The following is a 57,671-nucleotide window of genomic DNA, read 5'->3' as shown; positions in this document are numbered from 1 at the left end:
TTAACACATATCAAACAAGAGAATGTTGGCACAGTTTATAACTTTGCAGCCCAAAGTATGGTGGGACAAAGCTGGGAATACCCAGAGCATTGGTTTATGACCAACGCAGTGTCAACTATCAAATTACACAATGCACTTCGTCAACTCGACAGTTTAGATAAATACATACATATCTCTACACCTGAAGTGTACGGTAGCTGCGAAGGATTGGTTCCTGAGCATCGGAACTACCAACCAAGCACGCCCTATGCTGTATCACGAGCTGCTGCTGATATGAGTCTTCATACATTTTCTGATGTTTATGATTTCCCTGTTGTTTTTACTAGGGCAGCCAACGTGTACGGTGAAGGACAACAACTGTATAGAATAATTCCAAAAACAATACTGTCTATATTATTAGGCAAAAAGCTACCGCTTCATGGTGGCGGCCACTCTACCCGCTCATTTATCCATATTGATGATGTGTCTAGTGCAACACAGTTAATTGGAGAGCAAGGACGTAATGGCGAAATTTATCATATTTCAACAGAGCGTATGATCACAATCCGCGCAATTGTGGAGATGTTATGCAAAATGTTAAACGTCCCATTTGAACAGACATGTGAAATAACAGGTGACCGACTTGGTAAAGACGCTGCTTACCTGCTTGATACTCAAAAAATCAGATCAGAATTACAATGGCAAGACAGTATTTCACTCGAAGACGGCCTTGCCAAAACAATTGATTGGGTCAAAAGCAACCTTGATACTCTAAAAACACAACCACATAACTATATTCATAAAGCCTGAGGTATTCATGCTAGGAAAAGAATTAGATTTATTAAAAAACTACCCTAAATCAAAAAGAGACACCAAGGGAAGAGCCAATGTAATTACCGAAGCTGATAGAGAAATTGCTCGCCAATATGGTAAAGATTTTTTTGATGGTGATCGTACCTATGGATACGGTGGTTTTAGCTACATGTCTCGCTTTTGGCAACCGGTTGTTCCTGATCTTCAATCTCACTTTCAATTAACAAAAGAAAGTTCTTTACTGGATGTAGGTTGCGCCAAAGGCTTCATGCTCTATGACCTGCAACAGCATATCAAAGGTATAAAATTAGCTGGGTTGGATATTTCTAGTTATGCTTTAGAGCATGCCAAAGAAGAAGTTAAGCACTTACTTCAACAAGGGGACGCAAAGAGTTTACCTTTCGATGACGACAGCTTTGATGTCGTTATGTCAATCAATACTATCCATAATTTAGATGAAAAAGAATGTGCTATCGCGTTACAAGAAATTGAACGTGTAAGTAAAGGAAAGTCATTTATAACTGTTGATGCCTATCGAAATGATGAAGAAAAAGAGCGTATGCTCGAATGGGCATTAACCGCAAAGACCATCATGCATGTTGATGATTGGAAGGTATTCTTTAAAGACCATGGTTACACTGGCGATTTTTACTGGTTCATACCATAGAGATAACTATGAATTTAGAGCAAATAGCAGCAAAAATACGATACACATTATGTGACGTATCGAGTAAAACAAAAACCCCACACTTGGGTAGTTCACTGTCATGTACTGATATATTAACAGCACTTTATTGGCAAGTACTCAATGTAGAACCATCAACACCATCAATGCCAAGCAGGGATTACTTCTTGCTTGGTAAAGGCCATGCTGCAAGTGCACTTTATACCACACTTGCCTACAGGGGTTTTTACCCAGTGGTAGATCTTTATCAACACGGCCAAACCGACTCTGTTTTTGAAGAGCACCCCGGCATAAACTCCCCTAAAGGAGTTGATACTGTTTCGGGATCACTTGGCCATGCGCTTTCACTTGCAACAGGTATGGCATTAACCTGTAAAATTCAAAAAAAAACTAATCGCTTTTATGTCCTCATGGGCGATGGTGAGCTCAATGAAGGAACGATTTGGGAAGCGGCCATGTTTGCAGCCGGTAAACAATTATCCAATCTCGTTGCCATCATTGATTTTAATAAACTTCAAGGCACTGGTGAAAGCTGTGAAATAATGCACCTTGAACCATTAGAAGAAAAATGGCGGGCATTTGGCTGGCACACAATTCGCCTTGATGGTCATGATATTTCGGCTATCAGCGACGCTTTAAAGGATGCGCAATCTTACGACAAACCGGTGTGTATAATCGCTGATACAATTAAAGGAAAAGGTATTTCTTTCATGGAAAACGATAACAACTGGCATTATCGTATACCAACCCAAGATGAAGTTGAAAAAGCAAAACAGGAGTTGGGGCTAAAATGAGAAATGCATTTGCAAATTGTTTGACTGAATTAGCTAAATCCGACACCAGTTTAATGCTTTTCTACGCTGATATCGGTAATCGTTTATTCAATAATCTAAAAGAAGTTGCTCCCGATAGAACAATCAATGCAGGCATCGCCGAAGCAAATATGGCATCAATGGCTGCGGGCTCCGCAATGATGGGCCAAAAACCGTTTATTTATACCATTACGCCATTTACTACAGCGAGAAACTTTGAACAAATAAAAATAGATATCGCTTACCAAAACCAACCCGTTATCATCGTTGGCACGGGCTCAGGCTTATCGTATGCTAATTTAGGGCCCACCCATCATTCGTTTGAAGATATCGCATTAATGCGAAGCTTGCCAAATATGAATATTGTATGCCCTGCCGATTCAGACGAACTCAGCGTATTAATGCCCCAATTAATCAAACTCAACCAGCCGTGTTACTTTAGAATTGGTAAAAAAAATGAGCCAAAGGTTCACAAAATTTTACCTAACTTAAAGTTTGGACATGCATATACAATGCAAGAGGGTCAAACAGTCGCAATATTAGCAACGGGCACGATTATGCCACTCGCAAATGATTTGTTCATTGAACTTCAAAGTAAAGGCATTAACGCCGAGCTTGTCAGTTTTCATACAGTAAAACCCCTTGATACTCAATATTTAGCCTTAGCTTGTGAGCGCTTTGAACATATAATCACTCTTGAAGAACACAATGTGAATGGCGGCTTTGGCAGTGCCGTACTTGAATATATTAGTGAACAACCTAAAACACCAAGAGTACACCGTTTTGGTATCCCTGATAAATTTATTGATCAAGTTCATAGTACTGAAGATGCACGTAAAAAAGCAGGTTTAACTGTTTTAGATATAATCACAACACTAAAAAATAGAGCTGTAATATGATTATCGGTATCGATTTTGATAATACTATTGCTGACTATACAGGTGTGTTTCATCGCGTTGGAGTGAAATTAGGCTGGCTTCCAAAAGAAGTGGGGCAAACAAAAGAAGATGTGAAAGCATACTTTATTAATGCTGGAAATGAACCAAAGTGGACTGAATTACAAGGTATCGTATATGGGAAAGAAATTAACCAAGCTAAACCATACCTAGGTTGCCTAGAGGCAATAAAAAGCTTAAAAAAAGAAGGCCATAGTATTTTCATCGTGTCGCATAAGACTAAATACCCAATTATTGGTGATAAAACTAACTTTCATATTGCGGCCACTAATTGGCTAAAAAGTCATGGTTTTACTAATTGTACCGATGGACCTATTGCCTCTGAAAACATATCATTTCATGAAAAACAAGAAATAAAAATAAATCGGATTTCAACTCTCCAATGTGATTTTTTTATTGATGATCTTAGTAGTGTCTTAAATAGCGCTTTATTTCCATTACCAACAGAAAAAATTCTTTTTAATCAAAAGCCACATCCGAGCATTGAGTTAAATACGAGTGATTGGAAGAAAGTTCATCCAATGATTAACTCTTTCATAAATAGGAGGAGTTAAAATGGTGATTTGGCTAACAGGTCGTCAAGGTGCAGGGAAGACAACCTTGGCAAAAATATTGCATAACATATTGGATGAAAAGTTAAACAAAGTAATCCTTCTTGATGGAGATAAACTGCGTGAGGTTTTGGGTAATCAAAATTACGATAACGACTCTCGCTCAGCACTAGCAATGACTTACGCTAGGCTATCAAACATGCTATCTCAACAAGGAGCTACCGTTATTTGTGCAACAGTATCCATGTTTCACAGTGTCAGGGAATGGAACAGGTCAAATAACGCACAATATTTTGAAGTGTATATTAAAGTTGAACCTGACGTATTAATTAAAAGAAACCAAAAACAGCTATATTCCGAAGCTGCGCTAAATAATAAGAATTATCTACATGGGTATGATATTCCTTTTGAAGAACCATTAGCACCGGATTTAATACTTAATAATAACGGTCTAGAAACGCCGCTTGAAGCAGTCAACAAAATTGTAATGGAATTAATAAAATGAAAAAAAAACTTGGTGATTTCACTGGCCTAGCAAAAAATTACTCATTATATAGACCTAGTTACTGCCCTTTAGTATGTAAAGCCATTTTAGGGTTAATCGATAAGAATAATAATGAGATCGATTTTGTAGATGTCGGTGCTGGTACTGGTATTTGGACTCGTATGATCAACCACGCTGGCTTAAATAGTACTGTCGCAATTGAGCCTAATGATGATATGAGAAAGCATGGTATTTTGGACAGTCAAAAAACAAACATCACCTGGGTAAATGGCTCTGGTGAAAATACAACGCTAAATGACAACAGTGCCGATTTACTTTCCATGGCTTCATCATTTCACTGGGTAGATTTTGAAAAAGCAATAAAAGAATTTTCTCGAGTACTACGCCCGGGCGGTTTTTTTACAGCAGTATGGAATCCTCGACATATTGAGTGCAATCCATTACTTGTCGAAATTGAAGAAAAGTTATATGAAATAGCGCCTCATATAAAACGCGTGTCATCTGGGAACTCTGATTTTACCGATACACTAACAGAACGTCTAAGAAATGCCGATGTATTCTCCGATGCTATTTACTTAGAAGGGTTTCATACTATAAAACAAACACCTGAAGAGTATTTAGGCGTCTGGTGGTCAGTGAACGATATTCGAGCACAAGCAGGTGAAGATAAATTTATGCAATTTATGGCTTTTGTCGAAGAAAAAACAAGTAACTTAGATTTTATTGAGACAACTTATAAAACAAGAGCTTGGCTAGCTAGAGTCCGTTAGAATGATTTTTACTACCAAATCGCAAAATCTAATCTCTTTACAGAACATTTTAACAACTGCGAAGATACTCCCGCAATTTTGTTTTACAGCAGAACAATGGAAAAATGAATCTAACGATGTTCTGAATAGTTTTTTTACATTATATAAATGGAGTAATAAAAAGCTAATTGTAAGAAGTAGTGCTGTCTGTGAGGATAGCGCCTTTCAATCATATGCTGGTTATTATGACTCCATACTCAATGTCGAAGGAGTGAAAAAACTAGAAAGTGCGATAGAAAGTGTTTATCAATCATTTGAAAACTACACCCCTAATGATGAAATATTCATTCAACCAATGCTGGAAAATGTAGACATTAGCGGAGTCGCTTTTACAAAAGATCCTTCTAACAATACGCCTTACTATGTTTTAAACTACTCATTGTCCAGTTCAACTGACGCCATAACCGCAGGTACTTCCAATGAGAATGTCAGTTATATATCAAAGCAATTTGATGGATTAGATAAAGAGTCTTGGCAATTTAAATTATGCTCTCTATGTAAAGAACTCGAAAAAATATATGGGCTTGATGCACTAGATATTGAATTTGCAGTTGATAAAAATAAACATTTATACCTATTTCAAGTTAGACCCTTGATAATTAAAAGCCTAGATAATTTTTGCGATCAAGAACATTTTAAAATATTAAAAACGCTAGAAGCAACTATAAGTAGATTCATAAAGCCACACCCTTATTTAAATGGAGAGCGCTCTGTTTTAGGCATTATGCCTGATTGGAATCCAGCCGAAATTATTGGTGTTCGACCTCGCCCACTCGCTCTTTCTTTATATAAAGAGTTAATTACCGATTCAACATGGGCATATCAAAGAAATAATTATGGTTATAAGCAACTAAGAAGCTTTCCTCTTTTACTTTCCTTAGCTGGCTTACCTTATATTGATGTAAGAGTAAGTTTTAATTCATTTATACCTAAAGATACACCTGATAGGCTTGCTGAAAAATTAGTTAATTATTATATAAACGAATTAAAAAATGCCCCCGAAAAGCATGACAAAGTTGAGTTTGATATTATATTTTCTTGCTTTACTTTAGATTTGAATGAGCGTTTAAAACGCTTAAGTGAAGCTGGATTTTCCGAATCTGAATTAATAACATTCACTGAATCACTAAAAAAATTAACAAATAATATAATTAAAAATGATGGCTTATGGAAAAAAGACATCGAAAAGATTAACACACTCCCTAATCGTCGAATAAAAATATTAAGTAGCGACTTATCTAAAGTAGAGAAAATCCACTGGTTGCTGGAAGATTGTAAAAGATACGGCACACTTCCATTTGCAGGGCTTGCGAGAGCTGGTTTTATTGCGGTGCAATTTTTACGCTCAATGGTTGCTAAAAATATAATAACAGAGCAAGACTACAATAAGTTTTTGTCTTCAATTGCGACTGTTAGTTCCACATTAAAACAAGATTTCATTAACCTCCCTCTATCAAGTTTTTTACAGCAGTATGGGCATCTTCGCCCAGGCACATACGACATACTTTCTCCTCGTTATGACAAGGCACCAGAGCGTTACTTTAATCAATCAGATAAAAATGTTAAAGAGCAAACTTTCGATAACTTTACTTTGAGTTTAGAACAGCTTTCCGCTCTTAAAGAGTTATTAGAAAAAAGTGGCATTGAACATGATGTGATATCTCTGTTCTCATTTATAAAAGGTGCAATAGAGGGAAGAGAATATGCCAAGTTTATCTTCACTCATAGCCTAAGTGATGCTCTTGAGCTTATTACAGAGTTAGGACTTGAACATCAGTTAAATACAGATGATATGTCATATGTTGATATATCATCCATACTTAAAACTTATTCAAGTAGCGATGATCTACTAAATATTATTAAAAGCTCTATCGATACTGGGAAAAAAAATCACCTAAAAGCACAGCAGATCACACTCCCGCCACTAATATCGAGTCCATCTGATGCATACTTTTTTAACATGCCTGAAGGTGAACCTAACTATATTACACAAGGTAAAATAACTGCCGAAACAACGATGAATCCAGCTGCATATGAAGAACTGGCAGGAAAAATTGTTTTTATTCCTTCAGCAGATCCTGGATTTGATTGGTTGTTTTCTCATCCAATTGCAGGGCTTATTACTAAATATGGGGGATGTAATAGCCATATGGCGATTAGAGCTGGTGAGCTTAATATACCTTCAGTTATCGGCGCGGGTGAAATTTTATATGCAAAATGGCTTAAAGCCGAAAAATTAGAGCTAGATGCAAACAATAAAAAAGTGATAATTATCAGATGAAATTAATTGGTATAACACAACGAGTTGATATTCATCCAACCTATGGTGAACGTCGTGATGCTTTAGATCAGCGATGGTATCAATTCTTTTTATATTGCGGATTCATACCAATTCTAATCCCTAACTGTATAAAAACTTGTCGTGCTCTGCTTGCTAGAGTCCAGTTAGATGGCTTTGTTTTCACAGGAGGCAATTCGCCAATGCACTATGCTGGGGATGCCCCAGAAAGAGATGATGTAGAGGCTTTTCTAATAGAACATTGCGAAACTGTAGGCTTACCTATTCTAGGCGTATGCAGAGGGATGCAAATGATACAACTTCATTATGGTGGCTCGTTAGACTGTATAAAAGGCCACGTTAATAAGATAATTGAAATAAAAACGGATGAAGAGCAGTTACCTAGATTTGTAAACTCATATCATACTCTAGGGACCACTACAACAAAAAAGCCTTTATTAACAAAAGCTAAAAGTAGTGACAATATAGTCAAAGCAATAGAGCATAGCCGCTATAGTATCTTTGGGATTATGTGGCACCCTGAAAGAAATACCCCCTACTGCGATGAAGATATACAACTTTTCAAGGATATATTTTAAAATGAAAGCCATTATACTTGCCGCAGGTACAGGCTCAAGACTCGAGCATTTAACAACAGATAAGCCAAAGTGCTTAGTGGAGTTATGGCACGAACCATTGCTTAAAAGGCAATTACGCCAACTCAATTCTTTAGGAATAAAAGACACATTAGTCATCACTGGGTTTAAAAGTGAAGCAATATTAGAGTATACAAATAACATTGTGATTAATACTGAATACGATAGCTCGAATATGGTATTTAGCTTAGCTAAGTCAATCGATTGGATTAAAAAACATGCTGACGAAGAATTCATTGTTCTCTATGCAGACATTGCCTACCATACCGATACATTAAAAGAACTAATTAAGCATAAGTCTTCATTCCCTTTAACTGTCCTTGGTAATTTAAAATGGCAAGAACTTTGGGAAATGCGTATGGAAAACCCATATGATGACGCTGAAAGCTTTATATACAATGATCAATTAACATTAACAAATATTGGCAATAAGCTTACAAGTCAATCACAAGCAATGGCCCAATTTATGGGGATGTTTAAAGTAGAAGCAACAGTGCTAATAGAGCAACTGCAACTATTTATTAATGAATCTCATGATTTTAGTGTAAAAAATATGTATATGACTTCGCTTTTACAAAAATTAGCGAACCAATATTTCGTCGACGTACTTTTAATCGACGGTCGCTGGATTGAACTTGATACATTAGCTGATTACACTCTTTATAGTACACAAAATCGCCTTTTCTTTGGCTTAGACTAAGAATAATAAATGTATACAATAATATATGGTATAAGTTCACCGACAGAACTATTTTTAAAATCTTCAATCAATACAGGTAATAATCTATTTGCTTGTACGGATGGTGGAGAGTCCTACAAAGGCACTCAAGCTCTTAGCCTTGAAGATTTGGCGTTAGTCCCTCATGATCAAATTGATAGAATTATTATTTGTTCCATGTTTGTTTCTGAAATATGTAATGGTTTACGTGAAAAAGGCCTGCCATTAGAGCGCACTTATTTTTTTGACCATACAAAGAAAAAACTAATTCATTACAATGCATTATTAGCTAAGCAAGTCAGTAGTGAAGATATCTTATATGCCGTTTACGACCTATCAGTTCATTTAGCATGTTTTGATGTAATTAACTTTGTGGTGTTAGCTGAAATTGCGAGAATAGAGCAACATAAAACACATATTCAATTTATTTTAGTCCACGATCGTTCAACAGTCGGTGAAAACTTTAATACACTTCGATTTCATGATGCTGATGATTACGCATGGCGGATTGAGAAAATAGTCAAAACAGTTTTTACCTGTGTTCCTAGCTACATATCTATTACTGAATTTCCTTTTAAAGAGGACGCTTTTATTTTCCTTGCAACAAAAGAGAACGTCTTCCCTGAATCGTATTATACAAATAAAAAGTCACCCGCTATCAACACTCTCTTACTAAGAAGTGTACCTTTGAAATATGATATGAGCGTCCTCAGCGCACCTTTAGTAGGTAAAAATCTTGCTGCATCTTTTTTAAATTCATTACCCGATAATAAAAAGATCATCGTAATAACACTTCGAGAATACGAAGCGCAGCCAAAAAGAAATAGTGACATTGCTCAGTGGTCTGCATTCCTTGATTCACTTGATTTGACAATATATTGCCCTGTGATTATAAGAGATACATATCAAAGCACTGAAAAACCTGACGACAGGTTAAAAAAATACATCCACTGCCCCCAGGCTTCAATGGACTTTTGTGTCCGTTTAGCACTGTACGAACTAGCCTATATTAATATGGGAGTCTCTAGTGGGCCTAACTACAGTATTAGCTTTGTTAAGGGTGCCCGCTCTATAATTTTCCAAATGATTGATGAAAACAACCCTGCGAGCTCATCTTGGACAGCAAAGCGTTCGGGTTTAGAAATAGGAAAAGATTTTTTCTTTAATGATAGTAAACTTCAAATGACTATTTGGGAAAAAGACGACTTGAATCATCTACAGCACGCTTTCGATATATTAGTAGCGCGTATTAATAAATTAACAAAAATCAATCCCCAACAAGCAGGTCAGTAATATGAACTTTAAAGTCGCGGTCGGAGTATGCTATGGCAGAGGGGGCTCTTTTTTTCTCCACTCACTCCTTGATGGGCATCCAGAAGTCATTAGCCTCCCCCCTTATATGATGAACTTGGCTCAGCATATTTTTAATACAGCGGATCTTGAAAATAAAGAATTTACCGAACAATTCATCTTAGACTTTAACAATCTATTTGTTGAAAGTTACTCTCAGTGTGTTAGTAACCAGTATATTAACTTTAATAATAATATGGCTAGAACGCAAACAGGGTTACTAAATTTAGATAAGAAAAAGTTTAAAGAAGCGCTTATTTTAGAGTTAGAAAATAAGCCTAAAGCATTCAATATTCGATTTATAGCTATTCATATTATTATATATCAGCTTCTAGGCATTAACACTTCAGATAAAAAAGTTATTTTTTATCAATTACATACTCCTAATTATACTGTAATGAGGAAAATGTATGACGAGTTCAATCACTTATTAGTTTGCCATTCAGTAAGAGATCCTATCGCGTCTTTTATTAGGATGTCTCTTGCTCATTGCAATGACTTGCAAAAGTTACCTGACTATGAAATATCGTTAGGGAGATCTACGGTTGAGTCATGCTTTAGACATTTCTTATATGCTGGAAGCGATCTAACTGGATGTGAAAACAGTAAGAGCCTAGCGATAAAGTTAGAACAACTCCATGCAACCCCTCAACAAACACTTCAACTGGTTACCTCATTTTTACAAATAGGATGGCATGATATTTTACTTGCTGAGACGATTAATCATGGTCAAAATTGGCAAGGGATCATCGGGGATACTACAGGCTTTAATCTTGAAAAAACATTAAACAATAATAGAAAGTATCGCTCTTATGTTGATGAATATGACTTAATTCGATTAGAAAAAATTGCTCGCCAACGTTTTTTAAAATGGGAATACCCTCTGCAATATGAAGATATCACAGAAAATTTAGATTTTGAAAAACCCTATGCTTTCGAGACGTTTTCATTAACTGTATCGAATAAAAATAAAAACCTAACAGATAGAAATGTTGATGCCGATATAACAGTCTGTAGAGGCGAATTACATACAGCCATCCTTAAAACGATCAATTATATGCCAGAGCAATTTGGTGCATTTACCTCAATTTCAACAAATGAGTAATTATTATGGATAACCAAGAACCGACTTATATAGAAGACTACCATGACTTTTTAGACGAAACAGAGCAATCAAAGTTGGGGCTAATGAGTAATGGAACATGGGATCTGGATCCAAGACGCCTCGGTATTATGCTTTCACGATATAAATTTGTATCAAAGATGCTCTCTGGACATAAAAAAACGGTGGAGATTGGTTGTGGTGATGCATTTGGTAGTCGTGTCGTCAGACAAGAAGTTAAGGAACTAACCGTTGCCGATATAGAGCCTCGTTTTATCGAAGATATTATTAAACGTAACTCTGTTAAATGGCCATTAATCCCTGTTGTACATGATATTTTAGAGAAGCCATTTGAGAGCACATTTGATTCGGCCTATTCCTTAGATGTACTTGAACATATTCCAGCAAAATTTGAAGATACATTTATCAATAATATAAAACTATCGCTCAACAATGACGGGGTTGTCATTTTAGGTATGCCATCGTTAGAATCTCAACAATATGCATCACCAGCAAGTAAAGCAGGCCATATCAATTGTAAATCTGGCCATGAATTTAAAGCGCTATGTGATAAGCATTTTAAGCATGTGTTTTTATTTTCTATGAATGATGAAGTTGTCCATACAGGCTTTTATCCTATGGCACACTATTTACTTGCTTTGTGTGTTAAGTAATTAAATGAACGATTTTTTATATAAGCATTTAAAAGCTCCCTGTCATATAAATGAAATTTCAGGCGGTGCAAATAGTCGTGTCTTTAATGTTAAAGATAGTGGAAATGAGTATATATTTAAGCAGTTTTTTACTAAGAACAATGATTATAAAGTTAAGTGTGAGCGAGAATTTTCATTTTTAAAGGCACTAACCCAATATAAAGAAAATAACACAGCTACACCAGTTGCCTGCGATATTGAGTTGGGTTATTTACTTATGTCAAAACTACCTGGTGAGAAAGTAACTCAACCAACAGAACAAAATATAAAAAGTGCATTTAGTTTTATTGTTAATTGTAACTCTCAGCAGCAAAAATTACAGATAATAAATGCAAAAGATGCGGTAAAAAAATTAGCTGACTTTGAATTACTTGTTACTAATCGGTTTTCAATAATTCAAAAGCAAGAAGTTATTTCATCAGCTTTTTTAAGTTTAGTTGAAAATAAAATAATGCCTTTTTTTTATAAAGTACAAAAAGACAACCGTCAACTTAATGGGCAAATGTCGCTTGACTGCAATTACTTATCGCCTTCAGATTTCGGTTTTCATAATATTTTAATAGATCAGAATGAGCTTTATTTTTATGATTTTGAGTATGCTGGCATCGACTCACTTTGGAAACTTACAGCCGATTTTTTCTCTCAACCTCAAATCCCTGTGCCTATTGATAAAATAAGCATTATTAAAGAGTTGCCGTTATTTGGTTTTTTAACTAAAAACAAAAGAGAATTTATAACCGCTTTTCAAATGACTAGAATTAAATGGTGTTTTATTATTGGTAATGTCTTTATTTCAGAAATATATAAAAGAAGGGAATTTGCGGATAAAGCACATATTTTAGATGAAGAAAACACCATAGAAAAAATAGAACGTTATTTAATTGAAACGCATTTTCAAACAAAAATATTAGAAGATATTCTTTAAGGATTATAGCTTGTGAAATGTATCATTTGTAATAATGAAATATCCTCAAGTGTGGATATGTTACATATTAATAAACCAATTGCATCTGATTGTCGAAACGTAAGTTTTACTGCTGATATTTTCCAATGCCAACATTGCCAGCATTATCAAAAGAATATAGATGCTCATTATTTAAATAACATAAATGAAATCTACACTCACTATCGACCTTACTCAGTTCAAAATGGTAAAGAGCAGCTTAATTTTACTGCAGATATCCCCTTTACTCGTTGTAGTGAAATACTAAAAATATCAGAGGAATTTTTGCCTCACGCAAATGCTCAATTTATTGATATAGGTACTGGCAGCGGTGTAATGTTAGAGGCTGTTTCACAGCGTTATTCAAACTGGACTAAAAGTGCACATGATGTATCGGGTGATTACCAGTTAAACTTAACTCAGAAATATAACCTTGCCTCTTTTTATAAAGGCGACTTAAGTAAGATAGATCATCGTTTTGATATAATTACATTGATTCATGTTTTAGAGCATATTACTTCACCACCTCAATTTTTAGATAGTATTAATGCCTTATTGTCTAATAATGGCATAGCCGTAATTCAAGTGCCTAATATTGCCGAGAATGAATGGGACTTTTCTATTTATGATCATGTTTCACATTTCACAAAACATACATTAAAAACACTACTTGATCAGCATTTTAAAAACGTATTCTTTCCTATCAAACAATTAAATAAAGAGATTACTGTTTTAGTATCAAACACCCATACCTTCCCAAAACAAGCGACAAGCCCAATAAAAAATGAGCAGCCACTTTTAGAATCATTTAATCTAAAAATACAGCAGCTGAAAAAATTACCAGCCTGCCACATCTTAGGGACGGGTCCAGCAGCGAGCTTTTGTGCTCATTTTTTAGGTGAAAAATTTCTTGGCTGGGTCGATGAAGATCCTTTAAAAATAGGCAAGGTTATGGCAAATAAAACGATACAAGATGCGAGTGAGCTTCATACATCTCCAATCTTTCTACCTTACCCCTTGTCACAAGTTGAGCAAATAAAAAATCGACTTCCGCAAAATAATTATATTTACTAAATGGAAATACATAAATGAAAGCTGCAGTGTTATTTAAAACAGGAGAGCCTTTAAGAGTGATAGATAACCTCGTTGCTCCTACACTCATAAGAGGGCAAATAAAAGTAGATATCATCTATACTGGGTTATGCCACTCACAACTAATGGAAGCCAAAGGGCTTAGAGGTGAAGATAAATACTTACCTCATTTATTAGGTCACGAAGCTGTCGCAAAAGTAAAAGAAATTGGTCCGCAAGTAAGTAAGGTCGCGATTGGCGATATTGTTGTGCTTGGTTGGATAAAGGGGGAAGGAATAGATGCCCCAGGTGGTATTTATACATACAACGACATTAAAATTAATGCAGGTAGCGTAACCACATTCTCTGAAGAATCCATTGTCTCTGAAAATAGAGTCGTTAAGCTTCCAGAAGGTATGCCATTACAGCTTGCTATACTGCTGGGCTGTGCGTTACCAACAGGTGCAGGGCTAGTTTTAAATCAACTAAAGCCCAAAGAAGACACTAATATTGCCATATTCGGTCTAGGCGGCATTGGCCTAAGTGCACTGATCACAACAACATTATTCAAACCAAATAAACTGATTGCTGTTGATATTGAGCCTGAAAAGCTTGAGTTGGCTAAAGCCTTAGGTGCCACTCACTGCTTTAATGCAAATTCACCAACTTACCTAGAAGAAATTAAAGAGTTAACTTCGGGCGGATGTGATTATACCGTTGAGGCGGGGGGGACATGTCGCTCCATAGAAGCCGCCTTTGAAGTAACAAAAGAGCAAGGAGGTGAATGTATTTTTGCCTCTCACCCTAAAGAAGGTGAAAAGATAAGCTTAGAGCCACACGCCTTTCATCGTGGAAAAAAGATATCTGGTAGCTGGGGTGGTAATTCGTACCCAGACTCTGATATACCCAAACTAGTAAATTTATACAAAGAGCATAATCTACCTCTTGATAAACTACTCTCAGCTAGCTACTCATTAGATGACATAAATAATGCGCTGAACGACCTCGATGAACGAAAAATAACTCGTGCATTAATTTCTATCAACCCACAATTAGATCCAATTAATAACTCATGAATATAGATAACCCAACATTAATAATTGGCGGTGATTCTGTTGTTGGTCGTTATCTACGTGATGAAAATCCCGATTACTTTTATACCTCTAGAAAAGAGAATAGCGAAGCTATTTACTTCGACTTACTCCAGCTAGATAGTTTCAACATAATTGAAAAAGCGATTGTTGAGTATAAAATCAGCACGGTAATTATACTTGCCAGTATAACATCCATTAAACAATGCGAACTGCAGCCTGAACTTACCCTACTCGTAAATGTACAGCGAACTAAATTATTACTTGAAAAAGTGAATAAACTCGGCTGTTTTGTTGTTTTTATATCTACTAATCATGTGTTTGATTGTAAATCAGCTTACAGTGTATGGGATGGGATTAAATCACCCTGCTCAAATTATGGACAACAAAAGCTTCAGGTTGAAAACTATATCGTCGAAAATAATTTTAATGCGAGTATTATTAGACCATCTAAAATTATTCATCGCCCATACTCTTTAATTGAAAGCATGATCGAATCTCTTAACAAAAAGCAGGTGTTTAATGCATTCAATGACCATTACTTTGCACCAATATCAATTCAGTTTTTTTCAACACTGTTAAAACTGATCATTCAAAATAAAAAGAAAGGGATTTTTCAAATTAGTGGAAAATCAGATCTAAGCTATTATGTTTTTTTAAGAATGCTTGCGAGTAAATTAGACTTAAACTCATCTTTAATCACACCTGTAAGTGCACTCTCAAAAGGTGTTACTCCAAATAAATATGGAACCCTTGAAGCGTATAATACTCTAACCAATACTTTACTATATCAATCTATTGAAGATACCATAAACGATTACTGCCAAGAAAATTAAGGTCATAAAGTGAAAAGAAAAACGGTTTTAGTCATCGGCAATTTCGATATACTCCATCCTGGGCATATTAGGTTGCTAAAGTTCGCTAAAGAATGCGGTGATTACCTTATAGTCGCAGTGAATAATGACAGTAATATGCTAATAAAAAGTAGGGTGTCAGAATTGCATCGCCTTGAAATGGTTCAATCACTTGAGTGTGTGGATGAAGCATTTTTGACTGAACTATGCAGTAATTCTTTAATTGCAAATTATCAGCCTTACGCAGTTGTAAAGGGTAAAGAGTTTGAAGAAAAAGAAAACCCTGAATACAAAGCACTAAAAACATATGGGGGAAAGTTGATTTTTGGCTCTGGTGAGTTTGAATCTAATTCCGAACAATACATTACAAGAACAATAAGCCATGGTCATAACTTTGATTACAAAAAATGTCAAAGTTATGCAACAAGGCACCAGTTTGATTATCAATCAATCAATACGGTATTCTCTCAATTTCGTGAAAACCGTGTTGCTGTAATTGGCGAAATAATCGTTGATGAATATATTCAAGGCACGGCTGTAGGTTTATCTCAAGAAGATCCTACCATTGTAATGACACCAGACAGAACAGATACTTTTCTAGGCGGGGCTGCAATTACAGCTGGCCATATAAAAGGGCTTGGTGCAAAAAATGTAAAGCTTTTTTCTGTACTTGGTAAGGATGATAAGGCTGAGTACGTAAAAAGTCATATTAAAAAGTACAATATTGAAACTGTACTTTTAGATGATAGCAGTCGTCCTACACCATTAAAGTCGCGGTACAGAGCGGGTAATAAAACACTTCTAAGGGTAAACCAAGTTCGCCAACATAAAATTTCTAAAGAAATTCAAACTGACTTATACCACCAACTTCAAAGTAACATTCAGAATTTTGATTTGTTGGTATTTTCTGATTTTAATTATGGATTACTACCTCAAACGCTTGTCGAAAAAATCATTCTATTATGTAAAAAAAATAATGTACGTATTGTCGCTGACAGTCAAACATCATCTCAAGTTGGTGATATCGCGCGTTATAAAGATATGATGCTAGTTACACCAACAGAAAAAGAAGTCCGCGTTGCTTTAAATAATATCGATGATGGCTTGCCCGTTCTAGCACAAAAACTCTGCGAAAAGGCGAATCCAACATATCTAGTTATTACCCTTGCAGGAGAAGGTGTTTTTATTCATCTGCCAGATCAAAACGGTCAATGGGAAAATGATATGCTGCCAGCTATTAACAGTAATGCGGTTGATCCTGCAGGAGCTGGTGATTGTTTCTTAGCGGCTAGCAGCCTTGCTTTATGTTCAGGCGCTACGCCATGGCAAGCATTTTATATTGCCAGTATCGCAGCTGCTTGCCAAGTTGATACTCTCGGAAACCAGCCACTGTCTTTTAACACTCTGCAACAACGTGTTTTGGAGTCATTTAAACTATGAAAGCAATATTATTAGCAGCAGGATTAGGCACTAGACTCAAACCTCTAACCAATACGATTCCAAAATGTTTAGTGCCTATATCTGGCCGCCCTCTTTTATCTTACTGGTTAGAAAAATTAGCTAATTTGGGTATAAATGAAATACTTATTAACGTTCACTATCTCGCTGAGCAAGTAGAAAACTACATAAGCCAATCCCCCTATAGAGATAAAATAACTATCGTTAAAGAAACCGCATTACTTGGCACTGGCGGAACATTAAAAAACAATGCTCAATTTTGGAAAGATGAAGAAGTAATCGTTATTCATGCTGATAATTTTTGCCTCAGTGATTTAAGCGGCCTTATTAATTCACACAACGTTAAACCTGCTCATGTAGATATGTCGCTATTACTATTTACGTCGAATCAACCGACTCAATGCGGCATTGTCGTTATGGATGCTGATAATGTTATCCATGAATTCCATGAAAAAGTGAGTAACCCACCAGGCAACTTAGCAAGTGGAGCGTTGTTTGTTTTTTCTGACTCTGTTTATGAGCGGTATTTTAAAGAATTAAAAGAGCATACCTTTTACGATTTAAGTAAAGATATAGTGCCTAATATGATTGGAAAAATGCAAGGATGGATCGTAGATGATGAGTATATGGATATCGGCACGCCCGAGAGCTATGAGCGTGCCCAAAAACTAATATAAAAAATTTACACGCCTTTATTCATCACTTTAAGTTGTTCGTCATTGAGAAAATCACAGGGCTTTTTGTAATTATCTTCAAAGTAGCTTTTCATATCAATAATATAATCTTGCCAAAGCGAGAAAAGCTCATCAAATTGTTCTAATGTAAATGCTTCATTTTCATAACTATAAAGCAATGTAATTAGTGGGCAGTGATAATATAATAACGAGCCTTTCATCATATGGTAAATATGACCTAATGGTGAATTTTTAAATGAATACACATACCGTTGCTGTCTTTTAAGTAAATCTGCGGCTTCTTTGATTGTTGTATAAGGTTCGTTACTAATAACTAATAAATGGCTGCACATATCAATAAAGCGCTGTATTTCGTAATCTTCATCATTTAATTTATCCAAACTCAGATTTTCAAAGTATCGCTTCTTGATTAACTCTACCAAAGGAGGCTTATCTAAGCTGTTTTCTGAGTCAATTAATTCATCCGCAGCTAATGAAATAGCGCCTTTAATTTTAGCCCCGTTACCAATATTAAATACATCAGCCAAGGGGTTTAACTCTACTAGTTTTTCCAACTGACTATGTGAAATTTTATATAAGTCGTTAGTATAAACAAAACCATCACCTAAATTACCCGGTAGAGTTTTCTCTGTAACAGGCACACACCCAATACCCTCTTCATCGTCTTTATCTTTTTTATAAAAGCTATGATCACTATGATGCTTTCCAGAAGGTAAACTTCCATTATCAACACCAAATAGATAAACATTCTTAAAACCAAAATTTAAGAAAAATGACAGCGCAGTATTAGAGACAAGTGGGTTGCTATATGGAATTAATGGCAATGTTTTAGAGCGATTTTTTAATGATAGAAAATTAATTAAATCAGTCCCCCCCTCATTACCTTTCAGCGCTAACCCAGACCATTCATATAACTCTGTCGTCTTAGGGTGAACCATATTAACGGCTAATAAATTAACTCGTTTATACGCTTCGATTGGTAAGGAGTCAGCGACTATCTTATAATTAGCGTAAGGCCTTTCTACTAACACATGAAAATCAGCTTGAATACCTATTCGCTCTAAAGATACTAGAGCAGACCCTGCAGCTACAACAATCCCTTTATTTTGATTGTTTTTTAAATAGTCAATAGCCTCATCTAACGATGGGCCATTGCCAACTAAAAACACTGGAATATCTAATAACGAAGCCGGTAGTTTGTCTTTATTCGTAAGAAAAAATTGGTTACTTTCAAGGTGAGAAATTGAGTGAGCAAACCCAGTTATTGCATCATTAAAAAAACCATGTCCCATTTGGAAGCGGAAGTAATCCGCAGCCCAGTTGGCTATTAACTCATTAATGTCACGTCCTGGCGTATGTTGGTAACAAAAGCTTCTGACCGCTGAAAACGCCCCTATATCTTCAACTACACTTTCTAAATCTTGAATGAACGTGTTTTTATCTGCTCCCAGATTAAAGAAAAGACAGTTTCCTTGATCATCAATTTTTTCAATAACATCAAACCAATCAATACAAAATAAACTTGCATAAAACTGCTCTAGATCAGGCTCAATAATAAATAAATAATCGAACTCAGTATGCTTTAATAATTCTGGTATGTGATACCCTAATCCTACGCCAAAAATAATACCTGATGGAAAATCACCAGGTAATTGCTCTATTTTTTTCTCGTCAAACTCTCTCAATTTACGCATAAACTGACCAAGTTTGACCATATACTCAGTGTGAAGGCGTTTATCTGAACTGCTATCCGGATACCCTGTATAGTCCGTTAGACTAAGAACAGGATGGGCAATCTGGCGTTTAACTTGCTCTTGGCTCTGCTCAAGCGGGTTCTGAGAATAAAGGGGGGCTGGGGCATTTTCAGGTATTATATTGCCATGACCACTTAGCGTTACGTGAATACAGAAATCATCTCGTAATGTTAAATTAGATAAAGCACCTATAATTTCAGGGTAATACTGTGTGAAGCACTGCCAATTTCTTTCAAAACGTTGATTTGCTTCAGTTGCAAAAATAGCTTCTCGCTCTTGGTGTTTAATTGTATCTTCTAGCTTTTCTGATAATAGGTTAAGCTCTTCATTAATATCATTACTATTCATCGTTGCTATTACCTATTTGATACTTTTATAAACATTTATTTTTTTCTGCGTATTTAAGTGAACACCAATCTTTTTTGCAATAACGCCTTTCCTCTGTATTAACTCCTGTACTGTCGTATTTAACCGTGTTGAGAAGTCAGATAAAAAAAGAGCATCATCTTCAGTTAATACTGTCGGGGAATTGAACACATTTTTTAATAAATCATCTAATTGGTTTAATTCACTTTGAGCTGAGTCAATATCATCTTCGAGTATGTATTGATTGATTTTTGATAACTTAGGAAGCAATTGTGATAACAGATTAGCCGACATTCGCGTCTATACCATTCTCATTTAGTGTTTGTTGGCGAACATCATGCGGAATTGCATCCCAAGCAGATTTAATCTCTTTTAACAAATTAGAAACCTCATCGACTATTTCAGGATCATTCTTTATAGTTGCATCGACTAAACGGTCAATCATATATGAATAAAGTGCATATAAATTCTCGGTCACTTCGCCACCTACTTCAAAATCTAAGCACCCTCGCAAGGCCTCGATTATGGCGGTTGCCTTAGATAAGTGTTCTGCTTTTGCTTCCATGTGCTTCTTTTCAATGGCTACTTTTGACATTACCATTTTTTCAATAGCACCCGCCATTAACATTTGGATAATTTCATAGCGATCCGCACCTGCAACTCGAGTCTTAAGTGCTTCTTTTTGATAATTTTTTACTTTTGCATTATACATATTAAAACCTTTTAAAATCAAAAATAGTCATTATGATTTGTTTCTTGTAAACCCAGGCAAGCTAGATAGTTGTGCGCTAAGGTAGGTCTGCGTTGATTGCATTTGTGCCAATAAAACATCTAACCCAGAATACTGTTTTCTTAGTCGCCCTTCTAACTCACCCATTCTAAACTCATGATTAATAACATCATCTTCTAAATCATCAATTTGAGTATTTAAGTTTGTTTCACGTTGCTTCATTATTCCATCCGAATCAACGTAATTTCCTAATAATTCCTCAAATTGTTTTGCTAGACCGTTATCACCAGCAAATGCTTTGCCAATGTCGTCAAAATTTTCATCCATAGCAACACTCAGGCTACGCACGAGTGATGACTTTTCTAAGTAACCATCTTTCTTAACACCTAAACCAATATCAAATATACTCTTAAAAGGACCAGAATCTGTTAAGTTAGTCGAAAGTGTATTCACAAGCTGTGAACTTAATGAACGAATTGTCGCGTCACTATTTAGCGGCTTACCGACTCGAGATTGAAACCCTAACTGACCAACTACATTATTATAGTTTGCAATAAATTCATCGATTAGTTTTGTTGGACTCTCACGGTCATAACTAACCGCAAGCTTTGCTGTTTCACCATCAACACTTTGGCGTTTAGCTGTGATCGTCATATCTTGCACTGCATCTTTAAACGTATTGGTGTCGTTTGTTATTGAAATACCATCGACTTTAATTATTGCACTTTGGGCTTGGTTCTCAGCAGCTATACCAATACCACCAGCACCGCCAGCGTTTGCTACGGTTGAAACGTTATCAAGTTCGGCATTGTCATTAGTGATCACAAGATCATTGTTATCGCCAGTTACATTTGATGTTAAAACTAGCTTAGCCTCAGTGCCTGTGTTAATTATATTTGCTGTCACACCAAAGTTATCATCAGAGTCATTTATCGCATCACGTAATTCAGCTAGAGTAGCGCCTGCATCCACAGTTAAATCAAAGCTTTTGTCTGGGCCTGCAGCAAAAGAAAGCGTTCCTCCAGAAGCACTAACCACATCATCAGTGGTTGTAAAAAGCGAGTCATTGGAAACGGCACGGCTGCCCTGAGCGAGCGCTACAACTTCGATTTTAAAGTCGCCAGGCGTAATATCTTTTGTTGGGGTAACTGAAACGAGATCGCCGTCATCACTGGTTGGTTGTGTGATGTTAGCAATTCGTTTATTGAAGTTATCTGGATCCGCTAGTTTCTCTATCGTATCTTGTAACTTAGAAAGTGCGCCTTTTATTTCACCAATAGCAGAAAGCTCTACTTTGAGTGATTCTTCTTTTTTTACAAAGGCATTCATTTTTGGAACATTTTCAGCGGCAACTGATGCGCTAATGATACTTTCGAGATCCAGCCCCGATCCAATACCTGCGGATGTAATTAGTGGCATACTTCTCTCCTACTATCTGTTCCAAAAAGTGTTAGGCGGTTTGATTCAATAGCAAACCTTTGTTAGTAAGTTTATCGGCAAATTCATCTAAAGCTTTAGCTACTTCTCTAAATTCTTTAGTCGGTATTTCACGAATAACCTCTTCGCTTTTCTTATCAAATACTTTGATAATCGGCGGATCACCATCTTCATCAAATTCAAACACTAAATTAGTTGAAGTAACGGGTATATATTTATTTAATTTTTCTAAGTTCTCTTTTACTTCTTCGATCAGCGCTTTTCTTTCACCTTCTGAATCTAGCTCTTTGCCGTCTTCAACAAACGCAGGTTCTCTTCCAGCAATTTTTACGCCACCTTGTTCAACATTTACTTTTTTATTAACTTCATTTAATTCACTTTTATTTGTAAAAGATGAATTAGCAGACAGATTTTCGTTTGATTTGATTATTGCACTTAAATCAGCCATGGTAGGTCTCCTTCAAAACACAAACAAAGTATAAGTCATTATCAAGCAAAAGCTCAATAATGACTTAGAAACCCATTAGCCTAGTAACGACAGTGCTACTTGTGGACGCTGGTTTGCTTGACTTAGAATCGATTGGCTTGCCTGTTGAAGTATTTGTGACTTTGTTAGACTCGCTGTCTCAGCTGCGAAATCAGTATCTTTTATACGTGATTTTGCTGCACTTAAGTTCTCAGAGATATTTGATTGGTTACGGATTGTTGATTGGAATCGGTTTTGTACCGCACCAAGCTCTGCACGTTTTTTATCAACCACAGCAATCATCGCATCCATACCAGCCATTACAGCTTGTGCATTTGCTTGAGAAGATACACTGATCCCCGACGCTGAAAAGACTGATGAGAAAGCAGTTTCATCTGCAGATGCACCCACTTGCGTACTAATTGTACCCGCTGTAGCACTTAAACTTGCACCCGTTACAGCACTCGCAACACTGGCAATACCTGACATAGTAAAGCCGCCGTCAGCTGCAATAGAGTTAGCTGTGCCACCAACATCTTTCATACTAAAGCTAATATTTTGAATCGCATCAGCACCTACTTGAAAGTTGGCAGAAAATGAGCCATCTAATAAGTTTTGACCACCAAACGTAGTATCGGCAGCTACACGGTTTACTTCTGACGATAATGAACGAATTTCTTCTTGGATAGCCAAGCGATCTTCATCGGTATTAGAACCATTTGATGCTTGCTGTGCCAATGTTCGCATACGCTGAAACATAGATGTTGTTTCATCAAGCGCACCTTCAGCAGTTTGTGCAAGTGAAATACCATCATTTGCGTTACGATTACCTTGATCTAGGCCGCTTATTTGGCTAGTCAAACGGTTAGATATTTGCATACCTGCAGCATCATCTTTCGCACTATTAATACGAAAACCTGATGAAAGGCGTTGAAAGGATGTATCTAGTTGGTTGCCAGACTTCATTAACTGGCGTTGTGCGTTCAAAGAACTCACATTAGTATTTACATATAAAGCCATAATAGCCTCCGCTTTATCATTTTAAATAGAATAACAACGGGATACCCCTACCCTGTTATTATTCCAGACTGAGAGTCCTAGATTTTTAGTTCTCTAAGTCAGTTATCGTCAGATAAAACGGAAACTTTAGCTTTATTTATAATTTTTTAACAATTCTATTTTATTTTAGCCCTGTAACAAGCTTAATGCAGCCTGAGGTCGTTGATTCGCTTGACCTAAAATTGTTTGGCTTGCTTGTTGTAATATTTGGTTTTTAGTTAAATTTGCTGTTTCCATGGCGAAGTCTGCATCTTTAATACGTGACTTAGCAGAGGCTAAGTTTTCAGAAATATTAGCTTGGTTTCGTATTGTAGACTGAAACCGATTTTGAACTGCACCGAGTTCAGCACGCTTTTTATCTACAACGGCAATAAGTGAATCCATTCCAGCCAAAACAGCTTGCGCGTTTACTTGTGACGACACACTAATACCCGCGGCTGTAAATACAGCAGAAAAATCTAAAGTTGTCGATGCCGTTGCACCATCAACAGAACTGACATTTGCTGCAAGTGTTGAAAGCGCCTTTCCACCTACTGCAGATGCTACACCTGCAACACCTGAAATAGTGAAACCACCATTAGCCGCTAATGAATTGGCCGTATCACCAACTGATTGCATACTAAACCCAATTGTTTGCACAGCATCAGCGCCGACTTGAAAGCTTGCAGAGTAAGAACCATCTAGTAAATTTTGGCCGCCGAATGTGGTATCACTGGCGATCCGATTAACTTCATCTGATAGCTGCCTGATCTCTTCTTGGATCGCAAGCCTATCTTCATCAGTATTAGAGCCGTTTGCTGATTGCTGTGCCAATGTTCGAATACGCTGGAATGTTGATGTAATTTCATCAAGAGCACCTTCGGCAGTTTGTGCTAAAGAAATGCCATCATTCGCATTACGATTGCCTTGGTTTAAGCCTAGGATTTGCGACTGTAAACGATCCGATATTTGTAAACCAGCGGCATCATCAGCAGCACTATTAATACGCAACCCAGATGATAAACGTTTAAATGATGTATCTAAGTCGTTTCCAGTTCTTTCTAGCTGTCTTTGTGCATTTAACGCACTGACATTCGTGTTTACAAATAAAGCCATAATAAACTCTCTTCTTATCTGTCAAATTAAAGCCACTTTAATTAAGTGGAATTTTGACAAAGTGACTAGTTACAGCAGCCAAGATATATTGGCCCGGGGCAATAAACTGCCACTTTGCAGGTTAATTTAAAAACTTAATAAGTATTGAGCAATCTTTAGGCCAACTTTATGATTATTTATTGACCCCATAAAAAAAGGGCCTTTAAAAGGCCCTTGAAAGATAAGTTTGAGAGTAGGTTTAAAACAAAAACATTGGCATAGTTTATGCTTTGCATATTATGTTCTTACAAATGTGAGAACACTTCAGGATTTTAAGCGCCTCCGCTTTATCAATCCGTTTCAGCGCCTTTGTTAATACCCCATTAGACAAAGGCGCTACATTCTTAGTCAATTAATTGACGTCGCTTCAAAATTAATAAATCAGTTATTAACCTAGAAGACTTAATGCTGCCTGTGGACGCTGATTAGCCTGGCTAAGAATTGTTTGGCTTGCCTGTTGTAGAATCTGCATTTTAGTTAAGTTAGCAGTTTCTTGTGCAAAGTCAGTATCTTTAATACGTGATTTTGCAGCACTTAAGTTTTCAGAAATATTCGATTGGTTACGAATAGTTGACTGGAACCTGTTTTGAACAGCACCTAGCTCCGCACGTTTTTTATCTACTACCGCGATAAGCGAATCCATACCCGCCATTACCGCTTGTGCATTGGCCTGTGACGATACACTGATACCACCAGCAGTAAATACTGATGAAAATGCTGTTTCATCTGCTGATGCGCCTACTTGCGAACTAATCGTTCCAGCTGTAGCACTTAAGCTAGCACCGGTTACCGCACTGGCAACACCTGCAATGCCTGACATGGTGAAACCACCATTATCCGCTATAGAGTTAGCCGTTCCACCAACTGATGCCATACTAAAGCTGATATTCTGAACAGCGTCAGCGCCTACTTGGAAGTTAGCTGAGAAAGAGCCATCTAATAGGTTTTGACCACCAAACGTTGTATCTGCAGCAACACGATTCACTTCTGATGATAATGAACGAATCTCTTCTTGAATTGCTAAGCGATCTTCATCTGTGTTTGAACCATTCGCTGCTTGTTGTGCAAGTGTACGCATACGTTGAAACATTGAAGTTGTTTCGTCTAGTGCACCCTCAGCAGTTTGAGCTAATGAAATACCATCGTTTGCGTTACGGTTACCTTGGTTAAGGCCATTAATTTGTGACGTTAAACGGTCAGAAATTTGTAGACCCGCTGCATCATCTTTCGCACTGTTGATACGAAAACCTGATGATAAACGTTGAAATGATGTATCTAGTGCATTACCAGAATTGTTTAATTGTCTTTGTGCGTTTAACGCGCTAACATTTGTATTTACATATAAAGCCATGATATCTCTCCCGAAGTAAACTTATCATTTACTCTCAAACTTACTGGATTAAGCAGTGGTTGTTATTTTCAACGCTTTGCTTGGTTAATTAAGTTATCGGTCTACTCAAAAAATCCTTTAGCTTTTTTTTAAGTTTTTTTAATAAAAAACATTAATCCATTGTAATTTAATAACTTTTAAATTAAATACAATTGATTTCAATGGTCAAATAATGCAGAGATCACAACTGCTATTTTTTACTAAGATAATATTTTAGGAAGCTATAAGTGTCTAAATATAAAAGATATAAGTTTAAAGGAAGGAAAAAATAAGAGTAAGGCAACAGATTGCCTTACTCTTTATACTTTATAGATAATCGAACAGTGATAAATTAGCTAAGCGGCCAAATGTTGCCTGCGAGGCTTGTAATGCAGTTTCTTGTTTGGTGAGTTCAGTTATGGCTTCGGCCATATCGAGTTCAACTAAGTCAGCTCGCGATGCTTTATTATTCACATCACGATCGCTGTTAGAGTCTGTTACCTTTTCCGTTGTATTAAGTCGCCCACCCAAACCGGCTTGCGTCAAAGAGACATTGTTTTTTGCATTATCAATTTGAGTCATTGCATCAGCTAATACTTGCTCATAATCATCTTGGTTAATTGTGGTGTCAGTCAAGCCTGCGATTAAATCACTTAATGTATTTAAAATATTCTCTTTTTGAGGGGCTTCTAATGTAAAATCCACTTGCCCACTCGCTACAGGACTAATGTCAATTTCCATTCCTGCAAAGTTGATTGTTCCGTTATCAAAGCTACCTGATTCAATAATGTTCCCCCCCTGCTCTACTTGATATGTATTAGGGGTCCCCGCGGTCGTTATCACATTATATGTATTTGCGCCTGCGACTGCATTTGGATCTGCGTTATAACTCGCTTTGTGAAACGCATCAAACTCAGCCTGTTCTTTTACATAAACTTTGGCGCTTGTGATCCCACCGCTTGCAACACCATCATTGGATGTGAGGTTTAAGCGCGCATTTACTTTTTCAAACACATCAAAACCATTGTCGCTGGATTTTATTTCTACACCTTCAGCTACTTTGATCTTATGTTGGCCTTGATCACCGCCGTACTCGTACTTACTCGACGTAGAGTTAAAGCTGTAAGTTTGCGTGTTATCTTGGTAACCAGAAAAAATATACTTATTGTCTTCTGTTTTAGCATTCATTAAATCATGTACATTACTTTGAATTGATTTGATTTCTTCCGCAATACCTTGACGATCTATATCGCTATATGCACCATTACCAGCCTGAATAGCTAATGTATGTGCTTTTTCAAGTGAAAGTTTGATATTTTCAAGCACACTCTCTTGAATATTTAAACGACTGGTCAACATAGTAATATTTTTACTAAACTGTTCATTTGTTTGAATCTTATCTGTATACAGTAATGCACGTGCAGTCGCTGAGGGGTCATCTGAGGCAGTTAAAACACGTTTTTGAGTATTAACTTGCTCTTGTGCTTTATTGACATTTTGTTGGTTTTTCAAAATAGAATTCACACTACTTTGATACATTAAATTGTTTGATAAACGCATAATTACCTCGTAGCACCAAGTAAAGTGTCAAAAATAGTACGGGATGTCGCAAGCACCTGAGCTGACGCTGCATAAGATTGCTGAAAGCGCAGTAAATTGGCCGCCTCTTCATCAAGATTAACCCCTGATAATGATTCATACCAAGCCTCTGATTGCTTTGCTAACGCTTCAAAGGCTGCACCATTTGTTTTTGCTTGGTTAGTTACAACGCCTACATCTGTTACTAAAGCCCCATAAGCTTGATTAAAGGTCTTATGATTATCTGCTGTCGCTGTGGTGACAACATTTTGACGCACTAACTCACCATTTTGTAACTCAGCTAGTTTTAACCCATTACGGTTATCATCAAAGCCACCTGTATTAAACTCTAATGTAAAGGTATCACCTGTTGCTGGCGTGCCTTCAATATTAAAATCAAAACCATAACCATCAAACGGAGCGCCTGCTTGAGCTAAAATATTCTCAGCCGGTGGCGTTATTGTAAATGTACTCGTACCGCTGCCGTCTGTAATTGTATACTCGTTTAAATTCGCTGTTTTAACTAAACTAACATCACCATTAGTCAGCCCTGGCGGTGTTGCTGTAAAACCACCGGAGTCAATACTCGTCACATCACCTACAGATATACTCGCTTCACTGGTGTTATTAATATCATTTGCGGTACGAATTGGAGCAGCTAATGCTAAATCTTCTGGCCTATTCGTTGCCATTTCTAAGCTAGATGCAGCCTGAGCATTCAGTTTTATCTGAAATTGATCATCAACGTTTCCCGTACCAGAGACATTAATCTGCAAACCAAACGATTCACCACTGGTAATCGTTGATGAATCAACAATACCGCCAACAATATTAGCCGTAGAGGCACTGCCGAGTGGCTCACCTTTATTATCAACAGGCTGAATTTCAACTGTCGTTGCACTGGTATAAGTAATAACAAAGTCACTTGCAGGTATTTCGCTGCCTTTGCCAGGCTCTAATGTGGCAGTCATTGCCGCTGTACCTGTATTAGCTTGATATGCAAACCCACCGGTTGTAGGTATAGTAAAAATATCGCCACCTAGCTCACCATTACCATCCATTCCAAGCCTATTTTGCTGATTAAATGCATCTGCAATCGCAAGTCCCATTTGCCCTAACTGGTTTTGTGCTGGTACTAATACATCATCACGAAATGCCAGCAGTCCACCAATTTTACCTTTTAGTTTACCTACATCAACTTCAAGCGGCACAGCTTTGCCGTCGTTTATATCTAGGTGAAGTTCTTTAAAGTTAGGATCAGGGTCACCGCGCATTGAAAATAAATTAAATGAACCACTTTGCATTACAAGTGCTTCTCCTGTGCCCATAAACACCAGTTTTTCACCATTAGGGCCGTCTAACGTTTCAATATCAACCAACTCTGATAACTCGCGTATTGCTTGATCACGTTCGTTAAACATGGAACTTGCATCAGCAGCATTTCGCGTCCCATTAACAGCTGCGACTTGTTTGTTAAGCTTGCTGATATTCTGTACTAACGTATTCGCTTCCCCAGAAAATATTTCAAGCTGCTCGTTCACAATATTTTTTTGATCAAATACGATCCCAGATAAACGCTCCATTTGACTAATTAAATTTTGCGCATCAGTCATTACTAGCGAGCGGGCAACCGTTGAAGAGGGCTGATTTAAACTCTCCTGCACATTATTAAAAAGGGAGTTTATACTGGTAGATAAGCTATTAGACTCTTGAGAGAATAATGTATCTACTCGGCCAGCTTCGCTAACAAATTGATCAAAGAATGCTTTATTTGAAGTATCGCGATTTAGTTGTTTTTGTGCGAACTCATTAAGTAATCTGTACGTATCACCACGACCAACTTGATTATCGATCATAGTCATGTGCTCTGTACGCTCGCGCACATAGCCCACTGTATTTACATTGGCAATATTCTTGCTGGTCGTTTGCAGTAATTCTGTATTAGCACGTACACCAGAATTAGCAATGTCTAACAAATTAAACGACATTTTAATTTACTCCTTGGCGAACCAATGTTGCCGCCAATGTTTTAAGCTCAGTGCGATTAAGTACCTGCTTAATTTTATCGGCATAATTGGGGTCGGTTGCATACCCCGCTTTTTGTAATGAATCTAAAAAAGCGGCAGGTTTTGCGGTATTTTGTAAGGCTTCTTGATAACGTGGGTTTTGCGTCAAAAATTCAACAAAGTCATTTACACTGTCTTTGATTGAGTCATAGGCTCTAAAGCTAGCCTGTTTTTTAACAGGCATACCTTCTTCAAATTCAAGTGTAACTTTACTGGCTTTATCACCTTGCCAGCTTCTATCTGACTTAATATTGAATAAATTAAATGAGCTATTACCATCACTTTTATTAATAATGTGTTTCCCCCAGCCAGTCTCAAGTGCAGCTTGTGCAACCATTACAGCTGGGTTTAACCCTATTTTTTCTGCGGCTGTTTTAGCGTGCTCCCACACACTTGAGATAAACTCTTCAGCATTTTCAAACTGTGGTTTTTGCTGCTTTTGCGCTTTACTGGCAGAGGCTGAGTCAACGCTAGCATCAGTACTTTTACCGTTTGCACGGTTATCACTTGAAAACTCATTAACTGAGCGCAGTACAGACCCTGGCATAAAGTTTTTAGTATCTGGGGAGAGTTGTTGAACAATAATATCAGCCAAACCTAGCGAGCCTTTTGAAGAAAGCTCAACGGATAGTTGCTGGTCATGCATTTCTTCAAAGAACTTTACACCGCTTGAATTAAATGGACTTTCTTTATCCTCAAAGGCTTCATTTGCTTTGCGCATACTTTTAAGTAACATTTGCGTAAAGATAGATTCAAATTGTGCCGCTGCTTTTTTCAGCGCTTCTTTAGACGCTTCAGGCGAAGCCCCGCCCTTTAAGGCCTCTTGACGCAGTGAGTCAAGATTCCCTAAATCAAAGAAGTTTTGTTTATCGAGATGATTAGTATCCATCAGCAATTTGACACAATAGTTAATAATACTACTAACAATGCAATAATTGAGCCAAATATCATGTTGGCGTGTTGGCGTGTTGGCGTGTTGGCGTGTTGGCGTGTTGGCGTGTTGGCGTGTTGGCGTGTTGGCGTGAAAGTAAAACAAGTATGCTAGGTGGTTACAAAGTAAAGTTAGCCTCGGCTAGATTTTTTATCCAGTAAACAAATGTCTACAATGTCGCGAAGGCGGTAATGTAGACATTCGTGAATGTCGCTAATAGATCACATGTTAAATCACAACAAGCTGTCCATTTATTGCCCCTGCTTCTTTTAGTGCTTCTAAAATGGCCATTAAATCACCAGGTGCTGCGCCCACTTCATTAATAGCACGCACTAAGTCATCAAGGCTTACACCTGGATTAAAAACAAAAGCACGCGAATCATCTTCGTTCACATCTATTATACTTTGATTAGTAACGACCGTTTCCCCTTCAGCCAGTGGATTTGGCTGCGCCACATTTTGCTGCTCTGCAATTGTTACCGTTAAACCACCATGAGTAATTGCCGCAGGTTGTAATTTTACATTTTTGCCAATCACAATCGTACCAGTGCGCGAATTAACAATGATTTTTGCGGCGGTATCAGCAGGCTTAAACTCTAAATTTTCAAGTGTTGATAAGTAAGAAACACGTTGCGATGCATCTCTTGGAGCAATTACACGTATTGATGCGGCATCTATCGCTGTTGCGCTATTTGGCCCGACCAGATCATTTATCACCTGCTCTAAACGTTTTGCCGTTGTAAAGTCAGGGCGATTTAAATTAAATGTAATGTAGTCGCCTTGCATAAAAGGGCTTTTAATCGCACGCTCCACCGTCGCACCATTTGGAATACGCCCCACTGTGGGTGTATTTATAACAACACGGCTACCATCGGCCCCTTCAGCGCCAAGTCCACCAACAATTAAACTCCCTTGCGCTATTGCATACGTATTACCATCAACCCCTTTTAGAAAGGTTTGAATTAAGGTACCACCACGTAAACTACCCGCGCTGCCAATTGAAGAAACGGTAATATCAATTCTTTGTCCTGGTTTTCTAAATGCGGGCAATTCTGCATGGACTGCAACAGCAGCCACATTTTTAATTTTTGGTTTTAAAGTAGCTGGTAATGTAATACCAAAACTATTTAACATACCTTTAAAGCTTTGTTCAGTGAATCTGCTTTGCTCACCAGTGCCAGGTAAACCTACAACCAAACCATACCCTACGAGTTGATTTGAACGAACACCTTCAACCATTGATACATCTTTAATACGCTCTGCAAAAACATTGGCGTGCCAACCTAATAAGCAAAGAGTAATTAATACTTTAAAGCCATTCATAATAACGATCCTTTAAAAAGGGAACAGTGCACTACTGAAGAACTGCGTTAACCAACCCGCACTTTGAGACTCTTGTAATTGCCCTTTGCCTGAATATTGAATTCTCGCATTAGCAATGCGATTAGAGGTAACTGTATTATCTGCAGTAACATCTTGTGGACGCACAAGCCCTTCGAGTCGAATAAACTCTTCACCTGTATTCAACGTCAGCCACTTTTCACCACGAATCACTAAATTTCCATTTGGTAACACACGCATTACGTTTACTGAAATATCACCAAATAAACTATTTGATTGGTTTGATTTTAAATCGCCATTAAAAGACGAGCCACTGCCAATGCCAAATTGAATGCTATCGCCACCAATATTAACCGGCAACCCCCCTAACCCAACAACAGGATCAAGACTTGCGTCACTTGTTTTATCAGTTTGAGTTTTTGCAGCTTTTGATGACTGTGTTGACTCTTGCAGTTTCACCGTAATAATATCGCCTGTGCGCAGTGCTTTTTTATCTGAATAAAGATCATTCGATAAATAACTATCAAATAGTGAACCTGTCGCTACAACTTGCTCTGTTGCAGGCTCTGGATACATAGGCGCATAGTAAGGGTCATCCTGAACCACATCAGTATTTTGGCTTGTCATACAGCCACTTAAAAATAATACACCCGTTAAGGTTATGGTAAAATTACGCATCACTTTGCCCCTAATCATTAAAGTTGCTGATTGATATAACTCATCATTTCATCCACAGCTGAAATAACTTTTGAGTTCATTTCATAAATACGCTGCGTCTCAATCAAGTTAACCAATTCTTCGGTCACATTAACATTAGACGTTTCTAATGCGCCTTGTACCACAGAACCTAAGCCTTCTAGACCTGGATTACCTTGCACTGGAGCACCACTGACGGCAGTCTCTGTATATAAGTTTTGACCAACAGGCTCTAAACCCGATGGATTAATAAAATCACTAATTGTTAGCTGCCCAATCACGACATTCTCAGCCTGCCCTGCAACACGTACAGATACTTCGCCGTCTTGCGAAATTGTGATGGACTGTGCATCATCAGGTACATTCATTTCAGGTTGAACCGGAAAACCTGCACCAGCGGTTACAATTCGACCATCTTCATCTGTCGTAAATTGGCCGTTTCGCGAATAGGCAATATTGCCATCTGGTTGTAGTATTTCGAAAAAACCAGGACCCGAAATCATCCAATCTAAGGAGTTTTCAGTGGTCAACATATTACCTTGAGAAAAGTTCTTTTGGTTGGCAACAACCTTAGCACCCGCACCAAGCATTAAACCTGATGGCATTTCTGTATCTTGCGATGAACGACCACCCGGCTGGTTAATATTTTGATAAAGTAAGTCTTCAAACACCGCTCGGCTCTTTTTATAACCGACAGTACTGGCATTGGCTAAGTTATTTGAGATCACCGAAATATCGGTTTGTTGGGCATCTAAGCCTGTTTTACTGATCCACAATGCAGGATTCATTTTTGTGTCCTCTCAATAAGGTTAAACAATGCGCATCAACTGAGTTTGACGTTCGTCAATTTCTTCAGCTGTTTTCATTAACTTAACTTGTAATTCAAATTGGCGTTGATGGCTTATCATATCCACCATCTCATGTACGGGGTTCACGTTTGACATCTCTAACATACCGCTCATCACTTTAACGTTTGGTGAGATATCACAAAACCCACATAAATCATCAATGAGTAACTCAGGCTTTGGTCTAAACAGGCCATCATTGCCTTTTTCAAGTTCAGAGTTATTTGCCTTAATGACCTTAAGGCGATCAACCACCTCTAAGAAGTTTGCTGGCGCACCTTGCGGGCGAACCTGAATCGCTCCGTCTTCACTAAACTCTAATTTTTCAATTGGTAACGGCAAAATGATCGGGCCACCCTCACCTATTACCTGACGACCATGACTCGTTATTAAAGCACCATCAGGGGTGATATTTAGTGTACCAACTTTGGTATAAGCTTCTTTGCCTGATGCATCTTGAACACTTAGCCAACCTTTATCGCTCAAAGCAATATCTAAATCACGGCCCGTTTCAACGATACCGCCTGAGGTCATGTTTGAACCTGGTCGCTCTTGCATTGAGAAAACGCGGGTAGGTAAACCTTCTCCAAAAGCTTGCATCGAACGAGCTTGTGCAAAGTCCGCTTTAAATCCAGTCGTATTGGCATTTGCTAAATTGTTTGCTTTGAGCGCGAGGCCCCGCATACTTTGCTTAGCCCCAGACGCTGCAATGTAGACCATCTTGTCCATAACATCGACTCACGTTAAAATTCTATAACGTAATAAATGCAAGATAAGTGCCACAATAAATTGACGCTAATTTAAGCTAAGGCCCGCGGGCAAAGAATAAGAATAAATTAGGCAAAGCAGTAATCAAATCAGGGGATTAAAAAAGGCCGCCAATTGCAGGCAGCCTAGGTGTCGGATCGTAAATAAGAACCTTACAGTATTAACTCTTAACTTAAGTTCAAGTTAATGATTAACGGATCTGCAAGATTGCTTGTTGTAATGTAGAGTTAACTTCAAGTGCACGTGAATTTGCTTGGAAGTTACGTTGTGCACTGATCAAATCAACCAATTCATTAGTTAAGTTTACATTTGACTGCTCTAGAGCAGATGAGTTAATTGAACCCAATGTACCTGATCCTGGCTCACCAGCAATTGGCTCACCCGATGTTAAGCTCTTTTTCCATGAAGTATCACCTGCTTGCTGTAAGCCTTGTGAGTTTGAAAAGCGAACCATAGCCACTTGGCCTAAGAATGAGGTATCACCATTGCTGTATGACGCAACGACCTTACCATCTGTACCAATATCAATCCCCGCTAAACGCCCCACTGTCGCACCATCTTGCTCAAGTGCTTTAACTTCAAAACGACTTGCGTATTGAGTCGGTACTTTATTACTCGTACCTGCAGAGTCACGCCAATTTACCGTAATTTCGTTCGGAAATTGTGCGCCATTACTCAATAAAGTGCTTAAACCTGCCGCAGCACCTGATGGCAATACTACATCAGGAAAAGTTGTTTCTGGCGCTGCTACATCAGGTAAACCTGCGGCAGTAAATTGCAATGAATCAATCGGGGTATGTGCTCCAGTTGCTGTTGCAGCACCCGTTATATCAAACGGTTGTTTATCCATCGTGGCATAAACACTCCAGCTATTTGCATTGGTCGCAGGATCTTGCTTTACAAAAAATAACTGCGCAACGTGAGGCTGACCTAACGAATCATAAATTGTTGTAGACGTTGACGAGTTATAACTCGTGCTATCGGTAGGATCAAATGTAGAAGTAGTAGGCACATCTGAACGCGAATCTAAATTCATTGAGCTATAAATATTGCTCGTATGACGCGGTGCTCCTGATGCATCAGGGATCTGAATCGGTGAAGTCGTACTTAAACTTACAGATGTTGTATTGCCTGTAGAAGGGTCAACAGGGAAGCCTTGCAAGTAATTACCACGTGCATCAACAACAAAGTTATCTTTATTGAGCTTAAAAGCACCTGCACGAGAATATGAAAAATCTTGCGATGCTATATCTTCACTCATTGCAAAATAACCTTCACCCGTGATTGCTAAATCTAATGAGTTTTGAGTAAACTTAAGTGAACCTTGGTGGAATTGTTGCGCCACCATGGTGGTTTGTACACCATCACCATTTTTTGTTTTGCCCGAGCTAAAAACTGACGATGCATACACATCAGCAAATTCAGCGCGCGACTCTTTAAAACCGGTCGTATTTACGTTAGCAATATTATTTGCAGTTACATCCAAATCTTTTTGTGCGGCTGCAATGCCAGTTAATGCAATATTGAAGCTCATAATTCACCTCTAATCTGTCAATGTTTAGCCGAAAGAAGGCTAACTAATTATTAAAATTTCTACGCGATTTCTGCAACGTCAGTTAGCCTAACCGCACCTTCTTTTGTGTTAACGATAATGCCATTAGCACCATTAATATTCACACTTTCGATATTCTTAAAAGTTGCAACAGGTAAACTTGTAAACTCACCATTAAGCTGCCCTTCTGCTTTAATTTTGTACTCACCTGGAGGTAAACGTTCCCCATCGGCATTTTTACCATCCCATGCAAAACGCACAGCACCCGCTGGTTGAGCCCCCATATCAATGGTACGTACCAACTGCCCTGAAGAATCTTCGATTCGTAGCATCAAGCTTTCAACGGGGCCTTCAGCAACAGCAGTCCCGCGAGCATCACCTGTGTCATTCAAATCTAACTTATCAGACTCTAATAACGCCTGCTTACCCACTAGAGTTGAGGCTTGTAATGCTGAATTCGATGTCATTGACGCTGCCAGTGACTGAAAGTTGCTATTTAAATTCGAGATCCCTTCAGCCATAGTAAAACTGGTCATCTGTGCGATCATCTGATCATTGTCGGCCGGCTTACTAGGATCTTGAAATGACAACTGTTGAGTTAGCAGCGAGAAAAAATCTTCTTGCGTTAACTCATCGCTTTTTTGCTCGCTCGCTACCTGTTTATCTTGCCACTTGAGCGAATCTAAATAGGTTGACGATGCTGTGCTGATATCGTTACTCATAACCTTTCCTCAATTACCGCTGCCCAAGCAACAGTGTTTTGCTTAACATTTGCTTTGCTGCATCAGCAACTTGCACATTTGTTTGATAAGAGCGTGAGGCAGAAATCATATTAGCCATTTCTTCAACAACGTTAACATTAGGTTTGTAGATATAACCATTTTCATCCGCACTTGGATGGTTCGGGTTATATTCTATTTGCAGTGGCTTATTACTCTCCACGATCCCTAACACTTTTACGCCAACAGACGACCCCTGTTTGTTGCCGTGCGATTCCGATGCTTTACTCAACTCCGCAGCAAACACAGCGTGGCGTGCTCGATAAGTCTTGTCTTGGCTTGAGCTAATAGTATTGGCATTAGAAATATTACTGGCTGTGGTATTTAAGCGTACATTCTGTGCACTCATACCTGTACCTGAAATATCGAAAACGTTATATAAACTCATGCTTAGGCTCCTTGACTACCGAGGGCTTTTTTAAGGCCTTTAATTTTACCGCTCATAAACTGCAGGCTTGCCTGATACTCTAATGAGTTCTTTGTATACAAGTTTCGTTCCACTTGTATATCCACTGAGTTACCATCACCTGTATCTGTTTGATTTGGCGAGCGAAACATTTCACTATTACCTACATAACGACTGCCGCCGGCAATGTGTTTAGCGTTGGTTGTTACCATGCTGTTGCCGCTTTGCTGGTGGCTTTTTGCCGTTTTAAGTGCAGACGCAAAATCGATATCTTTCGCTTTATAGCCTGGCGTATCAGCATTAGCGATATTGGTTGCTAATAACTCTGCTCGCTGCGAACGGATCAACATTGCGTGAGGATGCACCCCAAATGCTTTATCAAAACTGATAGCCATAACCATCTCCAAAAAATTGACTTAAGTTGATTAATGCAAAAGACGAGCCAGTTTAATGAACACAATAAAGGAAGGATTAACTTATTAATTATAAAGAAAAACGGTGCTTATACGGCACCGTTTTTTTAGGAGTAGCTAGAAGTGAATTAGTTATTTTTTTTGATAAATAATTCCAGGGTTGCACCTAACCATATCAAACTCATCACTGAGTCCCGACATTGACTCTGACGCTCCTAAAAACAAAAAGCCCTTAGGGTTAAGCGCTTGAGCAAATTGGGCGATAATTTTTGCTTTCACTTCAGGTGAAAAATAAATCAATACGTTACGGCAAAAAATAATATCAAACTTCCCCATCAGCGCATACGAGTCTAATAAATTTAGGTGTCTAAAACTAACCAGTTTTTTAATAGGATCAACAACCTGCGCCATGCCATTGCCGCTGTCTTTAAAAAACTTTTTACGGCGCTCTACTGACAAACCACGAGCTAAAGCGAGTGAATCATATTCTGCATGTTTACACATATCTAGCATCGTATTAGAAATATCAGTACCAATTATCTGAGCACCCATTTTTAATACACCAGGCTGCTTAGCCTGAAATTCAGCAACCGACATTGCAATTGAGTAAGGCTCCTGCCCAGAAGAGCTCGCCGCAGACCATATTTTTAATGGCCTACGTAACTCTTTATGCTCAGGAAACAATTTAGATTGCAATAACTCAAAAGGATATTGATCCCTGAACCAAAGTGTTTCATTTGTTGTCATTGCATCAACAACTGCAGCGCGTAACTGACGCTCATGTGGGCTGAGTGTTTTACTAACCAATTGCGAAAGCGATTCAACTTTAAAGCGCACCATTAAAGGCGCAAGTCTGCTTTTAACTAAATAAAGCTTATTATCGCCTAACACAATGCCGCATTGTTGCTCTAAAAAAGAACGAAATTGATTATACTCGCCTTGCTCTAAATGCTTATTTTCCAAAGTAACACCACCTATCAGAATTAGTCACAATGAACCCATTTTTTTACTGCTGTTGCCAATTCATCTGGGTTAAATTTTGCAATAAAGTCATCAGCACCGACTTTTTCAATCATTGCTTGATTAAACACACCACTAAGCGATGTATGTAAAATAACATGTAACGGCGCAAGTTTTGGATCAGCTTTAATTTCAGCGGTAAGAGTATAGCCGTCCATTTCAGGCATTTCTACATCTGAAATCAACAAACCAACACGTTCAGTAATATCATGTTTGCAATCAAGTTCTGCAATTTCACGAAGACGAATTAATGCCTCTTTACCATTTTTAGCGAGTTCAGTTTGAACACCTAAGGGTTCCAGAGCACGCTTTACTTGGTTACGCGCAACGGCTGAGTCATCAGCAATAAAGACGATACGCTCACCTAAGTCTTTTTGAATTTCACCATCACTAGCGATTTCGGCGCTAACTTCTGTATTTACAGGGCAAATTTCATTCAAGATTTTTTCTACATCAAGAATTTCAACCAACTCATTTTCAATTTCGGTCACTGCCGTTAAATATGAATATCGACCAGCCCCAGATGGCGGCGGCATTATTTTTTCCCAATTCATATTAACAATACGTTCAACACCACCCACTAAAAACCCTTGAACGGAGCGGTTATATTCAGCAATGATGATAAAACTATCTTTTATATTTTCGATTGCAGGGCCACCAACGGCCATAGATAAATCAATAACAGAAATTGTCTGCCCACGTATATGTGCAACACCTCGAATATACGCATTTGATTTTGGCATATTGGTTAAAGGAGGGCATTGTAGTACTTCTCTCACTTTAAACACGTTTATACCAAAGCGCTGCCGCCCTCTTAGCTTGAATAATAATAATTCAAGGCGGTTTTGCCCAACCAACTGAGTACGTTGGTTCACTGAGTCTAAAATGCCTGCCATTTCAATCTCCTAAAGAAAGCGAATAATAACGGAACAATAATTGCTTTCCTTCTTTAAAGCTACATAACATCGCGGGAGCGTCTATTCTTTGACGCTAAATATATATACCCTGTTTTCAACAATAAGCATAGTCGAAACATTATGAGTTTGTTAAAAAAAAGCCGAAGATACAGTGTTTTTTATTTTCTTGCTAGCCAATTTCTAGTATCACCTCTATACGCTCAATCTTACAGCAAGGAAGAATTACAAGAACTTGCGGTTTCGTACGTGGCTGATCAGTTAGGCCCTTCGCACCCAGAAACTCGCCAACTTAACGCACTCACCTTGGATAGCAGAATCCCTGATCGCAGTTGTCAAAGTCAACCTATGCTAACGATTCCTACAGAACCGCCCTTTAATCGTCAGGTCACAGTTCAAGTTAAATGTGATGATACGAATAGCTGGAGCCAATATGTTCACGTACGTGTCGTTGAGCTTTCTGCAGTAGTGGTCGCCAGTGAAAACCTCGCCAGAGGCGAAGTTATTCAAGATCATCATTTAAGTTTAATTATGAAGCCTAAACATTTTGTTAGAGTTCAGCATCTCCAAGACACACAGTTACTGATTGGCAGTCGTAGTAAACGAAATATACGCAGTGGTTTTCCTATTTCTATGAACCAAATATGTATGGTTTGCAAAGGCGACAACGTCACTATTTTTGCTGTGATCCGAGGGTTAAAAATTAAAGCTTCAGGTTTAGCCCTTGAAGATGGTACTTTAGGAGAGCAGATAAAAGTTAAGAATAAAAAATCAGGGAAAATTTTAAATGCCCGTGTTGACGGTGTAGAGTCTGTGCAGGTAAATATTTAAATTTCCATATTTATGCTAAAGTAACTAACATATATGCCGATAACTAGGCATCAGTTGGGTAATGTATAGGTTAAAATCATGGTAAGCCAAGTAAATAAAGGTCAACAACAGGCTAATGTGTTGGCCAATGCTAAACAGCAAAAAGTTGATTTACAAAATAATAGTTCACAAACAGCAGTGCAAACGGCGGCTCCTAAAGCTGCAACTGACTCTGTTAGCTTAACACCTCAAGCTCAGCAGCTTAAATCACTGCAAGAAAAAACACAGCAGTCATCTGGCTTTGATAGTAAAAAAGTTGAAGAGCTGAAAAAAGCAATCAGCGAAGGTAAATATCAAGTTGATACTGAAAAGTTAGCAAAAAGCATAGCTTCATTTGAGTTTGATGTGTATGGCTGATCATAATTCTTTAATATGCTCTAAGCTCACAATGCAGTTAAATTGCTTAACCTCATTGGCCAGTATTTTAGATGATGAATTAACAGCCATTGCATCTCGCCGTGGTGAAGGATTAAAAGATCTTGCCCAACAGAAGCTTAGTTTTTTAAGTAAAATTCAAACGCTCGATAAAGAACTAAAAACCTTAATGACGACTAATGATGAGCAATCAGCTGAACTCCCTGAACTTATTCATAATGTCCGAAAGCAACTAGAGTTTTGTAAGAAAAAAAACGACGTTAATGCTCATGCTGCTCATCAAGCAAATTTAACAGTTAGACAATTGAAAGATATATTAATTGGCGCGCCAACATCTATGACTTATGACCAAGGCGGCAGTGCTGTTCATGGTAATAATGAATTAGTTAGAAATCTAAAAGCATAAGCTTCTTCGTAACCAACACTTAAGATTATATTAAGCATTCCCTACTGCATCCAAATTTTAATGAAAGCGGCCTGTCATTTCTTTTAAAAAAGTCATACTTAGCACATATCAATAAAAATATAGCGCCTCGGGCATTGCATAACAAACTCTTAGTAATACGTTACTTTTTTAACTTCTCTTGGCTTAATTTCACCAATATATAAATCATGTACCCGCTTCATATCAAGATGCAACTCTGTAGCGTAGGTGTCGCCAACAGCATATGTTTTAACGACCTGCGCGCCTTTAATCACCCCTTGAACTTGACTTTGTAGCCGATCATTTTGCGCAATACTGCCTTGCACTGTTGTACCAGCGGTAATTTTTTGCCCATACACTTGCTCAGCAAGCTCACGGTAAGCTTCAAGCTTAGATGCTTTAATTGCCATGAGTGAACGTTGTGACTGGTTTTCCCCCTGTTGAGCGCTTATGGGGGCATACCCTATTGCTTTTAATATTGGGTAGTTATCTGGCTCTACATACTTATATTCCACATGTTTATCAAAAATACTACTACAGCCAGCTAAGCTCAGGCTTGCTAAAGTACAAAACAAAATTACAGTACGCATGGCATTTTCACGCTTTTAAAGAGTCATAATCGTCAAATTAATGCACAATTAATGCCAAGGTTAGTGTGTAATTCTGTTTTAAAAGCCTATAATTAAACAACTGGTACAGTCCTTGCTCTGTTATTCATAATAGCAAATGTAGGTATGGGGTTAGGAAAATGAAACGCGTGTTATCAATTATAGTGATCATCACTAGCTGGCTAAGCATTAGCTTTTTCTCTGTAAATGCATTTGCGCAATGGTACGAATCAACCGGCCACGCCAGTATTAAAAATAACGATATTAGCGGCGCTAAGTCAGCGGCTATAAAAGATGCGATCACGCAGGCATTAGTGTTCTCTGGTGCACGCGTTACGTCAATGCAAACCTTAGTTGACGGCGTGCTAATGCAAGATCAGTTAAAAATAAAAAGCCACGGTGAAATTCAAAAAATAGAGATGATCAGCGAAGACCGAAGATCTGACCAGCTCGCGATTACGTTGCGTTTAGATATTTTCCCACAACAAGAGCACTGCCCGGCAAGCCAATTTAATAAATTTGTTGCGATCACTCAGACCCAATTAGTCAATCGTGAACAAGCAATGATGGGTCAAATTTTTGACATTGACAAAGCCACCAGCGAATCTCTCTATAAGACTTTAAATAAGTCGGCCATGAACGCTAAGCCCACCGCCTACTTTAATTTTCCTATTCGCGTTGGTGAGTTTTTTAATCAGCAATACGATTACAGTAACGCCCTATTAGAAGAAATTGCTATGCGCAGCAATTCGCAATACGTGTTATTAAGCCAAATGGTCGACATTTCAAATAGCGACAAACTTAATAGCGACTATGCCTTTTGGCAAGATGAAACATACCAACGTTCATACAAGGTCGACTTTGCACTATTTGATGGCACCACCTATGAGCGATTATGGCAAAAAAGCTATCGTAGCCAAGCTATTTGGCCTTTTGAAAAAACCGAGATTATTGATGTATTTAGCGAAAAATTTTGGGGCTCTGATTATGGTAAAAGCATCGAAGAAATAAACCAAACAGCGAGTTACGACTTACAAGCAGCAATGGCGTGCCTTGAAACACAAGGTAAGATTTTACATATTGAAAACGATAAATTAATTATTAATTTAGGGAAAGCGCACGGCCTAGAAAAAGGCCAGTTATTAAGTATTGCCCACCATAACTATTTAACAGACGCTGCGGGTAATAAAATGCCACACCTGATCACGACATTAAACACAGTACAAGTAAATCAGGTATACCAGCAAAGCGCAGTTGCGGTCAGTGTGAATCAGCAACCTTTACCCAACATTCAAATTAATGATGTAGTACAGTTAATTAACTTAGAGCCTTAGTCAATTATCGAGGTTGGTATTGGTATCGTGCGCAGCACAATTAAATACCATTACCGCCCCAAAAAAAAGTGCAGTTTTACGCTTATAATCCTTCATATTCAGCTTCCCTTGGCTTTAAAATATGTTCTTGGCAAGTCATTTTGTTCCAACAATCTGTTTCGGGTACACCGTAATACCAGGCTCGAAAAATCGGTTGATACTTTTCAATCACCCGTTGTTGCATACGTTTTGAAAAATGAGGTAAGTAAAAAGTTTTTATCACCGTAATGTGCCTTGTGATCGTATTTCCTAAATTAAAGCGCGCTTGGCGATACCGAATGTCTGCTTTTTTATATTCCCTGCTATCAGGTGTAAAGTTTTGCATGTCTTGTTTAGGGCCAGTCGCCCACCCAGCTACTTTATTCATTTGTTCAGCAAACGGCTTAACGGTAAACGTGATATGTATGGGGTCATCAGCATCGGTGGGCCCAAAGCCTCGCGGAAATCCGCCTTGGTGATAATTAGGATGGGTAACCGTAAACTCAATCGATGCATAGGCATTGGGCTGTAATAAATCCAAACGCTCGCGTGGGAAGGTAATTGGCTCATTAGCATAGGCAGCTTTAAAATATTTATAACCAAATTCAATACCACAACTACTGTGGCCACACGACTCTGAATAGGCCGACTTTATCAAAAAAGGAAATTCTGGCACTGAGCCATCTTCTGTTTCAATCGTCACAACAATAGGCCCACGATAACCATGCGCTTTATCAAATAAAAAATCACAGCCTGATGTCAAAAAACACGCAAGCACTACACTACTCATGGTCATTACTAAATTTTTCACACTATTAACCTTCTATTTTAATAATTATTTAGCGCTAATTAGACTCAACCTTTTTACCTGACTGCGCGACAATTGTGCAATTAAAGAATCTATAGCATTTACTCTTGAAGCTGCTGTGACTACCAAAAGTGACGTTTTTTTTCAAAAGAGGAAGGAGTGAGATTAACGGTGAGAAAATATGAATATTCGCTTTATTATAATCACTTCCATATGATGAAAATAAAAAGCAGAGCTTAACTCTGCCTTTAAAAACAACTTTACATTAATATCACCCAGCCGTTTCAAAAAACCTATATAAACAAACAAAAAAGGTATTTAATAATTAGGCTAAAAATAAAAAACCATAACAAAAAACTAGAATAATCACGTTTTAATAAAATGGGTATTAACGTAGAGCCTTAACCAATTGTTGACCAAGGCTTGGGTGTTCACTGAGCCATAGAGCTAATTTATCTACCCCTGCCAAATGGGGGTAATGTTTACGACTCGCAAGCACAATGCTGCGTTGTTGAGGCGGAAATATCGGTAAATAACTAATGCCAGCGCGCTCAACGCATGCCAGCTTTGGCACAAACGTTACACCATCATCCATAGCTACTAGCGCAAGTAATGTCTCAAGGCTGTTCCCTAAATATTCATTTGAGACATCGACCCCTGCGGCAAAACAAAACTGCTGCGCTTGATCTTTAAAGCAGTGCCCATCGCTAAGCATTAATAAGCTACATGAGCGTAGTTCGTCTAAGGCAATTTTATCGCGCTGTGCTAATGTATTTTGCTCAGACATTGCCACTAAAAAATCTTCTTTGTATAAATTAACTGTATGATAAAGTTTAAGTTCAGGCACATCTGCTAGTATAGCGATGTCGAGTTCGCCGTTATCAAGCGCATTTAATAATGTGGCGGTTTGCATTTCAACAAAGGCAAATTGACTCTGCGCAAACGCTTCTTTCATCGATGTGAGTAAAGTAGGTAATAAATACGGTGCAATTGTTGGAATAATGCCTATTCTTACTTTACCTTGTAGTGGCGCCGATGAGGTGGCCGCTAGCTCTTTTAATATTTGGGTTTGCTCTAAGATCACTTTGATCTGCGTTAACAAACGTTCACCCTGCGTGGTTAAAGTAACGTGCTTGGTAGAGCGGTCAAATAGTGTGACTCCTAGCTCGTGTTCTAATTTTTTTATTTGACCACTCAGGGTGGGTTGACTGACATAACAGGCATCGGCTGCTTTACGAAAATGCTTAAAGTGCGCAACAGCTTTTACATATTCTAAGTCTTTTAAATTCATTGCAAACTCACTACTAATCGGTATTACCTATCACTATAATACAAACAAACGATTGGAACTATTGTTAATTTACACGCATAATGGCTATCAACAAATCAAGAGGAACAAAAAACATGTTAAAGAATATTGAAGGTCAAACAATCCCACAAGTTACATTCGCAACGCGTCAAAACGACGAGTGGAAATCAGTGACTACTGATGAAATTTTTAAAGGTAAAACAGTTGTTGTGTTTTCACTACCGGGTGCATTTACACCAACGTGTTCATCTACACACTTACCACGCTATAACGAGTTAGCGGGTGTGCTTAAACAAAATGGCGTAGATGAAATTGTATGTTTATCAGTAAACGACACCTTTGTAATGAACGCATGGTCCGCTGACCAAGAAGCACAAAACATCACTGTATTACCTGACGGTAACGGCGAATTCACTGACGGCATGGGCATGTTAGTTGATAAAAGCGAGATAGGTTTTGGCAAACGTAGCTGGCGCTATTCAATGCTGGTTAAAGATGGCGTGATTGACAAAATGTTTATCGAACCAGATTTACCAGGTGACCCGTTTGAAGTATCAGACGCAGACACAATGCTTGAGTACATCAACCCAGAGCAAGTTAAGCCTCAAGCAGTAAGCTTATTTACTAAACCTGGCTGCCCATTTTGTAAAAAAGCGAAAGCATTATTGACTGAGAAAGGTCTTGTGTATGAAGAGATCATTATGGGTGCAGGCGCATCACTAACGAGCCTTAAAGCAATCTCTGGCCGTGAAACTGTGCCACAAGTATTTATCGGCGGAAAGCACATTGGTGGCTCTGACGATTTAGAAAAATATTTTGCTTAATATTTAACACCCCTCGCATAATTAATATTAGGGGCTAACAGCCCCTTTTTTTTGCCAAATATTCGCAAACAGGATACCACTATGAAAGAACTGCAAACCGACGTTGTTGTAATTGGTGCTGGCACCGCAGGCTTAAGCGCATACCGCAACGCAAAACAACACACAGCTAACGTATTAATGATTGAAGCAGGCCCATACGGTACAACCTGTGCGCGTGTTGGTTGTATGCCGAGTAAGTTATTAATTGCCGCAGCAGAAGCCGCACACGCTATTGAAGCGGCACCTGCGTTTGGTGTGCATAGCTCAAAGCCTACTATTAACGGTAAAGAAGTCATGGCACGAGTGCGCAGCGAACGTGACCGTTTTGCAGGATTTGTAGTAGAAGCCGTAGATGAAATACCCGCTGATGATAAAATTCGTGGTTATGCTAAGTTTTTAGATACAAATCGTGTGCAAATTGACGACCACACAATTATTACAGCCAAACGTTTTGTTATTGCCACCGGTTCGCGACCTGCATACCCAGGCGTATTTAATAACTTTGGCGACAGACTCATTATTAACGACGACGTGTTCGATTGGCAGGATCTACCTGAATCAGTTGCCGTATTTGGCCCCGGCGTTATTGGCCTTGAAATAGGGCAAGCTTTACACCGTTTAGGCGTTAACGTTAAACTATTTGGTGTAGGTGGCGCGATTGGCCCAGTGACTGATCCAGTTATTAAAGATTACGCAAATACCGTATTCGCGGAAGAGTTTTATGTTGATACCGATTCCAATGTCTCTGATATGAAACACGTTGGTGATAAAGCACAACTTACCTATGTAGACAAAAACGGTGAAAAACAAACAGAGCAATTTGATTATGTGCTAGCAGCCACAGGTCGCGTGCCAAATACCGATAAACTAGGCCTTGAAAACACAGGTATTGAGCTTGATGAACGCGGCGTGCCGCTTGCCAATAAATACACCATGCAATGTGGCGATTCAAACATATTTATCGCAGGGGATGCCAGTAACATGATCCCTCTATTACATGAAGCCAGCGATCAAGGTACTATCGCAGGGCAAAATGCAGGACGATTCCCTAATGTACAATCCGGCCTGCGCCGTGCACCTATTGCCGCAGTATTTAGCGACCCACAAATTGCCATGGTGGGTGAAAGCTACAAGCAAATAACCGCCCGCTTTGGTGAGTGCGGTTGTTTTGAAATTGGTGAAGTCAGCTTTGAAAACCAAGGCCGAAGCCGCGTAATGCTAAAGAACAAAGGCCACATGCGTTTATACGCAGAGCAAGGCACTGGCTTGTTTTTAGGTGCTGAGTTTATCGGTCCACAAGCCGAGCATATCGCCCACTTACTGGCATGGGCTGTACAAAACAAAATGACCGTGCCGCAAATGCTCGACATGCCATTTTATCACCCAGTAATTGAAGAAGGCCTACGTACCGCCCTGCGTGATTTAAATGCCAAACTTAAATTTGGCCCAGACATTATCAACCAATGTATGGAATGTGGCCCGGGGAATTAGGGGGTAGGTTACTAGAGGAGGCCTAGGCCTCCTTTGTACTATTTAAAACAATTAATAAAAGTTCAACAAAATAAACTTTTCAATTTAAGTTCGCAGTTGCTAAGGTTGCTGCGCAGTTTATGTGTAAGTTTTCGCTATAGCTGCTGTGTTGCCATGCATCACCCTATATATTTTTCACACAAATTAAACGTTAGTAAAAATATGAAAATACAAACTTTATGATGAGTGTCATTTTTATTTAATATCTTCGCGATCCCTCAAAAGCGACTGTACAACAAGGTAAAACATCACCGTTTAAAATGGCAGTAAATTTAATTCATACAACACAACCACATTTATTCGCGCATAAAAACGTGGGAAACATCATTTATTCGCGCATAAAAGTGTAAAAACTTGCATTTGTTCGCGCAATAAAGTGTAATTGATCATCTAATGAGTAATGCGAGACCTGCCATGCAACGATTAATTTTAGAAAAGTTACTAGGTTGGAAATCTAAACCTACACGAAAACCATTATTAATTGATGGCGCTCGCCAAACAGGTAAAACTTATTTATTACAAACTCTATTAGGCAGTACCTTTGCAAACGTGATTCGAATCGATTTTTTAGAATCCCCACAAATGAGCGAAGCATTCGCTGATTCGTTATCGCCCGATAACGTACTATCTAATATTGAGCTACTTACAGGAAAAACGTTTGACCCTAATACAGATCTACTGATCCTTGATGAAATAGGCGAATGCCCTAAAGCAGTCACATCCCTCAAATACTTTGCTGAACAAGCGCCGCATATGCACATTGCTGCCAGTGGTTCTAATATCGGTTTATTAAACTCCTTCCCGGTTGGTAAGGTGGAACAGCATAATCTACGCCCTCTCACATTTCGTGAATTCCTGATCGCCTCAAAAGAAACCGCTCTAATTAAGGCATTTGCAGCGCAAACAAACTCAAGTGCAGCACATAGTAAATTATTTTCAAAACTCACTGATTATTACTTTACTGGTGGTATGCCAGAAGCTGTAAATACATGGTTTGATTTATCTGCTCACAGTATCATTGACCGCGTTCAAGCTGTAACAGATATTCATAAAAATTTAGTACTGGGGTATCAACGAGACTTCGGAAAATACTCAGGAAAAGTAGATGCAGGTTTAATCGAAGCTGTATTTAACAATGTTCCAGCACAGTTATCTTCAGTTATGGATGAATCGGTTAATCGCTTTAAATTTAAAGGAGTGCACGATAAAAAATCTCGCTATGGTGATTTTGAAAGCGCTATTTCTTGGTTAAACAAGTGCCGCTTGATACTCAAAAACCACCCTATTGATAGCACACCTAAAAGCCCATTAGCAGCATATAAAAAAGACAACATCGTTAAATTATTTCTTTTTGATGTGGGCTTATTAAATCATATGCTAAACATTGGGTATAAAGAAATAAAACAACAAGGCTATGAATACAAAGGCTTTGTGGCCGAAAACTTTGTACAACAGGAACTTGCTGCACAAGGCATTGACCCAACATATTCATGGGGTGATGCAAGAGCGGAGATCGAATTTGTGCTCTCTGATGACGAAGGCAACATACTGCCTATCGAAGTAAAAAGTGGTAAACGCACCAAAGCAAAATCACTGCAATCGTACATAAATAAATGCCAGCCAATCAAAACAATTAAACTCACAGGCACGCAAGGCTCATCATCACTGGAAAAGGAATATATTGTCCTCCCGCTCTACTACAGTGAATATGTAGTAAGCAAACACCTGAGGCTGATGAATTTAATTTGATGATGAATTTAATTTGACACCCATCTTAATTATTTACCGAAAGCAAAAAAGCAAGCGCATCGATTGAAATCAGCAGTAAGTGTACATTTCCAACATAATCACGATTTCGTCCTCCTTAGCTCAGTTCATAAGCGCAGCCCCCTAAATTACAGACATAAATTTTTTTGCCTTAAGGCAATAGTCGACGTTTTAATTATGCTAAAAATTACGCCAGTAGCTTTTCGCAGTTGCTAAGGTTACTGCGCCGTTTTCTATTTAAGTTTTCGCTATAGCTGGTGTGTGATGTTGGCCTGCCTACTGCGCCATGAAATACGCACGCGTAAATTGCGTGGTCAGTTTTAACCAGTTTTCTGGGGAGATATTTACTCTTTCTAATAAGAGTAAGTGTGTACTTTCAATATACCCACGCTTACCTTCTCGTATACAGCGCCCTGTTAAACATTAGGATGGGTGTCATCAACGTTGTTTCTTTTTAGGCATACATTAACCGTGGTGTCGGCGGATATGCTTTACTAAACCTGATTCGTTAAACTCTAATGAAACAATATTAGTTTTACTATATTCAATGGTTTTATCTAAATGCGCAGGCTTAACTTTCCCCCTTTCAGTCATTTTTATAAAAACAACATTAGCCCCTACCATAATTTCGTTTATCTCAATATTGCTATTTATAACTTCATCTTTTAGTTTACCAACCATATCTGAACGGAGTTTCGATTTATCAGTATACGTGAACTTGAATTTAACATGTTCATCGATGAAGTTATCAGATAATAGCGATATATAATGATCTATTTCTTTAGTGGTTGTATTTGGTTGTTGGCGAGCATTTTTGGCTGATACAAATGCCTTTGCTTTCTCGATTAATTGATCTGCCGTGAACTTGTCATTTGCAAAACTTGAAAAAGATAAAATAAGGGATATAAATACTAAAGTTAATTTTTTCACTGAACTCTCCTTGTATGCCTAACAAGCCTGTAGAATAACTCGTATTTAATATATTTTTATTAATGCTTCAACCATAGCTGAGTTCCTATTTTGGTTCAATAACTTTACGATGGGTGTCAACGTTGTTTACTCCAGCGAATAACAATCGCTTTATCATTCAGCCGATTCGCTTTTTTATCATCAACATACAACACTAGGTGCGTGTGGTTGCTCATAACAGCATAAGCACATACATCAATGCAAAATACCTTCGCTAATGCGAGTAACTTATCTTCAACCCAGCCTCTGCGATGCTCAAAAGACTGGCCTGTAAAACGGTCTTCCCCGCACAAAAAAGCACGACGAACGCAACGTGACATACAGTGATAATACTTTGTATCAACCAAACTTATTTGACGTTTTCTTGCAATTGCCATATATCACCCTGTTTATTTTTCACACTAATTAAAAGTTAGTAAAAAATATGAGTAATACAAACTTTAGAATGGGTGTCATCTTTGTTTCTTTTCTGGGGAAATATTAACTCTTTCTAGTAAAGGTAAATGTGTACTTTCAATATACCCGCGTTTACCTTCTCGTATGCAACGCCCTGCTATGCTTTAGGATGGGTGTCAATATTGTTTCCCTAACTTCAAAAATCACTTTTAGCTCGCCATTTGCCAAAATGGCAAAATGGCAAAAAAGATCTTACTTGGAGTTCTGTAAATAACTGTACTGAATAGCTAAATATGCTTATATTAACATACGGTTAATAGTAGCAAGGGTTAATGGAATAAATGATAGATTATAATAGGCAAATACTTGCTCTTAACGATGTAGGGTTAGAAAAGTTGGTAAGAGAGTGGGTTGATAAACAAACTAATAAGTATAAATCTGTTAAACGCTTTGCAGGTGCAGGAGATATGGGCAGGGATGTTGTCGGTTTTAGCACTGAACAAAAACATGAAAGTAGGTGGGATAACTATCAGTGTAAGCAATACAACAAATCACTTCCAACAGCAACTTCAATACTTGAAATCGGAAAAATCATCTACTTCTCACATCAAGGTAACTTCATACTCCCAGAGAACTACTATTTTGTTGCTCCAAAAGGGGTTAATAGAAATCTGGAAAAATATATCTACAATCCTTCGAGTTTTAAAAAAATACTTTTAGATGAATGGGATAATTATTGTAGAGAAAAAATCACAAGCTCTTTCCCTGTTGAACTGACACCTGAATTGATCGAACATATTGAAAATTTCAATTTTTCGTCAATACAAATTATTGATTTAGATACTATTGTAAGTGACCAAACCTTTCGACCAGTCCTTGTTAACTGGTTTGGGGGAGAATTACCTCAGGGGACACTCGAAACAGATGTTCCCGATGAAATTCAAAGCCATGAATCTAACTATATAAAAGAAATACTAGCTGCGTATAGTGATAAAGATAAGAATGTTTACCCTACTTATAAAGACATAAAAGGTCATTCTAGTTTTGAAATCGACTTTGATATGCAAAGAGAACGGTTTTTCAGTGCTGATGCATTTAAACATTTATACAGAGATAATACATTCCAAAAATATACAGAACAATTAGAAAAACAAGTGTTTATGGGAGTTCACCCCTCTTTAATGAATGAGTACGATAATGGGTATCAGCGTATGTGTTCAGTATTGAGTCAAGCAGCAAATATAGAGCCTACAGGAAAGTTATCAGCTAACGCCAGCGTTATGGTTAAACAAGGATATTGTCATCACTTCGTAAATGGAGGGAAGTTTAAATGGATAAAGTGAAAATTTTTAATACAGATGTTGAAGCTGGCCTTAGGAGCATATCTTTACTAAATGCTATATACCCTGAATCAATGGGTTTCGAAGATTTGCTGAAGTTTGATTATATTTTAATTTATTCAGGTGATTTTGAAGGCCCAGATAGTCTTCATCCACAACTACCCAACCGAAAGGGAGAGCTTGCTGTAAGAAGAAGCTTAGTAAGAGAAGGTATAGCCCTAATGAAAAAGTTTGGTATGATTCAATCCAAATGCAGAAAAGGCGGTATCTTTTATTCTGCAACTGAAGAAGTTGAACCATTTCTCAAACTAATGAAATCTGAATACAGCGCTAAGTTAAAAGATAATTCTATTTGGTGCGCAAATAACATAGCATTCTTAAAAAAAGCTAATTTAAATGTTCTTTTCAAGGATTAGGCCTTCTAATGATTAAAACGGATTCAAAAATGCACCTCCACTCAATTTATTTTTTAGGAAACAATGTAAAGCCTAGAGGAGTAAACTTTAATAAGAACGTAAAAATTATAAATGGTGCATCAAATACAGGTAAATCATTTTTAGTTGAATCTTTAGAGTATATGCTAGGTAAAGAATCAATAGATCAGATAGATGAAAGTAAGCAGTATACAGAAATATTACTTAAAGTTACTTTAAATTCAGAAGATTACACCTTTTTAAGGGGCTTCAATTCGAAAGTAGTTGACGTTTTCAGAGGCCATATTGATCAAATAAAATCCTTCAAAGTATTTTCAAGTCTTAAGATTGGTAGTTTAAAGAAAGGAGAGCAAAGCTTCAGTACTTTCCTTATGAAAGAATGGCACCAAGAAGACGTTGAGCTAGTTAAAAACCTTTCAGCTAAAAAAGCAAAACTAACTATAAGGTTACTCTCAAATATTTATATTTCCGAAGAAGATAAAATAATAAGTAAGCACTCTCCAATTGAGAGTGGTATCAGAGATGAAAAAACAACAAACAGAGCGTTATTTACTTATTTACTTACTGGGAATGATAATAGTTCTCTTGATGAATTAATTACCCCAGAAATTTTTAATAGTAAAAAAAGCGGAAGAACTGATTTACTTAATGAGTTAATAGATGATTATAAGTCGGAAGTTACGTTTAAAAATGACTCTCTTCAAACGTTAAAAGAAAGTTTAGAAAAAAATAAACTTATCCAAGATACTATTAAACAAAAACTAAATAATTCACGACAAACCATCGCTTTACTTTTAATAAACAAAAAAGATATCTCTAAAGAAATAGCAACCAACCATCTAAGAATTAACGATATTAAAAGTAATCTATCAAACTTTAAATCACTTAGAGATATTTATGAATCAGATATTAAAAGGTTAGAGTCCCAAGAAGAAGCCGCATTTTTACTATCAAGTAATCACAATGGGTATTGCGGTACATGTGGACAAAAATCTGACAATATTTGTGACGATTTAGAACAATTAGAGATACTTAGGATTGCATCTTTAGCTGAAATACAAAAAATAAAATCTAATAGGAAAGGCTTATTAGAAACAAAAGAAAAACTTGAAAAGCAGCTAATTAATATCGAAATTCAAAATGAAGAACTTAAAAATAAGCTACGTTTTATAGAAGAAGAAATTAATCTAAAGACTCCATTTTTAGAAAGTAATGAAATTTTAAACTCTGAACAAACTGAAAAAAGAGAAGCTATTCTAAGAGAGATTAGCCTATTGGAAAAAATTCACAACCTAAAGCTTAAGCTTCAAGAGGCCGACGGTGAAAAGCCACCAAAAAGATATAAAAGTGAAGACTTTTTGCCAACAGAGGAGGCTATTAATAGCTTTTGTGAAATTTATTCAGAAGTCTTAGATGAAATTAAGTTTCCTGGTAATAAATTAGTTACTTTTGATTACAAAGATTTTGATGTTGTCATCGATGGGAAACATAGAAGACTCAATGGCAAAGGAGTGAGAGCGATCCTGCATTCCGTATTTAAAATAACGTTACTTATATATTGTTCAAGAAAAAAGCTATTCCATCCAAAAGTATTAGTGTTAGATTCCCCTCTAGTGACTTATAGAGATCCAAAGGATAGTAAGCATGGAGAGCTAGACAATGATGAAAAAATCATTGCAAATACAAAACTCAGTTTTCACTTTTTGGACTATTTAAGTAAGCTTTCAAACATAGCTCAATTTATAATTATAGAAAATATAGATATCCCAGCTATAAATGATGAAAATTTCACTGTGGAAACATTTCATGGAAAGAATGCTGTAGGAACAGAGAGAAACGGGTTATTTTGATGCTACATATGTGCTACACAGAAAATAGAAAAGCAGAAATTAAAATTGTAAGCCATTGATTTAATTGGTAGCCCCTGCAGGAATCGAACCTGCAACTGCCCCTTAGGAGGGGGCCGTTATATCCATTTAACTAAGAGGCCACATTCTAGCTTTGCGCTGCTGATAGCTGATAGCTGATAGCTGATAGCTGATAGCTGATAGCTGATAGCTGATAGCTGATAGCTGATAGCTGATAGCTGATAGCTGATAGCTGATAGCTGATAGCTGATAGCTGATAGCTGATAGCTGATAGCTGATAGCTGATAGCTGATAAGAAATTATAACGGTTTATCCCATTTACAATCAAGCAGTTAAATTGATTCTTTAATTAAGTTAGTTAACGCTTGCTCGTTGCAGGTTTATATCTGCGTTATTTAATACAAAATAAGGTAGAATTTTTTGGCTGCTGGCAACCACGCGCTTGCTGTTTACGTCGATTATGCGGGTGTTTACTTCAACGCCGTTACCACGGTAGATTAATGTTCCTGACAGTACATGGCTGGCAAGGTGTCTGCGGGCTAGCTTTTCAATATCGCGTGAAAAAACAAAATCGCCACGTTTGTTTACTAAAACATGGTCAGTGGTTTTAAAGTCCACCACACCGTAACCAAATTTTTGTAATTGGTGAATAAAGCTCTCTGACAACTGGTTGCCTAATTGGCTGCTGTTGTTTAAATGTGCATCTAAATCTACAAACGACGCGACCCCGATTGAAATATCTTCATCAGTGAGCATGGTATCAACCAAATCAAGGGCTATTTGTTCTACATAGTTCACCAAGGTTTTATGGTGTTTAAGAGGTGTGAATTGCGTTGAGTCTTGGTACGCTTTGCCCTCTTTCTCCTCTGCTTGACTGATCCTTTGATCTAAGTGGTCGTTTTGTGTCGGCTGCGCTTTGGCTGAGCCGTCAAACAGGTTACAACCTGCAAGTAATAGTATTGCTACACTTGAGCTAATAAACGCTATACGCTTGATGAGTGTTGTCATTATAACCTCACTTATTCACTTGTTTTAGCATGACACCATCTGTGCGGTAGCTACTATCGAGTGCGTCCACGACTGATTGCGGAATAAATCCTTGGGCTGAGCCTACAACTGCTTTGCTTGTTAAACCAATAATCCGCGCATTAATTAATACTCCACCTTGGTGATTTACCATGGTGCCAGCTAATACATAATTAAAGTTTTGATCTTGGCTTAGCTCTAAGTAATCACGGCTAAATACAAAGTCGCCATTGGGAGTAACACGCATATAGTCGGTGGTTTTAAAGTCAATAACTGGCACGCCAAAGTTATGCAGTTCGTGCATAAAGCTTTCGGCAATCTGATTGCCTAGTAATGTGCCGTCGTTGTAATCGTCATCTAAAAATATAAAGCTGGATACTGCCAACGGTGTTTTGGTGTTCACGTATTGTAGGTTTTCAGCCATGTCTTGCATTATACCGCGCACGTAATGATTAATGTTCTTACGTGTTGGTACATTGATATGGCTGTTGTCGTTCATAACGGCTGTGTTTTGATACAAGGCATTGCTATCGCCGGGCGCTGCAACGCCGCGCTCTTGATTAGCTAATTGAGGGGGGCCTTTTTTTGCAGTGGTGTCGTTGTCATTCATTATGTGCGAACAACCAAAACCCAGCGGCAAGCATAAAGTTAATATTAAGCGTTTCATGATGGGCTCCTAATTAGTATTCGCTGCGATAGATAAACCCATCGCGCTGCTGAATTTTTTCATCTCCCCACATTACGTTAATAGGGATCTCGGTACTTGCTGCTGATACAACGGCGCTGTCATGTGTATTGACCATGCGGGCATTAACAATATAGGCATGTTGTTGCCGTGTTAGCGTGCCGGTGATCACAAAGTCAATATTCTGACGTTTACGTAGTTTGGTTATATCGCGACTTAACATACCATCTGCTATGGGCGATAAGTTAAGGTTATTCTCAAGGCGATACTCAATGATGTTGTAGCCTAGTTGCGTAAATTGCGTTAGTAGGCTTTCTTGTATTTGCTGGCTAAGGCCATCCCCCTGCCCTTGCGCAAGCTCTGAATCAAGCCCATCAGCAAAGTAAAAGCTAGTCACCGCTATACGTGCAGAGCTTTTAAAAGGCCCTTTGATATGGCTTAGCTGTGCGCTCAAATCACCAACATATTGATGAACAGTAAACGGCGCCATTGCTGACTTGGGTGCTACTGTACTACGAGCTGGCGGCTTCTCTGGCGTTAAGCTGCAGGCCGTTAAGCTCAGCAATAAAAAACATAATAAAAGGCGCATAATTGCCATCCTCTATAAACATAACAAATACAAAGCAATTATTATGCCTATTTATATAAAGGCTAGACCGTTTATTATTTACTCTGATAATCAAAGGGTTTATTTGTATAGTTACTAACTAGGCAATCAACTTGATAGTGCTTAAAAGTTTGGCAATCCGCGAGTGCATTTTTATAGTATTTGTAGGCTCCAAACTTAAGCCTATAGACATTCGTATTTTTAACCAGCGCGGTTTCAACATTGGCAATTACACTGCCTTGAAACAAGTTTGGCGCTTTACTTTTTAACGACGCTAAAGTGGTCATTAAGTTAGATTTTTTATTAACCGATGCGATTTGCAGTGAAAATCGCCATTGGATTGGCTTTTGTACAAAAAGCTCTTTTTTTTCTAGCATTAAGGCCGCTGGCCCTATTAAAGCATCCAAGACCTTATTTTTATGTATATATTCAGCGCTATCTATTGGAATATATAAATAAGATAAATTACTCATTTCAGTAAAAGGTGCATAACTGCGACTAAATTTTGGAGTTACCTTCGTTGGTGCACTTATTTTTGGTTGAGCATTATCAGTGTTTTTTTTTGGCTGGTAATGACAGCTTGATATTGATAAACCAACCCATAAAAGGCCGATAAAAGAAAAGCAACGAGTTGTATTGTGCATAAAAGTTCCTGTATGTTGAACATACAATTTCCATGACATTCAATTGCATGGTTTTTTGCTAAGCGTTTACTCCTTTTAACAGCTAAAAATTTTAATTACAGGTATTTCAATACCTTTTCACTAATTTACATTA

General features: G+C 37.9%; 59 protein-coding genes, 1 tRNA gene and 2 pseudogenes (1 of these 62 cut by a window edge). 29 read left to right on the top strand and 33 right to left on the bottom strand.

Features of this window, described 5'->3' with window-relative positions; translation table 11 throughout:
* The 19 genes in view from ADS77_RS08340 to ADS77_RS08250 are tightly spaced (at most 14 nt apart) and all read left to right on the top strand, a layout consistent with a single transcriptional unit that may run on beyond the window.
* Window positions 1–789: the 3' portion of a GDP-mannose 4,6-dehydratase gene (locus tag ADS77_RS08340; RefSeq protein ID WP_054453868.1), read on the top strand. It extends 210 nt beyond the left edge of the window; the window shows 789 of its 999 coding nt (coding positions 211–999); its start codon lies beyond the left edge, outside the window; it ends in the stop codon at window positions 787–789.
* Between the two features lie 7 nt (window positions 790–796).
* A complete protein-coding gene (locus tag ADS77_RS08335) occupies window positions 797–1,459 on the top strand; it encodes a class I SAM-dependent methyltransferase (RefSeq protein WP_054453867.1) in 663 nt (220 codons plus the stop codon).
* A gap of 8 nt (window positions 1,460–1,467) precedes the next feature.
* Window positions 1,468–2,271 carry a transketolase gene (locus ADS77_RS08330; RefSeq protein WP_082355635.1) on the top strand — a complete coding sequence of 268 codons (804 nt, stop codon included), beginning with the start codon at window positions 1,468–1,470 and terminating at the stop codon, window positions 2,269–2,271.
* The gene (locus ADS77_RS08325; protein WP_054203331.1) at window positions 2,268–3,188 is read left to right on the top strand and encodes a transketolase family protein; all 921 of its coding nucleotides are present in this window, start codon (window positions 2,268–2,270) and stop codon (window positions 3,186–3,188) included. The genes ADS77_RS08330 and ADS77_RS08325 overlap by 4 nt, the downstream gene beginning before the upstream one ends.
* Complete coding sequence (locus ADS77_RS08320; protein ID WP_054203332.1) at window positions 3,185–3,799, top strand: hypothetical protein; 615 nt, start codon at window positions 3,185–3,187, stop codon at window positions 3,797–3,799. Before ADS77_RS08325 ends, ADS77_RS08320 begins: the two co-directional genes overlap by 4 nt.
* 1 nt (window position 3,800) lies before the next feature.
* Window positions 3,801–4,301 carry an adenylyl-sulfate kinase gene (locus ADS77_RS08315; protein WP_054203333.1) on the top strand — a complete coding sequence of 167 codons (501 nt, stop codon included), beginning with the start codon at window positions 3,801–3,803 and terminating at the stop codon, window positions 4,299–4,301.
* On the top strand, window positions 4,298–5,071 hold the full coding sequence (locus ADS77_RS08310; RefSeq protein WP_054453866.1) for a class I SAM-dependent methyltransferase: 774 nt from the start codon (window positions 4,298–4,300) through the stop codon (window positions 5,069–5,071). Before ADS77_RS08315 ends, ADS77_RS08310 begins: the two co-directional genes overlap by 4 nt.
* Before the next feature lies 1 nt (window position 5,072).
* A complete protein-coding gene (locus tag ADS77_RS08305) occupies window positions 5,073–7,391 on the top strand; it encodes a PEP/pyruvate-binding domain-containing protein (RefSeq protein ID WP_054453864.1) in 2,319 nt (772 codons plus the stop codon).
* The gene (locus tag ADS77_RS08300; RefSeq protein WP_054203336.1) at window positions 7,388–7,987 is read left to right on the top strand and encodes a gamma-glutamyl-gamma-aminobutyrate hydrolase family protein; all 600 of its coding nucleotides are present in this window, start codon (window positions 7,388–7,390) and stop codon (window positions 7,985–7,987) included. Before ADS77_RS08305 ends, ADS77_RS08300 begins: the two co-directional genes overlap by 4 nt.
* A 1-nt stretch (window position 7,988) precedes the next feature.
* Window positions 7,989–8,744: an NTP transferase domain-containing protein gene (locus ADS77_RS08295; protein ID WP_054203337.1), complete on the top strand. Its 756-nt coding sequence runs from the start codon at window positions 7,989–7,991 to the stop codon at window positions 8,742–8,744.
* Window positions 8,745–8,753: 9 nt separating this feature from the next.
* Window positions 8,754–10,055, top strand: a complete 1,302-nt coding sequence (locus ADS77_RS08290) for a hypothetical protein (protein WP_054203338.1) — start codon at window positions 8,754–8,756, stop codon at window positions 10,053–10,055.
* Between the two features lies 1 nt (window position 10,056).
* Window positions 10,057–11,217, top strand: coding sequence for a sulfotransferase (locus tag ADS77_RS08285; protein WP_054453863.1), 1,161 nt, complete (start codon window positions 10,057–10,059; stop codon window positions 11,215–11,217).
* Between the two features lie 5 nt (window positions 11,218–11,222).
* Window positions 11,223–11,888 carry a class I SAM-dependent methyltransferase gene (locus tag ADS77_RS08280; RefSeq protein ID WP_054203340.1) on the top strand — a complete coding sequence of 222 codons (666 nt, stop codon included), beginning with the start codon at window positions 11,223–11,225 and terminating at the stop codon, window positions 11,886–11,888.
* Window positions 11,889–11,892: 4 nt separating this feature from the next.
* Complete coding sequence (locus ADS77_RS08275; RefSeq protein ID WP_054453861.1) at window positions 11,893–12,852, top strand: phosphotransferase; 960 nt, start codon at window positions 11,893–11,895, stop codon at window positions 12,850–12,852.
* A 12-nt stretch (window positions 12,853–12,864) separates the two neighbouring features.
* Window positions 12,865–13,944 (top strand): class I SAM-dependent methyltransferase, encoded by a 1,080-nt coding sequence (locus ADS77_RS08270; RefSeq protein ID WP_152960597.1) that lies wholly within the window; start codon window positions 12,865–12,867, stop codon window positions 13,942–13,944.
* Window positions 13,945–13,958: 14 nt separating this feature from the next.
* Window positions 13,959–15,017, top strand: a complete 1,059-nt coding sequence (locus tag ADS77_RS08265) for a zinc-binding dehydrogenase (protein WP_054203343.1) — start codon at window positions 13,959–13,961, stop codon at window positions 15,015–15,017.
* Window positions 15,014–15,868, top strand: coding sequence for a sugar nucleotide-binding protein (locus ADS77_RS08260; protein ID WP_054203344.1), 855 nt, complete (start codon window positions 15,014–15,016; stop codon window positions 15,866–15,868). The genes ADS77_RS08265 and ADS77_RS08260 overlap by 4 nt, the downstream gene beginning before the upstream one ends.
* Before the next feature lie 9 nt (window positions 15,869–15,877).
* On the top strand, window positions 15,878–17,326 hold the full coding sequence (locus tag ADS77_RS08255) for a PfkB family carbohydrate kinase (protein WP_054203345.1): 1,449 nt from the start codon (window positions 15,878–15,880) through the stop codon (window positions 17,324–17,326).
* On the top strand, window positions 17,323–18,021 hold the full coding sequence (locus ADS77_RS08250) for a nucleotidyltransferase family protein (protein WP_054203346.1): 699 nt from the start codon (window positions 17,323–17,325) through the stop codon (window positions 18,019–18,021). Before ADS77_RS08255 ends, ADS77_RS08250 begins: the two co-directional genes overlap by 4 nt.
* Before the next feature lie 5 nt (window positions 18,022–18,026).
* On the opposite strand, the gene ADS77_RS08245 is transcribed toward ADS77_RS08250, so the two are convergent.
* The 21 genes from ADS77_RS08245 to ADS77_RS08145 form a co-directional block, all read right to left on the bottom strand.
* Window positions 18,027–20,141: a 6-hydroxymethylpterin diphosphokinase MptE-like protein gene (locus ADS77_RS08245; RefSeq protein ID WP_054453858.1), complete on the bottom strand. Its 2,115-nt coding sequence runs from the start codon at window positions 20,139–20,141 to the stop codon at window positions 18,027–18,029.
* Between the two features lie 12 nt (window positions 20,142–20,153).
* Window positions 20,154–20,453, bottom strand: coding sequence for a hypothetical protein (locus tag ADS77_RS08240; RefSeq protein WP_054453856.1), 300 nt, complete (start codon window positions 20,451–20,453; stop codon window positions 20,154–20,156).
* Complete coding sequence (fliS, locus tag ADS77_RS08235) at window positions 20,443–20,871, bottom strand: flagellar export chaperone FliS (RefSeq protein WP_054203349.1); 429 nt, start codon at window positions 20,869–20,871, stop codon at window positions 20,443–20,445. Before fliS ends, ADS77_RS08240 begins: the two co-directional genes overlap by 11 nt.
* A gap of 30 nt (window positions 20,872–20,901) precedes the next feature.
* The gene (gene fliD / locus ADS77_RS08230; protein ID WP_054203350.1) at window positions 20,902–22,308 is read right to left on the bottom strand and encodes a flagellar filament capping protein FliD; all 1,407 of its coding nucleotides are present in this window, start codon (window positions 22,306–22,308) and stop codon (window positions 20,902–20,904) included.
* 31 nt (window positions 22,309–22,339) lie between these two features.
* Window positions 22,340–22,774 carry a flagellar protein FlaG gene (locus ADS77_RS08225; RefSeq protein WP_054203351.1) on the bottom strand — a complete coding sequence of 145 codons (435 nt, stop codon included), beginning with the start codon at window positions 22,772–22,774 and terminating at the stop codon, window positions 22,340–22,342.
* Window positions 22,775–22,849: 75 nt separating this feature from the next.
* Window positions 22,850–23,812, bottom strand: a complete 963-nt coding sequence (locus ADS77_RS08220; protein ID WP_054203352.1) for a flagellin — start codon at window positions 23,810–23,812, stop codon at window positions 22,850–22,852.
* A 165-nt stretch (window positions 23,813–23,977) separates the two neighbouring features.
* Complete coding sequence (locus tag ADS77_RS08215; protein WP_054203353.1) at window positions 23,978–24,946, bottom strand: flagellin; 969 nt, start codon at window positions 24,944–24,946, stop codon at window positions 23,978–23,980.
* A gap of 427 nt (window positions 24,947–25,373) precedes the next feature.
* Window positions 25,374–26,336 carry a flagellin gene (locus ADS77_RS08210; RefSeq protein WP_054203354.1) on the bottom strand — a complete coding sequence of 321 codons (963 nt, stop codon included), beginning with the start codon at window positions 26,334–26,336 and terminating at the stop codon, window positions 25,374–25,376.
* 345 nt (window positions 26,337–26,681) lie between these two features.
* On the bottom strand, window positions 26,682–27,914 hold the full coding sequence (gene flgL / locus ADS77_RS08205; RefSeq protein WP_054453854.1) for a flagellar hook-associated protein FlgL: 1,233 nt from the start codon (window positions 27,912–27,914) through the stop codon (window positions 26,682–26,684).
* Between the two features lie 2 nt (window positions 27,915–27,916).
* Window positions 27,917–29,920, bottom strand: a complete 2,004-nt coding sequence (flgK, locus tag ADS77_RS08200; protein ID WP_054453851.1) for a flagellar hook-associated protein FlgK — start codon at window positions 29,918–29,920, stop codon at window positions 27,917–27,919.
* A 1-nt stretch (window position 29,921) separates the two neighbouring features.
* The gene (flgJ, locus tag ADS77_RS08195) at window positions 29,922–30,887 is read right to left on the bottom strand and encodes a flagellar assembly peptidoglycan hydrolase FlgJ (RefSeq protein WP_054203357.1); all 966 of its coding nucleotides are present in this window, start codon (window positions 30,885–30,887) and stop codon (window positions 29,922–29,924) included.
* 270 nt (window positions 30,888–31,157) lie between these two features.
* Window positions 31,158–32,252, bottom strand: coding sequence for a flagellar basal body P-ring protein FlgI (locus ADS77_RS08190; RefSeq protein WP_054203358.1), 1,095 nt, complete (start codon window positions 32,250–32,252; stop codon window positions 31,158–31,160).
* Window positions 32,253–32,264: 12 nt separating this feature from the next.
* Window positions 32,265–32,948: a flagellar basal body L-ring protein FlgH gene (flgH, locus tag ADS77_RS08185; RefSeq protein WP_054203359.1), complete on the bottom strand. Its 684-nt coding sequence runs from the start codon at window positions 32,946–32,948 to the stop codon at window positions 32,265–32,267.
* 17 nt (window positions 32,949–32,965) lie between these two features.
* Complete coding sequence (gene flgG / locus ADS77_RS08180; protein WP_054203360.1) at window positions 32,966–33,754, bottom strand: flagellar basal-body rod protein FlgG; 789 nt, start codon at window positions 33,752–33,754, stop codon at window positions 32,966–32,968.
* Between the two features lie 21 nt (window positions 33,755–33,775).
* A complete protein-coding gene (locus ADS77_RS08175; RefSeq protein WP_054203361.1) occupies window positions 33,776–34,540 on the bottom strand; it encodes a flagellar basal body rod protein FlgF in 765 nt (254 codons plus the stop codon).
* A 229-nt stretch (window positions 34,541–34,769) separates the two neighbouring features.
* Window positions 34,770–36,113 carry a flagellar hook protein FlgE gene (flgE, locus tag ADS77_RS08170; protein WP_054203362.1) on the bottom strand — a complete coding sequence of 448 codons (1,344 nt, stop codon included), beginning with the start codon at window positions 36,111–36,113 and terminating at the stop codon, window positions 34,770–34,772.
* A 59-nt stretch (window positions 36,114–36,172) separates the two neighbouring features.
* Complete coding sequence (locus tag ADS77_RS08165; RefSeq protein ID WP_054203363.1) at window positions 36,173–36,853, bottom strand: flagellar hook assembly protein FlgD; 681 nt, start codon at window positions 36,851–36,853, stop codon at window positions 36,173–36,175.
* 13 nt (window positions 36,854–36,866) lie between these two features.
* Entirely contained in the window at window positions 36,867–37,298 is a 432-nt protein-coding gene (gene flgC / locus ADS77_RS08160) for a flagellar basal body rod protein FlgC (RefSeq protein ID WP_054203364.1), read from the bottom strand.
* Between the two features lie 2 nt (window positions 37,299–37,300).
* A complete protein-coding gene (gene flgB / locus ADS77_RS08155; protein ID WP_054203365.1) occupies window positions 37,301–37,711 on the bottom strand; it encodes a flagellar basal body rod protein FlgB in 411 nt (136 codons plus the stop codon).
* Window positions 37,712–37,861: 150 nt separating this feature from the next.
* On the bottom strand, window positions 37,862–38,692 hold the full coding sequence (locus ADS77_RS08150) for a CheR family methyltransferase (RefSeq protein ID WP_054203366.1): 831 nt from the start codon (window positions 38,690–38,692) through the stop codon (window positions 37,862–37,864).
* Between the two features lie 20 nt (window positions 38,693–38,712).
* Complete coding sequence (locus ADS77_RS08145) at window positions 38,713–39,645, bottom strand: chemotaxis protein (protein ID WP_054203367.1); 933 nt, start codon at window positions 39,643–39,645, stop codon at window positions 38,713–38,715.
* A gap of 141 nt (window positions 39,646–39,786) precedes the next feature.
* On the opposite strand from ADS77_RS08145, the gene flgA reads away from it, so the two are divergent.
* The 3 genes from flgA to flgN all read left to right on the top strand — a co-directional run bounded on the left by flgA (window position 39,787) and on the right by flgN (window position 41,314).
* Window positions 39,787–40,494: a flagellar basal body P-ring formation chaperone FlgA gene (flgA, locus tag ADS77_RS08140; RefSeq protein WP_054203368.1), complete on the top strand. Its 708-nt coding sequence runs from the start codon at window positions 39,787–39,789 to the stop codon at window positions 40,492–40,494.
* 78 nt (window positions 40,495–40,572) lie between these two features.
* Window positions 40,573–40,890 carry a flagellar biosynthesis anti-sigma factor FlgM gene (gene flgM, locus ADS77_RS08135; protein WP_054203369.1) on the top strand — a complete coding sequence of 106 codons (318 nt, stop codon included), beginning with the start codon at window positions 40,573–40,575 and terminating at the stop codon, window positions 40,888–40,890.
* Complete coding sequence (gene flgN, locus ADS77_RS08130) at window positions 40,883–41,314, top strand: flagellar export chaperone FlgN (RefSeq protein ID WP_054203370.1); 432 nt, start codon at window positions 40,883–40,885, stop codon at window positions 41,312–41,314. Before flgM ends, flgN begins: the two co-directional genes overlap by 8 nt.
* Before the next feature lie 149 nt (window positions 41,315–41,463).
* Here flgN and ADS77_RS08125 read toward each other — a convergent pair whose 3' ends face one another.
* A complete protein-coding gene (locus tag ADS77_RS08125; RefSeq protein ID WP_054203371.1) occupies window positions 41,464–41,922 on the bottom strand; it encodes an LPP20 family lipoprotein in 459 nt (152 codons plus the stop codon).
* Window positions 41,923–42,080: 158 nt separating this feature from the next.
* Between ADS77_RS08125 and ADS77_RS08120 the strand changes: the two genes are divergently transcribed.
* Entirely contained in the window at window positions 42,081–43,274 is a 1,194-nt protein-coding gene (locus tag ADS77_RS08120; protein ID WP_054453849.1) for a flagellar assembly protein FlgT, read from the top strand.
* A gap of 82 nt (window positions 43,275–43,356) precedes the next feature.
* Here the strand turns inward: ADS77_RS08120 and ADS77_RS08115 are convergent, their stop codons facing one another.
* Both ADS77_RS08115 and ADS77_RS08110 read right to left on the bottom strand, forming a co-directional pair.
* On the bottom strand, window positions 43,357–44,103 hold the full coding sequence (locus ADS77_RS08115; protein WP_235575738.1) for a hypothetical protein: 747 nt from the start codon (window positions 44,101–44,103) through the stop codon (window positions 43,357–43,359).
* A gap of 385 nt (window positions 44,104–44,488) precedes the next feature.
* A complete protein-coding gene (locus ADS77_RS08110; protein ID WP_054203377.1) occupies window positions 44,489–45,391 on the bottom strand; it encodes a LysR substrate-binding domain-containing protein in 903 nt (300 codons plus the stop codon).
* Between the two features lie 113 nt (window positions 45,392–45,504).
* Between ADS77_RS08110 and ADS77_RS08105 the strand changes: the two genes are divergently transcribed.
* The 3 genes from ADS77_RS08105 to ADS77_RS08095 all read left to right on the top strand — a co-directional run bounded on the left by ADS77_RS08105 (window position 45,505) and on the right by ADS77_RS08095 (window position 49,551).
* Complete coding sequence (locus ADS77_RS08105; RefSeq protein WP_054203378.1) at window positions 45,505–46,233, top strand: glutathione peroxidase; 729 nt, start codon at window positions 45,505–45,507, stop codon at window positions 46,231–46,233.
* Between the two features lie 81 nt (window positions 46,234–46,314).
* The gene (locus tag ADS77_RS08100; protein ID WP_054203379.1) at window positions 46,315–47,763 is read left to right on the top strand and encodes a dihydrolipoyl dehydrogenase; all 1,449 of its coding nucleotides are present in this window, start codon (window positions 46,315–46,317) and stop codon (window positions 47,761–47,763) included.
* A gap of 453 nt (window positions 47,764–48,216) precedes the next feature.
* On the top strand, window positions 48,217–49,551 hold the full coding sequence (locus tag ADS77_RS08095; RefSeq protein WP_054453935.1) for an ATP-binding protein: 1,335 nt from the start codon (window positions 48,217–48,219) through the stop codon (window positions 49,549–49,551).
* Window positions 49,552–49,756: 205 nt separating this feature from the next.
* On the opposite strand, the pseudogene ADS77_RS22670 reads toward ADS77_RS08095, so the two are convergent.
* The 3 genes and pseudogenes from ADS77_RS22670 to ADS77_RS08085 form a co-directional block, all read right to left on the bottom strand.
* Window positions 49,757–49,989: pseudogene (locus tag ADS77_RS22670) on the bottom strand (hypothetical protein); the annotation flags it as partial.
* Window positions 49,990–50,034: 45 nt separating this feature from the next.
* Window positions 50,035–50,499 carry a hypothetical protein gene (locus ADS77_RS08090; RefSeq protein WP_054453847.1) on the bottom strand — a complete coding sequence of 155 codons (465 nt, stop codon included), beginning with the start codon at window positions 50,497–50,499 and terminating at the stop codon, window positions 50,035–50,037.
* A 125-nt stretch (window positions 50,500–50,624) separates the two neighbouring features.
* A pseudogene (locus tag ADS77_RS08085) lies at window positions 50,625–50,915 on the bottom strand (transposase); the annotation flags it as partial.
* 360 nt (window positions 50,916–51,275) lie between these two features.
* On the opposite strand from ADS77_RS08085, the gene ADS77_RS08080 reads away from it, so the two are divergent.
* From ADS77_RS08080 to ADS77_RS08070, 3 genes are read left to right on the top strand one after another with little or no spacing between them, the layout of a single operon-like run.
* Window positions 51,276–52,277, top strand: a complete 1,002-nt coding sequence (locus tag ADS77_RS08080) for an ABC-three component system protein (protein WP_054453843.1) — start codon at window positions 51,276–51,278, stop codon at window positions 52,275–52,277.
* Window positions 52,265–52,690, top strand: a complete 426-nt coding sequence (locus ADS77_RS08075) for an ABC-three component system middle component 2 (RefSeq protein WP_054453841.1) — start codon at window positions 52,265–52,267, stop codon at window positions 52,688–52,690. The genes ADS77_RS08080 and ADS77_RS08075 overlap by 13 nt, the downstream gene beginning before the upstream one ends.
* An 8-nt stretch (window positions 52,691–52,698) precedes the next feature.
* Window positions 52,699–54,558 carry a hypothetical protein gene (locus tag ADS77_RS08070; RefSeq protein ID WP_054453839.1) on the top strand — a complete coding sequence of 620 codons (1,860 nt, stop codon included), beginning with the start codon at window positions 52,699–52,701 and terminating at the stop codon, window positions 54,556–54,558.
* Window positions 54,559–54,623: 65 nt separating this feature from the next.
* Here the strand turns inward: ADS77_RS08070 and ADS77_RS08065 are convergent.
* From ADS77_RS08065 to ADS77_RS08040, 6 genes are all read right to left on the bottom strand, one after another.
* Window positions 54,624–54,698: transfer RNA gene (locus ADS77_RS08065), tRNA-Arg, on the bottom strand.
* Window positions 54,699–54,703: 5 nt separating this feature from the next.
* Window positions 54,704–54,904: a hypothetical protein gene (locus ADS77_RS08060; RefSeq protein WP_200909643.1), complete on the bottom strand. Its 201-nt coding sequence runs from the start codon at window positions 54,902–54,904 to the stop codon at window positions 54,704–54,706.
* 26 nt (window positions 54,905–54,930) lie between these two features.
* Entirely contained in the window at window positions 54,931–55,584 is a 654-nt protein-coding gene (locus ADS77_RS08055) for a FlgO family outer membrane protein (protein WP_054453837.1), read from the bottom strand.
* Window positions 55,585–55,591: 7 nt separating this feature from the next.
* On the bottom strand, window positions 55,592–56,269 hold the full coding sequence (locus tag ADS77_RS08050) for a FlgO family outer membrane protein (protein WP_054453835.1): 678 nt from the start codon (window positions 56,267–56,269) through the stop codon (window positions 55,592–55,594).
* A 13-nt stretch (window positions 56,270–56,282) separates the two neighbouring features.
* Window positions 56,283–56,876 (bottom strand): FlgO family outer membrane protein, encoded by a 594-nt coding sequence (locus tag ADS77_RS08045; protein WP_054203387.1) that lies wholly within the window; start codon window positions 56,874–56,876, stop codon window positions 56,283–56,285.
* Window positions 56,877–56,950: 74 nt separating this feature from the next.
* Window positions 56,951–57,538, bottom strand: coding sequence for an SPOR domain-containing protein (locus ADS77_RS08040; protein WP_054453833.1), 588 nt, complete (start codon window positions 57,536–57,538; stop codon window positions 56,951–56,953).
* Window positions 57,539–57,671 lie beyond the last annotated feature (133 nt).

This window comes from Pseudoalteromonas porphyrae (genome assembly GCF_001298125.1).
GTDB classification, from domain to species: Bacteria; Pseudomonadota; Gammaproteobacteria; order Enterobacterales; family Alteromonadaceae; genus Pseudoalteromonas; species Pseudoalteromonas neustonica.
Note: the sequence above shows the minus strand (reverse complement) of the source record. Positions and strands in the feature narration are given on the sequence as shown.

Coding starts and splice junctions, on each gene's coding strand:
- ADS77_RS08335 (WP_054453867.1), top strand. CDS start 797: ATGCTAGGAAAAGAATTAGATTTATTAAAAAACTACCCTAAATCAAAA.
- ADS77_RS08330 (WP_082355635.1), top strand. CDS start 1,468: ATGAATTTAGAGCAAATAGCAGCAAAAATACGATACACATTATGTGAC.
- ADS77_RS08325 (WP_054203331.1), top strand. CDS start 2,268: ATGAGAAATGCATTTGCAAATTGTTTGACTGAATTAGCTAAATCCGAC.
- ADS77_RS08320 (WP_054203332.1), top strand. CDS start 3,185: ATGATTATCGGTATCGATTTTGATAATACTATTGCTGACTATACAGGT.
- ADS77_RS08315 (WP_054203333.1), top strand. CDS start 3,801: ATGGTGATTTGGCTAACAGGTCGTCAAGGTGCAGGGAAGACAACCTTG.
- ADS77_RS08310 (WP_054453866.1), top strand. CDS start 4,298: ATGAAAAAAAAACTTGGTGATTTCACTGGCCTAGCAAAAAATTACTCA.
- ADS77_RS08305 (WP_054453864.1), top strand. CDS start 5,073: ATGATTTTTACTACCAAATCGCAAAATCTAATCTCTTTACAGAACATT.
- ADS77_RS08300 (WP_054203336.1), top strand. CDS start 7,388: ATGAAATTAATTGGTATAACACAACGAGTTGATATTCATCCAACCTAT.
- ADS77_RS08295 (WP_054203337.1), top strand. CDS start 7,989: ATGAAAGCCATTATACTTGCCGCAGGTACAGGCTCAAGACTCGAGCAT.
- ADS77_RS08290 (WP_054203338.1), top strand. CDS start 8,754: ATGTATACAATAATATATGGTATAAGTTCACCGACAGAACTATTTTTA.
- ADS77_RS08285 (WP_054453863.1), top strand. CDS start 10,057: ATGAACTTTAAAGTCGCGGTCGGAGTATGCTATGGCAGAGGGGGCTCT.
- ADS77_RS08280 (WP_054203340.1), top strand. CDS start 11,223: ATGGATAACCAAGAACCGACTTATATAGAAGACTACCATGACTTTTTA.
- ADS77_RS08275 (WP_054453861.1), top strand. CDS start 11,893: ATGAACGATTTTTTATATAAGCATTTAAAAGCTCCCTGTCATATAAAT.
- ADS77_RS08265 (WP_054203343.1), top strand. CDS start 13,959: ATGAAAGCTGCAGTGTTATTTAAAACAGGAGAGCCTTTAAGAGTGATA.
- ADS77_RS08260 (WP_054203344.1), top strand. CDS start 15,014: ATGAATATAGATAACCCAACATTAATAATTGGCGGTGATTCTGTTGTT.
- ADS77_RS08250 (WP_054203346.1), top strand. CDS start 17,323: ATGAAAGCAATATTATTAGCAGCAGGATTAGGCACTAGACTCAAACCT.
- ADS77_RS08245 (WP_054453858.1), bottom strand. CDS start 20,141: ATGAATAGTAATGATATTAATGAAGAGCTTAACCTATTATCAGAAAAG.
- ADS77_RS08240 (WP_054453856.1), bottom strand. CDS start 20,453: ATGTCGGCTAATCTGTTATCACAATTGCTTCCTAAGTTATCAAAAATC.
- fliS (WP_054203349.1), bottom strand. CDS start 20,871: ATGTATAATGCAAAAGTAAAAAATTATCAAAAAGAAGCACTTAAGACT.
- fliD (WP_054203350.1), bottom strand. CDS start 22,308: ATGCCACTAATTACATCCGCAGGTATTGGATCGGGGCTGGATCTCGAA.
- ADS77_RS08225 (WP_054203351.1), bottom strand. CDS start 22,774: ATGGCTGATTTAAGTGCAATAATCAAATCAAACGAAAATCTGTCTGCT.
- ADS77_RS08220 (WP_054203352.1), bottom strand. CDS start 23,812: ATGGCTTTATATGTAAATACTAATGTGAGTTCTTTGAACGCACAACGC.
- ADS77_RS08215 (WP_054203353.1), bottom strand. CDS start 24,946: ATGGCTTTATTTGTAAACACGAATGTCAGTGCGTTAAATGCACAAAGA.
- ADS77_RS08210 (WP_054203354.1), bottom strand. CDS start 26,336: ATGGCTTTATATGTAAATACAAATGTTAGCGCGTTAAACGCACAAAGA.
- flgL (WP_054453854.1), bottom strand. CDS start 27,914: ATGCGTTTATCAAACAATTTAATGTATCAAAGTAGTGTGAATTCTATT.
- flgK (WP_054453851.1), bottom strand. CDS start 29,920: ATGTCGTTTAATTTGTTAGACATTGCTAATTCTGGTGTACGTGCTAAT.
- flgJ (WP_054203357.1), bottom strand. CDS start 30,887: ATGGATACTAATCATCTCGATAAACAAAACTTCTTTGATTTAGGGAAT.
- ADS77_RS08190 (WP_054203358.1), bottom strand. CDS start 32,252: ATGAATGGCTTTAAAGTATTAATTACTCTTTGCTTATTAGGTTGGCAC.
- flgH (WP_054203359.1), bottom strand. CDS start 32,948: ATGCGTAATTTTACCATAACCTTAACGGGTGTATTATTTTTAAGTGGC.
- flgG (WP_054203360.1), bottom strand. CDS start 33,754: ATGAATCCTGCATTGTGGATCAGTAAAACAGGCTTAGATGCCCAACAA.
- ADS77_RS08175 (WP_054203361.1), bottom strand. CDS start 34,540: ATGGACAAGATGGTCTACATTGCAGCGTCTGGGGCTAAGCAAAGTATG.
- flgE (WP_054203362.1), bottom strand. CDS start 36,113: ATGAGCTTCAATATTGCATTAACTGGCATTGCAGCCGCACAAAAAGAT.
- ADS77_RS08165 (WP_054203363.1), bottom strand. CDS start 36,853: ATGAGTAACGATATCAGCACAGCATCGTCAACCTATTTAGATTCGCTC.
- flgC (WP_054203364.1), bottom strand. CDS start 37,298: ATGAGTTTATATAACGTTTTCGATATTTCAGGTACAGGTATGAGTGCA.
- flgB (WP_054203365.1), bottom strand. CDS start 37,711: ATGGCTATCAGTTTTGATAAAGCATTTGGGGTGCATCCTCACGCAATG.
- ADS77_RS08145 (WP_054203367.1), bottom strand. CDS start 39,645: ATGGCAGGCATTTTAGACTCAGTGAACCAACGTACTCAGTTGGTTGGG.
- flgA (WP_054203368.1), top strand. CDS start 39,787: ATGAGTTTGTTAAAAAAAAGCCGAAGATACAGTGTTTTTTATTTTCTT.
- flgM (WP_054203369.1), top strand. CDS start 40,573: ATGGTAAGCCAAGTAAATAAAGGTCAACAACAGGCTAATGTGTTGGCC.
- flgN (WP_054203370.1), top strand. CDS start 40,883: ATGGCTGATCATAATTCTTTAATATGCTCTAAGCTCACAATGCAGTTA.
- ADS77_RS08125 (WP_054203371.1), bottom strand. CDS start 41,922: ATGCGTACTGTAATTTTGTTTTGTACTTTAGCAAGCCTGAGCTTAGCT.
- ADS77_RS08120 (WP_054453849.1), top strand. CDS start 42,081: ATGAAACGCGTGTTATCAATTATAGTGATCATCACTAGCTGGCTAAGC.
- ADS77_RS08110 (WP_054203377.1), bottom strand. CDS start 45,391: ATGAATTTAAAAGACTTAGAATATGTAAAAGCTGTTGCGCACTTTAAG.
- ADS77_RS08105 (WP_054203378.1), top strand. CDS start 45,505: ATGTTAAAGAATATTGAAGGTCAAACAATCCCACAAGTTACATTCGCA.
- ADS77_RS08100 (WP_054203379.1), top strand. CDS start 46,315: ATGAAAGAACTGCAAACCGACGTTGTTGTAATTGGTGCTGGCACCGCA.
- ADS77_RS08095 (WP_054453935.1), top strand. CDS start 48,217: ATGCAACGATTAATTTTAGAAAAGTTACTAGGTTGGAAATCTAAACCT.
- ADS77_RS08080 (WP_054453843.1), top strand. CDS start 51,276: ATGATAGATTATAATAGGCAAATACTTGCTCTTAACGATGTAGGGTTA.
- ADS77_RS08075 (WP_054453841.1), top strand. CDS start 52,265: ATGGATAAAGTGAAAATTTTTAATACAGATGTTGAAGCTGGCCTTAGG.
- ADS77_RS08070 (WP_054453839.1), top strand. CDS start 52,699: ATGATTAAAACGGATTCAAAAATGCACCTCCACTCAATTTATTTTTTA.
- ADS77_RS08055 (WP_054453837.1), bottom strand. CDS start 55,584: ATGACAACACTCATCAAGCGTATAGCGTTTATTAGCTCAAGTGTAGCA.
- ADS77_RS08050 (WP_054453835.1), bottom strand. CDS start 56,269: ATGAAACGCTTAATATTAACTTTATGCTTGCCGCTGGGTTTTGGTTGT.
- ADS77_RS08045 (WP_054203387.1), bottom strand. CDS start 56,876: ATGCGCCTTTTATTATGTTTTTTATTGCTGAGCTTAACGGCCTGCAGC.
- ADS77_RS08040 (WP_054453833.1), bottom strand. CDS start 57,538: ATGCACAATACAACTCGTTGCTTTTCTTTTATCGGCCTTTTATGGGTT.